50 protein-coding genes and 9 pseudogenes (1 of these 59 running past the window's edge) are annotated in these 57,671 nt (G+C 43.8%); 16 read left to right on the forward strand and 43 right to left on the reverse strand.

Annotated features, from left to right (window positions below; translation table 11 throughout):
- The 7 genes and pseudogenes from AC0IYG_RS09675 to AC0IYG_RS09705 all read left to right on the forward strand — a co-directional run.
- Window positions 1–913, forward strand: a pseudogene (locus AC0IYG_RS09675) (TerC/Alx family metal homeostasis membrane protein); the annotation flags it as partial.
- Window positions 914–1,048: 135 nt separating this feature from the next.
- Complete coding sequence (locus AC0IYG_RS09680; RefSeq protein ID WP_471710895.1) at window positions 1,049–1,261, forward strand: hypothetical protein; 213 nt, start codon at window positions 1,049–1,051, stop codon at window positions 1,259–1,261.
- A complete protein-coding gene (locus AC0IYG_RS09685; protein WP_471710896.1) occupies window positions 1,237–2,577 on the forward strand; it encodes an AAA domain-containing protein in 1,341 nt (446 codons plus the stop codon). Before AC0IYG_RS09680 ends, AC0IYG_RS09685 begins: the two co-directional genes overlap by 25 nt.
- Window positions 2,578–2,733: 156 nt before the next feature.
- The gene (locus AC0IYG_RS09690; RefSeq protein ID WP_471710897.1) at window positions 2,734–2,889 is read left to right on the forward strand and encodes a hypothetical protein; all 156 of its coding nucleotides are present in this window, start codon (window positions 2,734–2,736) and stop codon (window positions 2,887–2,889) included.
- Window positions 2,870–3,043 (forward strand): hypothetical protein, encoded by a 174-nt coding sequence (locus AC0IYG_RS09695; RefSeq protein ID WP_471710898.1) that lies wholly within the window; start codon window positions 2,870–2,872, stop codon window positions 3,041–3,043. Before AC0IYG_RS09690 ends, AC0IYG_RS09695 begins: the two co-directional genes overlap by 20 nt.
- Window positions 3,044–3,114: 71 nt before the next feature.
- Window positions 3,115–3,879 carry a hypothetical protein gene (locus AC0IYG_RS09700; RefSeq protein WP_471710899.1) on the forward strand — a complete coding sequence of 255 codons (765 nt, stop codon included), beginning with the start codon at window positions 3,115–3,117 and terminating at the stop codon, window positions 3,877–3,879.
- 361 nt (window positions 3,880–4,240) lie between these two features.
- Window positions 4,241–4,984 carry an AAA domain-containing protein gene (locus AC0IYG_RS09705; protein WP_471710900.1) on the forward strand — a complete coding sequence of 248 codons (744 nt, stop codon included), beginning with the start codon at window positions 4,241–4,243 and terminating at the stop codon, window positions 4,982–4,984.
- On the opposite strand, the pseudogene AC0IYG_RS09710 reads toward AC0IYG_RS09705, so the two are convergent.
- A pseudogene (locus tag AC0IYG_RS09710) lies at window positions 4,952–5,660 on the reverse strand (3-keto-disaccharide hydrolase). The gene AC0IYG_RS09705 and the pseudogene AC0IYG_RS09710 sit on opposite strands and share 33 nt — an antisense overlap.
- A 130-nt stretch (window positions 5,661–5,790) precedes the next feature.
- On the opposite strand from AC0IYG_RS09710, the gene AC0IYG_RS09715 reads away from it, so the two are divergent.
- Window positions 5,791–6,186 carry an HIT family protein gene (locus tag AC0IYG_RS09715; RefSeq protein ID WP_471710901.1) on the forward strand — a complete coding sequence of 132 codons (396 nt, stop codon included), beginning with the start codon at window positions 5,791–5,793 and terminating at the stop codon, window positions 6,184–6,186.
- A 21-nt stretch (window positions 6,187–6,207) separates the two neighbouring features.
- Here the strand turns inward: AC0IYG_RS09715 and AC0IYG_RS09720 are convergent, their stop codons facing one another.
- From AC0IYG_RS09720 to aspS, 34 genes and pseudogenes are all read right to left on the reverse strand, one after another.
- Complete coding sequence (locus AC0IYG_RS09720) at window positions 6,208–7,671, reverse strand: capsule assembly Wzi family protein (RefSeq protein WP_471710902.1); 1,464 nt, start codon at window positions 7,669–7,671, stop codon at window positions 6,208–6,210.
- A gap of 86 nt (window positions 7,672–7,757) precedes the next feature.
- The gene (locus AC0IYG_RS09725; protein WP_471710903.1) at window positions 7,758–9,050 is read right to left on the reverse strand and encodes a capsule assembly Wzi family protein; all 1,293 of its coding nucleotides are present in this window, start codon (window positions 9,048–9,050) and stop codon (window positions 7,758–7,760) included.
- Between the two features lie 225 nt (window positions 9,051–9,275).
- Window positions 9,276–10,691 (reverse strand): capsule assembly Wzi family protein, encoded by a 1,416-nt coding sequence (locus AC0IYG_RS09730; RefSeq protein ID WP_471710904.1) that lies wholly within the window; start codon window positions 10,689–10,691, stop codon window positions 9,276–9,278.
- A gap of 8 nt (window positions 10,692–10,699) precedes the next feature.
- Window positions 10,700–11,701: a sugar transferase gene (locus AC0IYG_RS09735; protein WP_471710905.1), complete on the reverse strand. Its 1,002-nt coding sequence runs from the start codon at window positions 11,699–11,701 to the stop codon at window positions 10,700–10,702.
- Between the two features lie 237 nt (window positions 11,702–11,938).
- A complete protein-coding gene (locus tag AC0IYG_RS09740; protein WP_471710906.1) occupies window positions 11,939–12,709 on the reverse strand; it encodes a glycosyltransferase in 771 nt (256 codons plus the stop codon).
- Window positions 12,657–12,938 carry a glycosyltransferase gene (locus AC0IYG_RS09745; protein WP_471710977.1) on the reverse strand — a complete coding sequence of 94 codons (282 nt, stop codon included), beginning with the start codon at window positions 12,936–12,938 and terminating at the stop codon, window positions 12,657–12,659. The genes AC0IYG_RS09740 and AC0IYG_RS09745 overlap by 53 nt, the downstream gene beginning before the upstream one ends.
- Entirely contained in the window at window positions 12,907–13,110 is a 204-nt protein-coding gene (locus tag AC0IYG_RS09750; protein ID WP_471710907.1) for a hypothetical protein, read from the reverse strand. The genes AC0IYG_RS09745 and AC0IYG_RS09750 overlap by 32 nt, the downstream gene beginning before the upstream one ends.
- Window positions 13,111–13,174: 64 nt before the next feature.
- The gene (locus AC0IYG_RS09755) at window positions 13,175–14,101 is read right to left on the reverse strand and encodes an SDR family oxidoreductase (RefSeq protein WP_471710908.1); all 927 of its coding nucleotides are present in this window, start codon (window positions 14,099–14,101) and stop codon (window positions 13,175–13,177) included.
- Window positions 14,102–14,168: 67 nt separating this feature from the next.
- Window positions 14,169–15,434, reverse strand: coding sequence for a nucleotide sugar dehydrogenase (locus AC0IYG_RS09760; RefSeq protein ID WP_471710909.1), 1,266 nt, complete (start codon window positions 15,432–15,434; stop codon window positions 14,169–14,171).
- A gap of 125 nt (window positions 15,435–15,559) precedes the next feature.
- The gene (locus tag AC0IYG_RS09765; protein ID WP_471710910.1) at window positions 15,560–17,230 is read right to left on the reverse strand and encodes a right-handed parallel beta-helix repeat-containing protein; all 1,671 of its coding nucleotides are present in this window, start codon (window positions 17,228–17,230) and stop codon (window positions 15,560–15,562) included.
- On the reverse strand, window positions 17,172–17,711 hold the full coding sequence (locus AC0IYG_RS09770) for a hypothetical protein (RefSeq protein WP_471710911.1): 540 nt from the start codon (window positions 17,709–17,711) through the stop codon (window positions 17,172–17,174). Before AC0IYG_RS09770 ends, AC0IYG_RS09765 begins: the two co-directional genes overlap by 59 nt.
- Window positions 17,712–17,895: 184 nt before the next feature.
- A pseudogene (locus AC0IYG_RS09775) lies at window positions 17,896–18,402 on the reverse strand (glycosyltransferase).
- Window positions 18,403–18,412: 10 nt separating this feature from the next.
- Window positions 18,413–18,715, reverse strand: a pseudogene (locus tag AC0IYG_RS09780) (glycosyltransferase family 4 protein); the annotation flags it as partial.
- Window positions 18,716–19,045: 330 nt separating this feature from the next.
- Window positions 19,046–20,263: a hypothetical protein gene (locus AC0IYG_RS09785; RefSeq protein WP_471710912.1), complete on the reverse strand. Its 1,218-nt coding sequence runs from the start codon at window positions 20,261–20,263 to the stop codon at window positions 19,046–19,048.
- Window positions 20,264–20,297: 34 nt separating this feature from the next.
- Window positions 20,298–21,107, reverse strand: coding sequence for a hypothetical protein (locus AC0IYG_RS09790; protein ID WP_471710913.1), 810 nt, complete (start codon window positions 21,105–21,107; stop codon window positions 20,298–20,300).
- A gap of 154 nt (window positions 21,108–21,261) precedes the next feature.
- Window positions 21,262–21,561, reverse strand: a complete 300-nt coding sequence (locus AC0IYG_RS09795; protein ID WP_471710914.1) for a hypothetical protein — start codon at window positions 21,559–21,561, stop codon at window positions 21,262–21,264.
- Complete coding sequence (locus AC0IYG_RS09800; RefSeq protein WP_471710915.1) at window positions 21,494–21,727, reverse strand: glycosyl hydrolase family 28-related protein; 234 nt, start codon at window positions 21,725–21,727, stop codon at window positions 21,494–21,496. Before AC0IYG_RS09800 ends, AC0IYG_RS09795 begins: the two co-directional genes overlap by 68 nt.
- A 69-nt stretch (window positions 21,728–21,796) precedes the next feature.
- Window positions 21,797–22,912 carry an EpsG family protein gene (locus tag AC0IYG_RS09805; protein WP_471710916.1) on the reverse strand — a complete coding sequence of 372 codons (1,116 nt, stop codon included), beginning with the start codon at window positions 22,910–22,912 and terminating at the stop codon, window positions 21,797–21,799.
- Window positions 22,913–22,921: 9 nt separating this feature from the next.
- The gene (locus tag AC0IYG_RS09810; RefSeq protein WP_471710917.1) at window positions 22,922–23,764 is read right to left on the reverse strand and encodes a glycosyltransferase family 2 protein; all 843 of its coding nucleotides are present in this window, start codon (window positions 23,762–23,764) and stop codon (window positions 22,922–22,924) included.
- 22 nt (window positions 23,765–23,786) lie between these two features.
- The gene (locus AC0IYG_RS09815) at window positions 23,787–24,929 is read right to left on the reverse strand and encodes a glycosyltransferase family 4 protein (RefSeq protein WP_471710918.1); all 1,143 of its coding nucleotides are present in this window, start codon (window positions 24,927–24,929) and stop codon (window positions 23,787–23,789) included.
- 41 nt (window positions 24,930–24,970) lie between these two features.
- The gene (locus AC0IYG_RS09820; protein WP_471710919.1) at window positions 24,971–25,678 is read right to left on the reverse strand and encodes a class I SAM-dependent methyltransferase; all 708 of its coding nucleotides are present in this window, start codon (window positions 25,676–25,678) and stop codon (window positions 24,971–24,973) included.
- Window positions 25,679–25,739: 61 nt separating this feature from the next.
- Window positions 25,740–26,339, reverse strand: coding sequence for a TylF/MycF/NovP-related O-methyltransferase (locus AC0IYG_RS09825; protein ID WP_471710920.1), 600 nt, complete (start codon window positions 26,337–26,339; stop codon window positions 25,740–25,742).
- A 4-nt stretch (window positions 26,340–26,343) separates the two neighbouring features.
- Window positions 26,344–26,481: a hypothetical protein gene (locus AC0IYG_RS09830; protein ID WP_471710921.1), complete on the reverse strand. Its 138-nt coding sequence runs from the start codon at window positions 26,479–26,481 to the stop codon at window positions 26,344–26,346.
- Between the two features lie 91 nt (window positions 26,482–26,572).
- Window positions 26,573–28,021 carry a lipopolysaccharide biosynthesis protein gene (locus tag AC0IYG_RS09835; RefSeq protein ID WP_471710922.1) on the reverse strand — a complete coding sequence of 483 codons (1,449 nt, stop codon included), beginning with the start codon at window positions 28,019–28,021 and terminating at the stop codon, window positions 26,573–26,575.
- Window positions 28,021–28,947 carry a glycosyltransferase family 2 protein gene (locus AC0IYG_RS09840; RefSeq protein ID WP_471710923.1) on the reverse strand — a complete coding sequence of 309 codons (927 nt, stop codon included), beginning with the start codon at window positions 28,945–28,947 and terminating at the stop codon, window positions 28,021–28,023. Before AC0IYG_RS09840 ends, AC0IYG_RS09835 begins: the two co-directional genes overlap by 1 nt.
- A gap of 42 nt (window positions 28,948–28,989) precedes the next feature.
- Window positions 28,990–29,649, reverse strand: a complete 660-nt coding sequence (locus AC0IYG_RS09845) for an NAD-dependent epimerase/dehydratase family protein (RefSeq protein WP_471710924.1) — start codon at window positions 29,647–29,649, stop codon at window positions 28,990–28,992.
- Window positions 29,621–29,890 (reverse strand): hypothetical protein, encoded by a 270-nt coding sequence (locus AC0IYG_RS09850; RefSeq protein WP_471710925.1) that lies wholly within the window; start codon window positions 29,888–29,890, stop codon window positions 29,621–29,623. Before AC0IYG_RS09850 ends, AC0IYG_RS09845 begins: the two co-directional genes overlap by 29 nt.
- Complete coding sequence (locus AC0IYG_RS09855) at window positions 29,880–30,218, reverse strand: hypothetical protein (RefSeq protein ID WP_471710926.1); 339 nt, start codon at window positions 30,216–30,218, stop codon at window positions 29,880–29,882. The genes AC0IYG_RS09850 and AC0IYG_RS09855 overlap by 11 nt, the downstream gene beginning before the upstream one ends.
- Window positions 30,169–30,960 (reverse strand): CDP-glucose 4,6-dehydratase, encoded by a 792-nt coding sequence (gene rfbG / locus AC0IYG_RS09860; protein ID WP_471710927.1) that lies wholly within the window; start codon window positions 30,958–30,960, stop codon window positions 30,169–30,171. Before rfbG ends, AC0IYG_RS09855 begins: the two co-directional genes overlap by 50 nt.
- Before the next feature lie 10 nt (window positions 30,961–30,970).
- Window positions 30,971–31,745: pseudogene (rfbF, locus tag AC0IYG_RS09865) on the reverse strand (glucose-1-phosphate cytidylyltransferase).
- Between the two features lie 67 nt (window positions 31,746–31,812).
- On the reverse strand, window positions 31,813–32,847 hold the full coding sequence (locus tag AC0IYG_RS09870) for a Wzz/FepE/Etk N-terminal domain-containing protein (protein WP_471710928.1): 1,035 nt from the start codon (window positions 32,845–32,847) through the stop codon (window positions 31,813–31,815).
- A 28-nt stretch (window positions 32,848–32,875) separates the two neighbouring features.
- Window positions 32,876–34,039, reverse strand: a complete 1,164-nt coding sequence (locus tag AC0IYG_RS09875) for an SLBB domain-containing protein (protein WP_471710929.1) — start codon at window positions 34,037–34,039, stop codon at window positions 32,876–32,878.
- Between the two features lie 61 nt (window positions 34,040–34,100).
- Window positions 34,101–35,072, reverse strand: coding sequence for an SLBB domain-containing protein (locus AC0IYG_RS09880; protein WP_471710930.1), 972 nt, complete (start codon window positions 35,070–35,072; stop codon window positions 34,101–34,103).
- 344 nt (window positions 35,073–35,416) lie between these two features.
- Window positions 35,417–37,183: pseudogene (aspS, locus tag AC0IYG_RS09885) on the reverse strand (aspartate--tRNA ligase).
- A 92-nt stretch (window positions 37,184–37,275) separates the two neighbouring features.
- On the opposite strand from aspS, the gene AC0IYG_RS09890 reads away from it, so the two are divergent.
- From AC0IYG_RS09890 to AC0IYG_RS09905, 4 genes and pseudogenes are all read left to right on the forward strand, one after another.
- A complete protein-coding gene (locus AC0IYG_RS09890) occupies window positions 37,276–37,662 on the forward strand; it encodes a hypothetical protein (RefSeq protein WP_471710931.1) in 387 nt (128 codons plus the stop codon).
- Window positions 37,595–38,194, forward strand: coding sequence for a hypothetical protein (locus AC0IYG_RS09895; protein WP_471710932.1), 600 nt, complete (start codon window positions 37,595–37,597; stop codon window positions 38,192–38,194). The genes AC0IYG_RS09890 and AC0IYG_RS09895 overlap by 68 nt, the downstream gene beginning before the upstream one ends.
- Before the next feature lie 9 nt (window positions 38,195–38,203).
- Window positions 38,204–40,087: pseudogene (locus tag AC0IYG_RS09900) on the forward strand (CocE/NonD family hydrolase).
- Window positions 40,088–40,120: 33 nt separating this feature from the next.
- Entirely contained in the window at window positions 40,121–42,208 is a 2,088-nt protein-coding gene (locus AC0IYG_RS09905; RefSeq protein ID WP_471710933.1) for a prolyl oligopeptidase family serine peptidase, read from the forward strand.
- 121 nt (window positions 42,209–42,329) lie between these two features.
- On the opposite strand, the gene AC0IYG_RS09910 is transcribed toward AC0IYG_RS09905, so the two are convergent.
- Together AC0IYG_RS09910 and AC0IYG_RS09915 are read right to left on the reverse strand one after the other, a co-directional pair.
- Window positions 42,330–42,836 carry a hypothetical protein gene (locus AC0IYG_RS09910; RefSeq protein ID WP_471710934.1) on the reverse strand — a complete coding sequence of 169 codons (507 nt, stop codon included), beginning with the start codon at window positions 42,834–42,836 and terminating at the stop codon, window positions 42,330–42,332.
- Between the two features lie 319 nt (window positions 42,837–43,155).
- Window positions 43,156–44,592 carry an MBOAT family O-acyltransferase gene (locus AC0IYG_RS09915; protein WP_471710935.1) on the reverse strand — a complete coding sequence of 479 codons (1,437 nt, stop codon included), beginning with the start codon at window positions 44,590–44,592 and terminating at the stop codon, window positions 43,156–43,158.
- Window positions 44,593–44,962: 370 nt separating this feature from the next.
- Between AC0IYG_RS09915 and AC0IYG_RS09920 the strand changes: the two are divergent.
- A pseudogene (locus tag AC0IYG_RS09920) lies at window positions 44,963–47,088 on the forward strand (bifunctional aldolase/short-chain dehydrogenase).
- A gap of 122 nt (window positions 47,089–47,210) precedes the next feature.
- Window positions 47,211–48,496 (forward strand): annotated as a pseudogene (locus AC0IYG_RS09925) (sugar isomerase).
- 50 nt (window positions 48,497–48,546) lie between these two features.
- Here the strand turns inward: AC0IYG_RS09925 and AC0IYG_RS09930 are convergent.
- The 3 genes from AC0IYG_RS09930 to AC0IYG_RS09940 all read right to left on the reverse strand — a co-directional run bounded on the left by AC0IYG_RS09930 (window position 48,547) and on the right by AC0IYG_RS09940 (window position 51,000).
- Window positions 48,547–49,566 (reverse strand): GntR family transcriptional regulator, encoded by a 1,020-nt coding sequence (locus tag AC0IYG_RS09930; protein WP_471710936.1) that lies wholly within the window; start codon window positions 49,564–49,566, stop codon window positions 48,547–48,549.
- A gap of 95 nt (window positions 49,567–49,661) precedes the next feature.
- Entirely contained in the window at window positions 49,662–50,543 is an 882-nt protein-coding gene (locus tag AC0IYG_RS09935; RefSeq protein ID WP_471710937.1) for a hypothetical protein, read from the reverse strand.
- Window positions 50,443–51,000: a DUF6600 domain-containing protein gene (locus AC0IYG_RS09940; protein WP_471710938.1), complete on the reverse strand. Its 558-nt coding sequence runs from the start codon at window positions 50,998–51,000 to the stop codon at window positions 50,443–50,445. The genes AC0IYG_RS09935 and AC0IYG_RS09940 overlap by 101 nt, the downstream gene beginning before the upstream one ends.
- 304 nt (window positions 51,001–51,304) lie before the next feature.
- On the opposite strand from AC0IYG_RS09940, the gene arfB reads away from it, so the two are divergent.
- Together arfB and AC0IYG_RS09950 are read left to right on the forward strand one after the other, a co-directional pair.
- Window positions 51,305–51,712 (forward strand): alternative ribosome rescue aminoacyl-tRNA hydrolase ArfB, encoded by a 408-nt coding sequence (gene arfB / locus AC0IYG_RS09945; RefSeq protein ID WP_471710939.1) that lies wholly within the window; start codon window positions 51,305–51,307, stop codon window positions 51,710–51,712.
- A gap of 17 nt (window positions 51,713–51,729) precedes the next feature.
- Window positions 51,730–52,971: an MFS transporter gene (locus AC0IYG_RS09950; protein ID WP_471710940.1), complete on the forward strand. Its 1,242-nt coding sequence runs from the start codon at window positions 51,730–51,732 to the stop codon at window positions 52,969–52,971.
- Between the two features lie 7 nt (window positions 52,972–52,978).
- On the opposite strand, the gene AC0IYG_RS09955 is transcribed toward AC0IYG_RS09950, so the two are convergent.
- The 3 genes from AC0IYG_RS09955 to AC0IYG_RS09965 form a co-directional block, all read right to left on the reverse strand.
- A complete protein-coding gene (locus AC0IYG_RS09955) occupies window positions 52,979–53,314 on the reverse strand; it encodes a DUF6984 family protein (RefSeq protein ID WP_471710941.1) in 336 nt (111 codons plus the stop codon).
- Window positions 53,315–53,319: 5 nt separating this feature from the next.
- Window positions 53,320–54,369, reverse strand: coding sequence for a hypothetical protein (locus tag AC0IYG_RS09960; protein ID WP_471710942.1), 1,050 nt, complete (start codon window positions 54,367–54,369; stop codon window positions 53,320–53,322).
- 95 nt (window positions 54,370–54,464) lie between these two features.
- Window positions 54,465–57,671 carry the 3' portion of a DUF7133 domain-containing protein gene (locus AC0IYG_RS09965; protein ID WP_471710943.1) on the reverse strand. Its footprint extends 237 nt past the window's final position, so the window shows 3,207 of its 3,444 coding nt (coding positions 238–3,444); its start codon lies off the right edge, out of view; the stop codon is at window positions 54,465–54,467.

A 57,671-nucleotide genomic window follows, 5' to 3' on the forward strand; every position in this document is an offset into this window, starting at 1 on the left:
ACGTAATCATTAATACGCACGGAGATCTGGTGCATGGCATGAATAATTTTGCCGATCTGTCTGCTGTTAAAGATAAATATGCCCCGCATTTAAAACTGATTCCCGGAGATTATGAGGCCAGTCTCGAAATTTACCGGAAAAATATGTCCCTCGAATTTATCACAGGTTATTTGCTGGAATATGCACTTTCTGTCGATAATATTTTTGTCATCATCTTGATATTCGCTTCGTTCGGTGTAAGGCCGCAATATTATAAGAAGGTCCTTTTTTGGGGTGTTTTAGGCGCAATTATCATGCGTTTTGTCTTCATTTTCCTTGGATCAGCGTTAATGCAGCGCTTTGAATGGATCATTTACATCTTCGGATTGCTGCTCGTTTATCAAGGTGGAAAGATCTTTTTGCAAGGTGGAGAAGATGAGAAAATCGATCCGGCTAAGCATCCGGTGGTGAAATTTGCTTCCAAATATCTGCCTGTTTTCCCAAGATATGTTCGCGAACATTTCTTTGTTTTGAAAAAAGGCAAATGGCTGGTTACGCCGCTTTTCGTCGTCGTTCTTATCGTTGAATTCACTGACTTAATCTTCGCTGTTGACTCGGTTCCAGCCGTTTTCTCAGTAACAAAAGATCCTTACGTTGTCTTCTTTTCCAATATATTCGCCATCATGGGGCTTCGTTCCATGTTCTTTTTCCTGAGCAACATTATGGGCCTTTTCCGATTCCTGAAATATGGTTTAGGGGTCCTGCTGGTGTTTATTGGCGGAAAAATGTTGTTCCACACGCAGTTGGAGGCAATTGGATTTGAAACGGTTTACTCTTTATATGTAATTCTGGGCATTCTGGCTGTGAGCATACTTGTGCATCCGTCGTGTTTCCAGAGAAAAAAGAGGCCGTATCCGAAGCCGTTACCAAATAGTTAACCGTTCGGGATCGTTTGAGTATCTATGGATCGCATTCTAAAAGCTTACTTAAAAACGGCTTACAAATCTTAGTACACGCAATAAATCGTTGTTATTGCCGAGCCTCCCCTCGGAACAGTTTCTCGATCTTCATGAGACTGATTTTCTTCTTGGGAAAGGCTTCCATTGAGCTGGTTAAGCAATTGGTTCAGAGCAAAACACGCATTGCGCTTTGTGATGTCATTGATCCGAGGTTTGAAAAAGTAAACGAAGTCAGTAAAAAATTAAGAAAATCGCGCGAACCGAACGCTTCATTGAAGAAGAGCGGGGTTCGCGCGACTTGTTTGTCGGCTATCCTTTTGTAAAGGGCAAGCTTTCAGACGGAACACCCATTCATGCGCCGCTCCTGTTTTTCCCGGTTACACTGAAAATGAACCGTGAGCAATGGTGCTTATATGAGGTTCCTGAGAGCGAAGTAGTTCTTAATCAAAGCTTTGCACTCGCGTATGCACATTTCAACGAATCCGTCATTACGGACGAAACGCTTGAAAAATCATTTGAGGATTTTCCCAAAGATCTGCTCGAATTCAGGACGCAGTTATATGAATGGTTGAAATCCACGGCATTCAAAATCAATTTTAATCAGGCGCTTTTTGAAGATATTCTGATTCCATTTAATGCACAGAAAAGCTCAGAGTTAGATTTAAATGAGCGAAATGGAGAATTGAAACTGTTTCCAGAAGCTGTTCTGGGCATTTTTCCGCAGGCAGGCTCATATCTTGTGCCGGACTATAATTTACTGCTTGAAAAGGCCCAGGAGCAATCTTTCAGCATTCCATTGATTGGTAATGATGATTCGGGTGAAGCGGGCTGGGATGACAAAACGGACATTGTTAATGTGCCTTTCAACGCCCGTGCTGTTAAAGAGGAAGAGATTTTAACGCCTTTTTCAGTTGATCAATCACAGGAAGAGATCATTCTGGCTGTAAAATCCGGGAAATCAATCGTGGTGCAAGGGCCTCCGGGAAGTGGAAAATCGCAGCTGATATGCAATCTCATGGCCGATTTTGCAGCGAGAGGCAAGCGGGTGCTGTTGGTTTGCCAGAAAAGAGTTGCGCTGGATGTGGTTTATCAAAGGTTGCAAACCATTGGCATGACCGATTTCGTCGGCCTGATCCACGACTTCAAGAATGATCGCCCCGCCTTATATCGTCAGCTTGCATCTCAGATTGACAAAGTTGAAGCATATAAACAACAAAATTACAGTTTGGACGCTGTTTTTCTGGAACGGCAGTTTGCGCAGCAAAGTCGTGCTATTGATCGCACGGTGCAAGAACTTGACGAATTTCGAAAAGCTTTGTTTGATGAAAGTGAATGCGGCGTAAGCATTAAGGAACTGTATTTATCGAGCGATCAAAAGGCGCCGCAAGTTAATCTGAATGCATTTTACAGGTCTTTCAGAATGGATAATCTGGACGTTTTTCGCAGACAATTAAAGACTTACAGCACTTACATTGTATATTTTCCTGCTAATCATCCCTGGGCCGCAGCGCAAAAGCTTTGCAACTTTTGGCTTGGCGGAGTTGAGAAACATGGAAAATATGCTTGCCGAATGGCCAGGAATCTATGCAAAGCAAGCGCAAAGATTCGAGCGTCTGACCAGACAACCCTTTTCACTTGACTTTCTTGAAAATAAAAATGAGCTTATTGAGCGCCTGAATGACATTGCCGAGCTTGTTTCTGATCCGGTAACATTTCAACAATTTCAAAAATACAACGCTTCATCGGTCAATGCGCATGAGCGGCTTGCGTTCATCAGGCAAACCACTCGACGGACTTGAAGCTGCTATCTGGCGTGAGGCCGGGATTGAGTTTCCGATCGCCGTCTGCAAAGCTTTCTGCCTTTGCCCAATCATTAAGAAAATCTATCGAAGCCACGCAATCGACCGTTTCGGGGCTTTGGTGGAATATGTTTGGGAAAGAAAAAGCGTGAAGTGGAACAAGTGGCTAAGGCAAACGGCCTTTCTCTGTCGCCAGAGGATCTTTCGATTCTGGAAATCAGGGTGCGCAATCGCATTGAATTGGAAGCTTGGCTCAATAATAAGCTGCTGGCGTCTTCAACCCGGATAGCATTGACGAAGATGTAGGCGATCCGGGAAAAGAATACGTTTCGTTTTTCCAAAAGTCTGAGGCGGCAGCAGATGCGGCTGTAAGAACTTTGTTCAATCCTTGGTCCTCCATTTCAAAGACCATATCAGCCGAAAAAAGTGACCCTGTCACATTTATTGAAACCATTACAAGTCTTAAAACCTGGGCAGAAGCCTGGAATCGCATTGAATCTGCAATGTCGCCGTTCTTGCTTGCCCAACAAATCCGAAAATTACTTGAAGAGCCCACGACTTACAGTGACCAGCTTTTGATGTCATTAAGCAAGGATTTTGACTCAATGGTTGATATGGACAAGCTTTTCGGCAACCTGACGCAAGTTGAACAGTCGGTTACCAAGGTCATTGTCGATGCAAGTCAAAAATTGCCGCAAAAGAATGCGGAAGCAATTGTTAACCTGTTTGAAAACAGCATCAGGCTTGCCTGGATCGAGCACATTGAGACAAAATTTCCGGATTTGCGCGCTGTTACTTCTTTAAAAATGAAGCAATGGGAAGATGGTTTACAAGAATCTATTGTCGGAAAGCAGAAATTAAGCAGCGATATCACCGGAATCAAACTGCGTGAAGCAACTTATGAAGATGTCGCAAAAAATCGGCTGGGTAACCGGGTAACTTATCGTGAGTTGGGGCATCAGGTTACGAAAAAGCGCAAAATCTGGCCGATCAGGAAGCTTTTGGAAAGTTATTCGGATGAGGTTTTTGCGCTTTTACCATGCTGGATGGCTTCTCCCGAAGCCGTTTCCGCTATTTTTCCGATGCAGGCTGCATTGTTTGACCTGGTTATTTTTGACGCAGGCGTCACAATGTTATGCTGAGTATGGCTTGCCTGCGGCATTTCGCGGAGCGCAAATCGTGGTTACGGGGGATAGCAAGCAGCTTTCGCCAAGTGATTTATACAAAATCCGTTACGAAGACAAAGTAGAGCCGGAGACTATATTCACCGGCCATAGAGATAGAATCGTTACTCGACCTGGCGGCGCAATCTTTGGATCAATATCAGCTTACGGGACATTACAGAAGTCTTTCTCTGGATCTTATTGATTTCTCAAATCGTCATTTTTACATAAGATACGCTGCGCCTGCTTCCTGATTTTTTCAATGTTAATGAGGCAGTGCCGGGCATTCAATACATTAAAACGGACGGGGTTTGGAGAAGCAATGTCAATTTGATTGAGATTGAAAAAGTCGTGGAGCTGGTTAAAGGAGCTGGGCGCTTCCGGCAAAAGCATTGGCGTGGTGACTTTCAACTTTTTTCAGCAAGCCGCTATTCAGGACAGGCTCGAAAAGGACAGCATTACATTTAAAGATCTTTTTGTCAAAAATATCGAGAATGTCCAGGGCGACGAGCGTGATATCATCATATTTTCAATGGCTTATGCGCCGGATGAGAAGGGGAAAGTGTCGATGCAATTCGGAAGCCTGAACATGCAAGGTGGTGAAAACAGACTGAATGTTGCCATTACGCGCGCAAGAGAACGGATCGATTCCGTAACCAGCTTGTGGCCGTCTCAATTGCAAACGGAACAGACTGCTAATGCAGGGCCCAAAATTCTGAAAGCTTACCTGGAATATGCGCTGGATGTGTCAGAAGGCAGATTCCGGGCTGTTCCCGTCCCAGCCGGCAAGTTTAAATCGGACTGGTTGCTGAAAGATAAGCTGGTGAAGCGCAATGCTGATTTTGAAAAAGAGCTGCCTTTCGGCGACATCACGATAAAAAGAGAAGGGGCTTATAAGGGTTTGGTGCTTACAGACGATGATTTGTATCATTACAGCAAATCGTCAAAAGAACCACACGCTTACTTGCCCCTTCTGCTGCGTCAAAAAAACTGGCCTTTCAGCCGGGTTTACAGCCGCGAATATTGGTCAGGAAGTCTCAATCCCGAAAGATTAAAGCTCCTTGATACGGATGTTTCTGAATGAAACCTTGTTTCCGTGATCTTGCAATGCAATTTTCCCTTTTGGAGAAGCGCCGAAACCTTCCCAGGTTTTGAATTTACTGTCTGCAACAAGCTTGTCCCATTCGCCGCCTTGTGCTGGGAAATCAACTAATTTCTTGCCGTTTAGCCAGCTTTCGCCTTTTCCGCCTTTGATCACCACTTTCGCTTTGTTCCATTGGCCGGCAGGTTTTACCGCAGCAAAATCATTTGGAGGAAGCATGTCATAAAGTGAGCCGGATTTGTGATTGCCTGCTTTTCCAGCTTTTGCGTCCGGGTGTTTCACATCGTCAAGGATCTGATTTCAGGTCCGGTAGAGTAGGGGCAGCAGTATTTTTGTCTTCAATTACGTGGTAAATAATGCCGCTATTGCCGCCTTCTGAAATTTTCCATTCCATTTCCAGCTCGAAATCGCCATATTCTTTATCGGTAACAAGATCTTTTCCTCCTTTTTCGGCGAGAACGATTGCGCCATCTTCAATCTTCCATTGCGGCAATACATTGTCTGATTGCCAGCTATGCCATCCATTGAGGGTTTTTCCATCAAATAAATTCACCCATTTTCCCTTATCCTGCGCATCTGCCGAATTTGAAACCAGGGCCAATGAGAATAATGCGGCAATTGTTCCTTTTGAGAATGCACGCCATTTTGTAAAATTCATATCCTTGTTGTTAAAGTTTTGGAGCACAATATTAAGTACTTTTAAGTTTCGAATTACTTAATCTGTGGAAAGATAAACGAGGGTTTCCCAGCTAAATTTCCCCCACGCAACGATATTTAATTATAAACCAATGGCTTCAATATTCTCAAAGATTGTTAACGGAGAAATTCCAGCTCATAAAATCGCTGAAACGGAAGATTTTTTGGCTTTTCTGGATGCATTTCCCATTACAGCCGGGCATACGCTGGTTATTCCTAAAGAGGAGATTGACTATATTTTCGATTTGGATGATAACCTGTATTCAGGCTTGTTCTTATTTGCCAAAAGCATTGTTCCTGCCATTCAGAAAGTGGTTCCTTGCATTAGAGTGGGCGTTTCAGTGATTGGATTGGAAGTGCCGCATGCGCATGTGCATTTGCTACCGCTTAACAGCATGGGTGATGCCGATTTTTCCAAAAAGATAAAAATGTCACAGGAAGAACTGGCGGATTTGGCTGCGAAGATCCGGGCGGAAATCAGCGCATAGTCACGTAGGAAATCCCGATTTTCAGAATGCGAAATCTTTTCTGATGCCTAACATGAAGCCGTGGGTTTTGCGATACAAATCGCCAATGTCGCTTGCATAAGATCCTTTGATCGTCATGCCTCCCAGCACATTTACATGGGTCTGAGCGCCAAGTAATCCTGAAAATTGTTTCGGTGAGCCTTGAAAACGTTCCTTATAACTTCCCGAATTACTGGAAAACGAGAACTTGCTATGCCACTGAACCTTCCTGAAAAGTGTCCCTTTCAGGCCAACATGCCAGACTAAAACCCGGTTGTTACTTGTAAAGTTATCCGCGTAATTCGGCCATTTCCAGTTGGTCTGCGAAGTCGGCGGAATGAACGGTGTTCCAATAGTGCGATCGTGATAGGACCAGCCATCGCGGATTTGCTGGTTGTTGAAATAATTGTCATTCCCTCGCTTCTTGCCGTTTCCAATGTCGAACTGATCGCCGCCCTGGTCTTTTGTAAACAGCATTTCCACGACGCCTTCGGTTATTTCAAAATTCGCGCCGTATGAGTTTTTTCTCCTGATGCGCAGTCCTGTAAGGCCGTCCTTGATGCCCTCCATGTAAAATAGGGAGCCGTCTTCATAAATAAATTGCCTGTAAAGGTAAATGCTGCTGCCGTATGTCTCGATCTCCATCGCAAGGTCCAGCGACCCCAAATGGTTTCCTACGCGGTTAGTGCTGTCGAAATGTGTGACGTCATCACCCGATCCGCCAATGGTCCCGAAAACCGCGTGAACATAATTGGCAAATCCGTCGGGAAGATTACCGCTTTCTGAAACCAGATGAATCGATTTTCCACCCCACTGTACCTGATGGTTGAAACCTCCGTAAAGTTTTAGTTTCGAATTGATCTTTCCTAAACGCAGGTAAAATGCCTTTTGATGAAATTTTAAGCCGCTGGTTGCGGGGCGGCCTTTTTCAAAAAAACCATCGGAATAAAATCCGTTAAATGAAACCCAGCCTTTGGTTAATGGAACTGCGACAAATCCGGTTGTTCCGATGAAAATCTTTGGAATAGGAAGCGCATTGCCCGACCATGCGTAGGAGCCCATGCCTAATGTGGAGTCTGCCAGGCCAACATTCTGCTTTTTTCTCCCAACAAATAACTCCCAATTTTTGAAGCGCAATGTTGCATGCAGCTGCGGTAAGAGCATTTTTTTATCTTCATTAAAATTACCCACCGCCTCAACACCTATTCCCGCGCGCCAGGTTGAAGACAACGGCCAGTAATTTTCAAGTGAAATGCGGGCAGCTCCTGCCGGAACGTCCAGGGGCACTGTGCCAAACTGATTGGCGTGAATCCAGAATGGCGTATGTGTGTTATTGCTTCCAAAACCGGCTATTTCAATAAAATTGTTGGTAGAATCGGCATAGGTCTGCGTTTGTTCTTGCTCGGATTGCGAAAACCCGGGGAGCGAAATACAAACCAGAAATGTCAGGAAAGGAAAGATTCTCATAAGCAGACCCTCAAAGCTTTTTCGTAATGTGTATAATGTGACATTCTGACAAAAATAAGTATAACTTTTTGCTATTCATATTGTACTTAACGGCAATAGCAAAAAGTAACCATTAGTCGAGAAATCCGCTCTTGCGAAGGCCGGCGATAAGGCCTGTGTGATTTTGGATAAAGTCCCCCAAAATCAGACGTTAAGTTACCAAATACGCTGCATCCATTAAGTAATTTCAGGTTCTTTTCTACCGTTAGAGACAGTGAAACCTGCTCTTTTACAGTGTCAAATGGAGTGAGTAATGATCCCGAATTTCTGGAATAAGTGCCTCTGAAACCAAAGTAAATTTTCTGCCAGGTTGCTGTGAGTCCACTATGGAACGCCCAAAACCTGTTATTATTGGTAAATTCGGAAGCATTCGACGGAAGCGACGGATCGGTTGTTGTTTTTCCCGGTGCCAAAGGCGTCCCGATTCCACGGTCAAAATAGGACCATCCGCGCCGGTAAATGTAGCTGTTATAATAGTTACCCTTTTCGTAAATGGCCAGACCTGAAAGCGGTGAACGGTTCGTTTGGCTGTTGGTCCCGACGACTTCCAGCAATGCACTTTGCAGCGCAAACATTTTCGATTTCGCTGGCAACTGCTTGATCCTTTTGATTCGGAAACCATTCAAACCATCTTCAAAATTGATGACTTTGAACAAAGAGCCGGTGTCGTAAATATTTTGTCTGTATAAGAAATAGGACCATTTCTGCCCTCGCCACTCACCAGCCAGGTCAATTGTTCCGAAGTGATTGCCGACTTTGTTGTAACGCAGCGTTTTTCCACTGATCGCATACCAGTAAGCTTTTAACGGTTCCAGCTCAAAAAGTGGAATGATCTTATCCTCGCCTCCCCACATTACCTGATGGTTAGCGCCAACGTGGATCTTTAAACGGCCCGTTTCCTTTCCAAAGCGGAAATAGAGTGATTTTTGATGGAAATATGTAAAGGAGACCTCACGTTCAACGCCGTAATTTAACTGGCTACTGCCCAGATAACCCTCTGAATATGAAAATTTGAGTGCGACAATGTCTTTGGTAAAATACAATGGAATGTAATCCGGAGATGAAATCTGCACGCGTGGAAAAGGCCTTGAATTGCCTGAAACCGACAAGGAGCCAGAAGTCAGCGTGGTGTCCATGAGGCCCATTACATTGTTCTTCTGTCCGGCAAGAATTTCTATTTTGCCAAATCTTGCAGCAACGTAAGCGTCCGACAAGAATGCATTACCAGATTTACCATAACTGGCGATTCCCTGCCAGCCCGCCACTCCATTGGAATGTGCGCGGATTGTGTGGGTTATAAATTTTATAAATCCCGGCATTAACCAAACCGAAATTTCCATCTAACGGAATGTTGCCATTCTGATTGGCGTGTGCCCAAAATGGTGTTTGATCGGTGGCGCCGGATAATAACACACTAGCGCGATAATGTACAGTAGAATCCTGTGCGTGTGAAGCTAACGCGAGGCAAACGATTACAACAAGAAGGTAAACTCGCTTCAAATAAATTTGGACCGGCATTTAAATGTAAAAATTACTCATAACGGGAATGCGTTCAATTGCCAAAGTTATCTGATAAAACCGGATTTTCTCCATCCTAACATGATAGCAGTGCTTTTTGAATAAAGATGTCCAAAATCCGTGCCTAACGAAACGCCGAGCCGGCTCTCTGATTTGTTGCATACGGGAATTTCGAAACGGGCAAGTAGGGAAGTCTGGTTGACTGGGGGTTGATAGGGTTGCGAGTAAGTGCCGGAATTAACCGAAAAGCTGGCTTTTAAAATGAATGTGAGTTTTCGAATTACACCATCCAGGCCTGTGTGAAATGCCATCAAACGGTTATTGGGCGTAAAACGGTTTGCAGAGCTTCTTAACTTTTCCTCAATAAGATGCTGCGGAGCAATGAGTGGCGTTCCCAGGGACCTGCCTTTGTAAGACCATCCCTGGCTGTAAACGTAATGGTTAAAATAGTTATCTCTACCGAAAGTGCCCGTTGAAAAGTCAAAAACATCGCCACCCTGATTTTTTGTGTAAATGAACTCAAAAAGTGCCGTTGTGACTTGTAATCCGCTTTCTTGCGACTTAGCTCGTTTAATTCGAATTCCGTTTAAGCCGTCTGAAATGTTGGAAAGATTCGCCAGGGAGCCATCTTCGAAAATACTTTGGCGATACAAAAACAAGCTCCATGCTTTTCCTTTCACGTCGAGTCCGACATCAATGGTGCCGAAATGATTCCCGACCCGGCTGGCTTTCCATAGTTTCCCAAAAACAACATATTTATAAGCTTCTGAACGCTTCAATCCACCTGTGAAAATTTTGTCTTCACCGCCCCACATTGCCTGGTGATTAAACCCTGCAAAAAGATTAACGACTTGACTTCGTTTGCCTAGTTTAAGATAAAATGATTTTTGATGCAGATAGGCTTCGTTAATAGCAGGCACATTGCCATAACTAATGCTCGCAGGACCGAGAAGGCCGTCAGAATAAGTGAATTTAAATGAGATAATGTCGTTGCGCGGGATGAGGCTTACGAATTTTGGTGTTGCAATCTGAATTCTTGGGTATGGCCTTGCATTGGAAGACATGGCTATGGAGCCACTTGTTAATACGGAATCCGCTAAGCCAGTGAATTGTTCTCGCTGACCAACACTTACTTCGACAGGGCCAGCCTTACCAGCTAAAAACAAATCAGTAAAAAATACCGAAGCGCCTTTGCCAGCATTTGCAAACAGCCTGAAACCTCCTGACCATTGCAAGAACTGGTGATTATTAGGATTATAAACTTTGTGCAGACTGGCTTGTGCCAATAGAAACGATCCGTTAGTCGGGACCGTGCCATGCGCATTAGCATACATGAAGTAAGGAGTATTTGCCGAACTTAATGAAGCTTGCAGCTCAGTTGAATAACAGTATGTTGAATCCTGTGAAAATGAAGCCTGCTGCAATGCGGAGAAGCATAGCAGCAGTAAGAACCGAGTCCTCATGGGAGAGATTATCGACCTCTCTTACCGAAGATAACGACAGCAGTCAGGAGGATTATTTTCAACTCCAGCATGAGTGTCCAATTCTTAATGTAGTACAGATCGTACATTAGTTTATGACGGGCATCAAAAACGCCTGCACCATACGTGTACATGACCTGCGCATAACCTGTAATCCCAGGTTTGATGGCGTGCCGAGCATTGTAATACGGAATCAACTCATCGAATGTTTCCGTAAAAACCTGCCGCTCCGGCCTTGGACCAATGAGAGAAAGGTCCCTTCTGAAAATATTAATGATCTGAGGAAGCTCGTCGATGCGACTAAGCCTCATAAAAGCGCCGTAAGCGAAAGTTCTGGAATCGTTCTTCTTAGAAAATGAAGCACCGTTGGTTTCTGCATCCAGTCCCATTGACCGGAATTTGATGCATTTAAACAGCTCATTGTTCATACCCACACGTTCCTGGAAATAGAATGCAGGACCGGGGGATTCGAGTTTAATGCGGAAGTAGCTTAAAACCCAAAGAGGAAATGTGATGAGAAAGAGGATAATCGAAACGGTAACGTCGATGATCTTTTTCGGATAACGGACTCTCTTTCCAAAGGATGGCATTGTTGACAAATTCGGGTTCATTTCCGAAATGTCGTCCGGGATGTAAACTTTTTTGAGATTCTTTTCGCAAAAATCGTAAACGGTCGTGATCCTTATGGATTTGTTCTTGCGAATGACCAACTCGTAAATTACTCTGTTGCGCTGGTCGTAATGTGGGTTAGTAACAAGGTGGACTTTTTCAAATTTGTCCAGAAGTGGCTTTACTGTGTGATTGATCAGATAATCATCGTCCGAAGAGTGCGGGACCAGAATGATTTCCTTGTAAATCCTTCTTAGATGCCTGAAATCGTATTTTTGGAGAAAGTAGTCATAGCTTGTGATAATTAGAATTTCATCGGTAGAAGCATTCTTGCTCAACAATCGATGTACATACTTTCGGCTAGAGACAGAAGTTTGATTCATATGTGTGCGACTATGTTAGATAGTAAGCGTGTGTTAAAAGAGAACAATTATAAGCTATAATTTTTTAAAAACGAAACGGAACACAACATTGCAGGTGTCCCAACCATTCAGAATTTTGAACAGGCGTTGAATTAGAGCTGCCAAATAATATGGCTTGTAACGAGGAGGAGAGTAATTGAATATTGGCACGAGGCCTTGTGACGACAAATATAATGCAAAAAAAATCCTATACAAATATTAAGAAGCATTTGCATTTTGCAAGCTTGTCCGATAAAAAGCATTAATGGTCTGCCAGAGATGCTGCTGTTCAAATTGATCGGCAACGTGACGGTGCGCCAGTTTTCCCATTGCAATCCGCCGGTCCTTATTACGAAGCATTTCATCACACGCCGCAACGATCGCTTCCACGGATTTTGCAGGGATCAGCACGCCGGTTTTTCCGTCCTCAATCATTTCGTTGCAACCATTGATATTCGAAGCAATACTCGGAAGCTGCATGCCGCTTGCCTGCAAAAGTGCTTGCGGAAACCCTTCGCGATAACTTGGAAAAACAAAGATATCGGAGGCTGCCAAAAATTTTCTAACATCCTTCTGATGTCCCACGGCAATAATGGACGGATTGCTTTTAATCTCGTTATCAGTGGATGGTTTTAGCGGATTTAAGTCCTCAGGAGCGCCGATTAACAGTAATTTCAGGTTTTGATGAGATTTTTGCAGAACCAGAAATGCTTCCACCAACTCATTAATCCCTTTATAAAAAGCAAGTCTTCCCATAAATCCAAGTACAACATCATCAGGCTTAATCCCTTTTTCCGCCCTGAAATTTTGGCTTTCTTCAAAAACTAAACCTGTGTTGGAAAAATAATTGAGGTCAATGCCGTTGCTGCTTCCGTTGCCTAAAACAATGACTTTCTTTTGATCAGGAAGTAAATTATTTAAGATGAATGTCCGGAGTTCATTGCGAATTTGGAAGCACCCAGTCGGCGCACCAAAAAGTAAATTTCTCAACGTAATCGAGCAAAATCCTTTTCGGTCCTGTGACTTCCATCAATGGCAAACCGGCCACCGTATGCATCTTAACAGGAACGCCACATAAAAATGCCGCAAGCATTCCGACTATTCCGGCCTTCGGTGAATGCGTATGCACAATGTCCGGTTTGAGTTTTTTGATCAACCGGATTGTGTGAAATAATGCGATCAGATCCTTAATCGGAGTCAGTTCGCGGGAAAGGGGCAGAGGGAAGAACTGGCAATTCTTCTTGTTTTACCAAATCAGGAACGTGCGTATCCGGCGTGCTGGCGAGGTAAACTTCCATGCCATGCTGCGACATATAATTCAGCTGCCCTTTCAATAATATACGTAGCGAATAAGTTTCGGTGGTAATCCTAAGTAGTTTTATTTTCCGCATTGCTTAGGAAGCCAGACTTTGAAAATAGGCGATCGTTTCTTTCAAACCGTCTTTAAATAATGTTTCAGGCTGATATTCTAAGTCCTGATTTAGCTTTCGAAATATCGGCCAGACTGTGCTTGACGTCGCCTCTTCTTTCCTGAACATATGTCGCCTGCAAGGGACTATTCAATTCATCTGCAATCGTCGAAACTAGCTCTGTTAATGTTGTTTGCTCATTACAAGCCACATTGAAAACTTCATGTTTTGCCAAATCCTCAACGAGTAAAGCCTTAATATTCGCCTGAACAACATTGGAAACAAACGTAAAATCGCGTGACGTTAGGCCATCTCCGTTGATTACCGGGCTTTGTCCGTTCAAAATTTGCGTGATGAACAAAGGAATTACTGCGGCATACGGGCCATTTACATTTTGTTTCGGGCCAAAGACATTGAAATAACGCAAACCCACGCTGTGGAAGCCATATGTGCGTGAAAAGACGTCCGCATATAACTCATTTACATATTTGGTCACCGCATAAGGGGACAACGGATTTCCGATAACTTCCTCTTTTTTAGGTAAAGAAGGGCTGTCTCCATAAGTGGATGATGATGCCGCGTAAACCATGCGCTTTACACCAGAATCTTTTGCAGCTTGAAGCACATTTAAAAAGCCGGTGATGTTGACATCATTTGTCGTTAGCGGGTCATTAATGCTCCTTGGAACCGAGCCCAGAGCCGCTTCGTGTAAAACGAAATCAATGCCCTGCATGGCTTCCGTGCACGTTTTATAATCCCGGATATCCCCTTCTATAAACTGCACACGACCATTATTAATGTATTCAGCAATGTTTTCCAGATAGCCCGTTGACAAATTGTCCAAAATAACAATCTTAGCGGCTTGATGCTGAGCAAGATAAGCGACAAGATTTGAACCGATAAATCCGGCCCCGCCAGTGACTAAAAAGTTGGAGGATGAGATGTCCTGCTGGTGATATTTATTAAAATCCATGAGATGGGGAACGACAGCTAATTCTGCTAAAAAGCAATGATGACTATTTATGTTGATATGCAATGCGTTATAGCCTTGCGTACATTTTCTCTTTTGGGAATATTCCTTTTACATCGTAAACGATCGGGGCGTTTTCTCCCGCAGGAATTTGAAGATCAAGCAATTGCTCATGTCCCACGGCCGCTATGATGCCCTGGTATTTTTCAATTTCTTCTAAATTATCGATCAATTTGATGCCATATTCATGCTGAACTTCATTCTTATCGGCCCAAGGGTCATAAACGTGGACATTCATTTGGTAAGATTCCAATTCGCGGATAATGTCGATAACCCTGCTATTGCGAATGTCAGGACAATTTTCCTTGAAAGTAATGCCAAGAACCAGCACATCCTGACCCTTAATCTTGCGTTCGCTTTGGATCAGGAGCTTGATAAATTGGGTGGCTACATATGGGCCCATGGAATCATTCAGCCTGCGGCCAGCCAGAATAATTTCGGGATGGTAACCGACTTCCTTGGCTTTCTGCGCGAGATAAAAAGGATCCACGCCGATGCAATGTCCGCCAACAAGTCCCGGTTTGAATGGAAGAAAATTCCATTTGGTGCCCGCAGCTTCCAGCACTTCGCTGGTGTCGATGTTTAACAAATTAAAAATCTTGGCAAGCTCATTTACAAAAGCAATGTTGATATCGCGCTGCGCATTCTCGATCACTTTCGCAGATTCTGCAACCTTAATGCTTGACGCTTTGAATGTTCCGGCCGTGATGATAGCGCCGTATAAATTATTCACTTCTTCGGCAATCTCAGGCGTCGATCCCGAAGTTACTTTCCTGATTTTGGTCAAAGTATGATGCTTATCACCGGGATTGATCCTTTCCGGAGAATAGCCGCAGAAAAAATCCTGATTGAATGTCAGCCCCGATATTTTTTCCAGGATCGGAACACAGTAATCTTCCGTAACGCCAGGATAAACCGTTGATTCATAGATCACAATGTCGCCAGCCTTCAAATTCCGAGCAACAGTTTCCGTTGCTTTCCTAACAGGCGTGAGGTCGGGGTTGTTGAACTGGTCGACAGGGGTGGGGACTGTGACGATGAAGATGGAGGCTTGTTTGATGTCACTCGGGTCATATGTGAACCTAAGTTTGCTGGCAGACTTCAAGCCAACTTCATCCACTTCGAGTGTGCGATCAAAGTGCGTATTTAACTCATTGATTCGCTGCTGATTGATGTCTAATCCGATAGTATCAAACTTCTTTCCAAACTCGACTGCGAGTGGAAGCCCTACGTAACCCAGGCCCACCACGCAGATTGTCTTATTGTTTTGGTGCATATAGTTTTTTAAAGTTCTATTTGCCGCAAAATTAGCGATACTCTTTAATAATATGGAAACATCATTGAAATTTCGGCATGCTGATCTATCCTAAGGACTGATTTAGCATGTATGTGGTGAATCAATTATGGCTGCACTGTCCATACACCAACCATCTCTTTAATGAACCAGTTATTGTCAGTTGTCTTTTTAAGAACAACTTTGCTGCCCACTAAATTGCTGGTGATGTATTTGCCATTTACAGTTGAATTGGGCAAAATGTTGTCCGTGGCAGCCGGAACGATCCGGATAGGCTGGGCCGTCCTTACTTCAACGGTTACTTCCGGAAAGTTGGCGTTCACCTTTTCCATATTCAGGATCCGGGTTGTTGTGGAAGTCTGATTGTGATAAAGAGATGAGTAATGCGCGTAATTTACATAGCGTGTGTACGGACCAAAATCAAGAGCGAGATATCGGTTTTTGTCGGAAACTACCAACTCTGTATTATGCACAATCGCAAACCGGCTAGGCGGTGAATTCTGGGAAAGGATTGGATCTGTCAGGCTGCATTTTACAATTTTCCTTCCAGCAACCAGGTCCCGATAGCAAAAAGATGCAGTGACAAGCTTTTTAGCGCGTGTATCCTGAATGTCGGGATTGTAAATATGCACATTGCCGATAATTTGATCACCGTTGTCGTTGGCTGCTTTGTAAATAAGAAAAGCTGCGCCAAGGTTCGGTGACGTCGTGCCGCCAGTATTAGGATCAATAACCGTAGGATTCAGCAACTCGATAGTTGGGCCAAGCTCACTCCAGTTTCTTGAAACAAAAGCACATCCATAGCTATTCTTCCAGATTGGGTTTCGTACGGTGATCTTGCCTGGAAGACCTCCTTTAACCGTTGAGGCAAGGAATCCATAGAAACTGCCGTCATCCGTGTGATTGGCAACAAGAATGTCTATGGGGCGATTTACATTAGCCAGCGCTCCCGGTGAGATGAGTATTCCAGCGCCTTTGTTATTTCTCGTAATCGGACTGATAATGCGGATATTTTCGAGCAACGCATCGGCTGCATTGGGTTCAATGTCCAGACCTGCAGCCGGATTTTCGCCATTTGAATTGGATAAGATCGGGTTTTCGATTAAAATATTCTTTCCAGATGTAATTGAGATGCCTTGCCTTCTGTTATTATTGGCAGTCACATTCATCAAAGTCACATTTTCACTAAATCGTGTCACACTTGTTGAGCCTATGTAAAAACCGTCGCCTCCGCCATCATTAGCCGCAATACCATCAATCAATACATTTTTAACGCCTTGCATCAAAAACACATGCCGCTGTTGCCCGGTCGGATAATTTTCCCTGTGATCTTTGAAAGTAACATTGCGTCCTTTGATCACAATGTTGCTCACTGCAATAAGATAAATCATTGGATCGTAAGTCCCCAATGTTCCCATTCCTTCAATAACCGTGTTATCTGCAAAAGTTAAAGTCTTGTTGGAAGGGATTTTGATTGCCCTGATCCGGTAAGATGAAGCTGAGGCAGGAAAATTGATCGCAGGATACTTGGTGTTATTAAGTAATGTCTGCAATGCAGTGCTGTAATCCGTCGATCCATCACCAACAATTCCAAACCAGTTTACATTGACCACGCCATCATAAACGCGTTCGTATCTGCGTCCGGAAGAAACCAGAATCATAGCGCCATCATCCGCCAGCTTCGAAAATTCATTGTATTTGAATAAACCGTCTCTTGGTTTATCCGTAATAAAAACGACCGATGAAGTATTCTGCAGCCCCAGCCCGTAACTGCGCAATTGTCAGGTATTTAACATAGGCAGGCGGCACGTCCAGATTAATGCGGGCGTTTTCTTGCTTTTGGGCAATGTCGGCCTGCAAATTCGTGCGGAATCCAATGCTGCTTACTTCTACAAAATTGCTTTGATCTGTTGCATTGGCATGGCTCCGAAGCAATCGGAATGTTCCGTCAGGGCTTTCCGTTGTAAACTTCCCTTTAAGCTTATACTGTACACTTGACTTTGCTGGGGTGAGTTCACCACTGATGTAATCGGTATAGTCTCCGCCGGTTTGCACAAAGCCATCTGGCAAGATCACTTTTAAACGAAACGAATTTGAATTCTGAAAGATGAAAACCGTGTTTGCCGGAACGTTTAACAATTTGGCGGAAATGAGAATTTCAAATTCTTCATTCATCTCTACGCTGCTTGCGTAAGTTTTCAGCTCAAACTTAATCGGGTCAATTTTTGGATAGGGCTTGCCTGTTAATTGCAAAGACAAAATGAACAGACATAGGAACAAACTTAGATGTTTAACCATGGTAAAATAGAAAAGTGTGTACACATGTAGAGTAATAGCTACAAAAGTATCACAACTTTACATTTATATAATACAATTAGTTATTAAAATTTTGTAGTATAAACTATCTATTTTAGTCACTCAGAGGTTACATCGTCATTTCTTTCTATATGGATTTAATAGTTTTATATACTTTTAAATGTTCTTCTGCCATTACATCCATGTCATATTGTTTTACAAAGTCCGATGCAATGGTGCTCATTAATTTATATTGATTCGTATCATTTAAAATGATCTTAATCTTACCTGCCAATGCTTCAACAATTCCTTTTTCAAACAAAAAAGCATCATTTGGCACAATCTCTTTTATTCCAGAAACATCAGAGCCCAAAAACGGCACACCAGATGCAAGTGATTCCAGCGTGACGCCTGACATGCCTTCGTAATCGCTTGATAAAACATTCAGATCCACGGACTTCATAATTCTGGCAATGTAATTTCTGAAACCAAGGAAGTGAACCTGGGCCTACATTTGCAATTCCTGTGCAAGCTCTTTTGCTTGTTCCAAAAGCGGGCCTTCGCCCGCAAAAAGAACATGATAATCTGGACCCAGTAACTTACATGCTTTAATCACCGTCAGCTGATCTTTGGGATATCTGAAACTGGCTGCCATGAAGATGATCTTAGCATCCTGATGCAATGCCCAGTTCTGCACAAAACTCTGGTTTATTGGTTTTTGGTGTTTGTTGGATATGGGCAATGTCTACGCCGTTTAATATGGTCACGATCTTACTGTCGTTGCCTATCCACTGGCTGAGGTTTTTCCGGACGCTATCTGTAATTGCAATGATTTGCTGATATGAAGCGTAAATGTTTTTTTCCAGCAAACGCATGTAAGGTTTGCCTCGTCTTTTGTTATAATTACTATGTTCAGTGTAAAAGAGGGCAGGCTTGTTCTTCATCATGCGGGTTGCAAACGCAGCCCAATATAAGCTGGGAAAAGGTGAACATGCAGGATATCAGGCATTTTGCGCGTAATAGTCTGCGAAACGCGGATTGCCTCCAAACTGTAAACGCTTTTCAATCCCAAGTTATGAATGGGAATGTCTGCTTCATTGATCGTTTTTAGAAACTAGGAACCGAGAGGCTGGCGTTTAATAAAATGAGCTCGACGTCGACCCCTTTGCTTTTTAGCATTGGTAAGTAACTTACCAAAAGCTTTCCGCTCCTCCTTTTTCCAGGGCGTGTATGAGCACAAATAATTTCATTTGTTATAGATTAATCGGTGCCGCGGCATAATGTGTATAAACTTAATTCTAACTTGCCCACCCGAAAGAGTCCAGCTGCGCTTGGAGGAGGCGTGCATTAACAGGTGCACTAAATCGACGAGAATAATGCTCCAAGTTGCGAATCTGCGATTCATACCTGCTGACAACTGCATCATCATGACGGATAATTTTGGAAATCAGCGCATTCATTTCGTCAATGTCTCTGCATACGAAACCAATATCACCGGCTTCACGAAAAATATGTGCAATAAACTTATGCTCTAAGGCAATGATTGGAATCTGATATTGAATGCTGTCGATCAGTGAACCGCTGATACGGAACGTATATTCCTCGCCAGTGATAAAGCTGAGGGAGTAAGTCGCAGCGTTAATCAGGAGTTCGTAGTCTTTTTGATCCAATGGCTTACCTTCCGAAGAACCAAGCACAACTTGCTCATTTACATAGCTTTTTGTGTCTGCGGCAACTTTTCCGATGATTTGGAATTCTACTTTTCCGTTTGCGATGTCTTCTTGAAAATGCTTGGCCAAAGGAAAAATTTGTTGGGCATTTTTTCTCAATGATGCAACGCCCAGCAATGCAAAAATAGGCTTGTTGGGAACCGCTGTTTTTAACGCAGGTTTAACTGCGCTGATAGGATGTTCAATACAAAGGATTTGTTCGGCAGCCAACAGGCCCGACTTAACGATTTTCTCTTTGATCAGTGCGCTTAGCACCAGATATTTTAGGTTCCCTGGACTATTTTGAAATGCTCTTTTGTAAAGAAATGCATTCAGCTTATCCTTGGAAGAAATCTCAGTTTTGAATAAAAACTCAATTTCCCCGTGTAAACCAATGATTACCTTCTGATTGCTATTTTTTCTTATCCTGTCCAGATAAAGGAATAAGTTAATGGCGGTCAATGTACAAAAGAAAAGAAAATCCGGTTTTTCTTTTTGCGCCTGCCGAAATAACTTAGTGATGAACGTATTGTCTTCCTTTATTTTTTTAACCCAGGAAATGCCTTTTTTGACAAGTGACCGTGCAGGATCAATGATATGTATCGGGAAATACTGAATGGATTTTCCCGGAACCGATGAAACTTTATTACGAACACTTTCTATGTGACTTTTATCCGCGAAAAAAATAATCTCGGCATTTTGATCATCCAGACTTTGAATAATATTGATACAGCCACTATTATTAATAACATGGTTATTTCCAATAATCACATTATCGATAACATAGTATTTCCTTGACTCTCTCATTTAATTGAACATGCCAGATTAATCGTGTTTAAGTTTATTTTTGAAATAAAACACGTGCAGACTCAAATTTTGACCGATCGGTAAACACCCTTTTTGTTTTAAGGTCAACTACTTTGCAACCTTTGAAAATCACCGGGTTGGATGCAACACGTGCGGTGCTTCTTGCTAATGTGGAGCTTTGAACGAGTTTGCGAGAGGAATTGATGTGAAATGTACAGTTTTCAAAGACCACATTATCATAAAGATCCAATAGCGGCTGCTTGCTTGGCGATTCGCCTGCAATTGAATTGTCCCGGATGATACAATTTGTAAAACGTGTTGTGCCATCTGCATCCATCACCTTGTCTTTTCGATACATTAAGAAGCTTCCTGTAATGTCACATTTTTCAAATGACACATTTCTGCTAGGGGAAAAATTCATTTGAATAGCATAAAATCTGTTGGTTCCAGGGATCATCTTCCCGGCGTTAATTGTGCTATTTTTAAATACAACATTGTTTACATTCCCGGCAATATTTACAGAGCCACTTCCTCCTTTATTTGCAGAAATGACACAATTTTCGAAAAGGATTTCAGATAATGCTTTATGCGTTTTATCCTGATTTTCAATATCCACATTCGCTCCGGCGCAATCCTGATTACCGCCCATTCCGGTAAACTTAAATGCACAATCCACAGCTTTTAAATGTGAGCCAACCGTAAAGCTAAGCCCTTGTCTGCCATTATATTCCGACCGGCATTTGATTAATGTTGCGTGATACTTTCCCTCGGGAAGCGCTTCTCTTGGAGTTTGAATATATATTCCGTCTAAACCGAAATGATGGGCATAAACATTTTGAAGCAAAAGGTTTTTTGCACAGTAGGAAACAATCCCAATGAATACAAGATCGGGACGTTACGCGATCATGCCTTTTGGCGGAGCATAATATGTTCCTTTTGGAAATGTTCATCCGTGAAGTTTCCAGATTCTTGATGGTCACATTTTTCTGCAACTATGGCTAAAGGTTAATAAGCCGCCCAAGCGAAGCTTGTGTTTCGACGCCTGCCCCTTTGGGTTCCTTGCCGGTTACCGGATCAAAAAAACCGTATTTTGTGTCATCCAGATATTTAAAAATCGACGCGATCTTACCATTCTTGCTAACGGTTCCTGTAATGGTGAAGTTATCAACGCCATTGAAAATATCAGAATACTTAGGCCTTGCGTAGGCAACTCTGTTAGCTGAATCTTTATCAATAATCTGGGTTCCGACTCGGGTAAATTCCTTTCGGAATGAGCAGCTTTCCGCCACCTTTTTCATTGAAGTATTTAATCGCCCGGCTCAATGCTTCAGAATCATCCGTAGCGCCGTCGCCTTTGGCTCCAAAATCAGTTTTAAAATTTTTGCTGGGTAGTGTCTGACCAAATATCGCGTTTGACGCAATGCAGAGTAAGAGGAGTAAAAAGCATGATTTTGTTATTTTCATCTTGTTTGTCCTTTGGTTAATAAATACATTTCCAACGGCATTATGCTGAAAAGAAGGCTTTAAGCAATGTTAATTAACATATCGGTTTGTGTCCGATTGTAAAATCCAGATGTAAGGAACGAGCAAATCTGATCCGTTGACAACCAACGAAACCAGCTTGGAAAGTGAGTATAAGATAATGATGAGGAGCCAAATTGTACGACTTTTAACATGTTCGTAAAGAATGCAGAAAAGCAGTATTTCAAAAATATAGAAATAAGAAACAAGCCGTTGTAGTGTCAAAAAGTCGATTACAATGAAGAATACAATGTTCCCGAATGTGTATAAATTGAGAAAACCTTTATAATGTGCACTAACGTTTGAAAGCTTGTTCTGAAAATAAAAGAAAATCGGCAACAACACTGCACGCTTGGCGACTGCCGCAATCATTCGCTGTGTTTTGCTTAGGTTTGTCCCGTAGGTTTTTTCATTTCCAAGGGCCATATAGATCTCTGCTTTTTCAGAAATCCGGTCGAGGCCAAGTCCTCGCGGGACTAAATTGATCCCAATCTGAAGCAAATTTTCCGAACCTCCTACCATTCCCAAACCAATCGCAACAACCAACCAGATGGTCTTGGACTTAATAGTCCAATCGTAATGGTATAAAAAATATGCCAAAACAAACACATAAGCGGTAATATGGATCTGCGCTGCCAGAAATACAAGGAACAAAAACGGCCAAGGGCGCTTCTCTATAACGAAGATCGTGCTGATTAAACAAATGCTGATCGCCAGCATTTGCCGCACAGCAGTAATGTCACCCATCGCCGTTCCCCAGTAAAGCAGTGTCACAAGCAGGATTGCCTTAGTGTAACGGTAAAAGAAAAGCGCTTTCATGCTGATAACCAGCGTAGAGAGAACGAACAGATAAAACGTGAAATTTTCAGAAAACAACCTCAGAAACCGGACAAAGTAGGCAAATCCGGGTTCCATAGCGATCATGAAAAAGGGGTCGTCGCTGTCGAACGTCGTATAGAAATTCTCATACGGTCGCCAGTCGTTTCCGGTTTCCCAACGCAAACTTCCGAGTGCGATAAAAGTAAGGGTAATTGTAATGTAGATCCATTTTTTCGTTTCCCGCGGAACCTCAACGCGCTCTAGTAAAGCGATGGCGGTAAGCAGTAAGAAAATAATGTAATACAACATAATGTTAAATCAAATGAAGATATATGAGGTTATTGGCTGATTCGTTTGGCTAACCCCAATCTTCTCTTCTATTGCATTCTTACGCTCTTCACCAAAATTTTCAATGATCATGCCTACGACACTGATTTTAAATGCGTAAAAGATCCATTTGAATGATGGCAAAATAGCATACATCTTATTTTTCTGCTGTGCCTTTCGGATTTCCCTCAAAATTCGATTGTTTCCCGAAGTTGAGCTAACACCAATCGCCCTCATTTTAGCAACCGTCAGCGGAATGTGGAAGGCATCGTGGTCTTTCAGGTAACTCAGCAGGATGTCGTAATCCGCTACGATCTTGAATTGCGTATCATACAAACGGTTTTCAAAAAGCTTGGCCGCATGAAATACACCCTGATGTGAAATGTTCATTCTCACATTCAAAAAATAATCTTTTAGATTATGCCACTCATTGCCCCGCACGATCTCTGTGCCCGATGCATATATAATGGCCACATCCCCATACGCAACCAAACTTTCCGTTTGCGAAAGATAGGGCGCAACTTTTGAAAGCGTGTCATTGTCGAGGAGAAAGTCATCCGCATTAATGAATAGCAGCCAGGAGCCGGTCGCTTTCTGGATTCCCTTATTCATTGCATCGTAAATGCCGCCATCTTTTTCACTAACCCAATAGCTGATTTTATCGTCGTACTTTTTAATAATTTCAACGGTTTTGTCGGTTGAGTTTCCGTCGATGATAATGTATTCTAAATGCTTGTAAGTCTGATTGACGATGCTCGTGATGGTCTGCTCGATATGGCTTTCCCCATTTCTGACAACAGTTATCACGGAAATTATTGGCAATTGATCATTCATTATTTACAAGATTTAAGGCAACTCATTTTAGACAAAGCGAAACTTCCTTCATGAATTTCTCCGCATAAGTCTGGATTGTGAAAGTCTGGCTGACGTGCGCCATGCCCTGTGCAGCTATCCGCGCGTAAAGATCGTGGTCTTTGATCAACCGTTCTATTTGGTGCGCCAATGTTTCTTCCAATCCAAAATACAGCAAGCCCGTTTTTTCATTTTCAACAATTTCAAACGTTCCTGATGATCCAAATGCAACGACCGGAACACCATACATCATACTTTCAATTGTTACCCGGCCCAATGCTTCGTTTTGCGCGCACATCAACGATATGTCCAGCTCCTTATAAATGGCTTCAATGTCTTTGGAAAAACCCGCAAAGTGAACATGATCTGTCAATCCTTCATGTTGAACATACTCTTTCAAGACACTGAAATACTCTTCCGAGCTGACATTGCCAATAATTCGAAGCGTGACAGGAATGTTGTTTTTGACCAACAGATTAATGGCCTTAATCGCCATAAACTGATCCTTGGCCGGATCAATAATTCCAACAATGCCAATAACGGGCGCATTGCCAAGCTGTGTTTTCGGCAAAACTCCGGGCTTGTTATCCACAAGCCCATTATAGATTACCTGATAATTATTCTTGATTCCCGCGTCAAAAATTCTTCGTTGCAGAATGCTTTTTGAGATGCAAATGATGGTCTGTGCTTTTTTTGCAAAAAAATTGAATGACTTTTTCCCAAGCAAGTATTTCAGGCCGTAATCTTCATAGACAAATTCACGAATGTGCCACAAATGCTTACGCCCGGAAATCATCGAAACTAGCGCACCTATAAAGATGACAGAAGAGTTGGAATGAATCATATTAACTCTTTTAATGATCACCAGATAAGCAATGTAAAACGCCAGCACAATGTTAAAAGCTAACCGTTTGAGGCTATGGTAAAGCTGGAATTTTTTTGGTGTGCTGTAAACGTCATTCGTAAATGGCACTATACTGAAAGCGATGCCGTGCTTTTTCAGCTCGTCTGTAAATTCACTTTCCTCCTTGCAAATCACCCACCAGTCGATCCTGTCCTTCAATGAAACCAACAGCGTCAAGAGTGACCTGTTAGCACCATAAAGTTGCCCATAATGCGAGAAGGATAGTACTTTGGGTTTCTTCATAAGCTCCACAGGAATGTCACTCCCAGGCATAGAAAGCAGATTTACTTGATTTTACGAGCAACGAGGATAAATGTGCAGGCATCCTTGTCTTTAACACTTTGACGTGCCATTTTATCAAAAAAATAGATCAGCGGTTGCATTACCAGCGCCAGCACGGGACGCATTGCAGGCCGGAGCTTGAATGTGAAAGCATCCTGAAACAATTGCAACCCCATCGCAGCCCGACCAATGATGCCGGTGAAGTAAATGATCTCAAAGCCGCTGTCGGTAACTATTTTTTGCAGGCCGGTTGAAGTCCACCGCCAAAAATCGGTAGGATCGGGGTGATACATCCAGTAACCGTGCGTGCTCAGGATGAGCAAGCCGTCCGTTTTAAGGACTCTTTTGGCTTCGGAAAGATAAAACATCGGGTTCACAACGTGTTCCAGCGCTTGCGTTGAAATCACCACGTCGAGGTTCTCTTCGGGTAAGTCGATGACGCCTTCGGGTGTAATGTGAATGTCCGCAATAGGATTTAGAGGCAAATCAATGCCTATATACTTCTCTACATAAGGAGCAATCAGCGTTTCGTATGGCTTATTTCCACATCCATAGTCAGCCAAAACCAGTTTTACTGGACTATTTGCGACAAACTTTTCAATCACTGTCTCGATTGCTTGGCGCAATTGGCGCAAATAATAATAGCGTGTGGCCATCCTTCCAAAAATAGATGGATATAATCTGTCGCGCCCAGGTTCTCTTACGTACATAATTAATAGGTTTTTACAATCTTATTTATATTCAACAAATCCTCCTAATTCAATCGAATCGTCAGGACTTCACTGCAATTCTACCAGTGTAATCAATTCGGTTTAACAATATGGGCTTATCCGTAAAATACTCATCAACTGCTTTCTTGCAACCCTCCCAATGTCCGTAATCATCGATAATCAGTACACCGGATTTGGAAAGCATGGGGTAAAGATAATCTAGTTCATGCGCTGTCGACTCATAAAAGTCTGTGTCCAATCGCAGTAAAGCAATGTCATTCGTCGGAAGGTTTTGCAGAATTGTATCTTCTACTTTGCCCTTCACATAATGGATGCTGGCTGCATTGTATCCTGTCAAAGCCATATTATTTTTGACATCATTGATATCAGCAAGGCACCAGACCGATGTTTCTTTGTTATCCAAGCTTTGCCGCATGAGCACTTGGGCATTGTCACCGCGGAAAGTCACATCGTCTTTGGTAGGTTCCGACATTCCTTCAAATGTATCGTACAAATGCAACGCTCGGTCGGAACAGCCAAGATTGGCCAAAGTAAGCGCTATCATCATTGAACTTCCACCTCTCCAAACGCCGCATTCCACAAAAAAGCCCTGAATGTCATATTTAATGACATAATTCACGGCCTGATACAACGAATACATTCTTTCAATCGATGTCAGTGGTGTACGGACGGCATTTATCGTACAACGACATGAAAACCTCGTCATGCGTGAACTTCTCCGGCGCAACGATCTTGGAAATTTTCAACCCAAAGGGTTTCGGGAAAATGGAATTGATTGACATCAGTAATGGTTATAAGTGTGATAGTTAAATGATACGCGACAAAAACTTATTTTAGATGTATCAGCAATGTTGTTCAATCTCTTCATGCAGTTTAAACACTACTTTTTCCTAAATTCCCGAGTATGGTTTTAAATTTTCTAAAATGAAACAAACCGAAAATGGCTCCTGCAATGATTCCTTTTAGTGCAAGTGCGTAAATTTTCGAAAGAGGCGTGAGTTCAGGACCGGAAAGCTGCTGATGAATGAAAAGCGCAATAATAAGGACTATGGCAACCGGGAATTGTGCAGCAATGATCTTATAGAAACGAAGAACCGACGCTTTCAATAACCCCGCAATCAAGACATAAAAAACGATCAGGAAATTAGCCACAAAAGCCGCAGACAATGACATGGAAGTTGTTGTAAGTGACTTAAAATATAATACTCCTAAAAGGATAGACCCGACTATCGTGGTCGCACTAAAAAGACCAAGCTTGAAAAGTGTGTCCGTTCTGCCGACGGCCTGAAATATGGCTCCCGCACTGGAAGTCATGATTTGAACCCAGATAGTCACACTAAAAATTCTTAGGATTGGAATAACAGCCAGCCATTGCTCTCCTAATAATATCGGGATAATTTCGTCCGCTGCAAAAAAGATGAAAATGGATACAGGAATCCCTAGCATGGCCAGGATGTTGATCAATTTCAAATATTCTTCCAAAATGACTTTTGGCTGATCTTTAAACCGTGCTAAAACCGGATGAAGCACCGGGCTGATCACATGCGTCAGATTCGCGATCGGATACATCATTAACTGGTAGGATTGATTGTAAATCCCAAGCATTTGATTGCCCATAAACTTGCCAATCAGAATGTTATCCAGATTTCGCGAAAAATAGTTAATGAAGTTAAATGCGAATTGAAAGAAAGAATAGCGTGCGATTTTTCTAAAACCGTCAAATGTAAACCCACTGATCAGTTTTAACTTTGAAAAATAAACATAAAGCGAGAACATGATAAAGCTGGTGAGAATCGACCGCCAGACAATGGCATAATAACTCCAACCCATTTTCGCTAAAAAGATAACGCATCCCCCGGTTATGACTGCCACAATCACTTCGATCGTGCCTAGTAACTTAAATGACCTGGATTTTGCCAATAAATTCTTCGGAACAACAGATAATGAGCTGAAAAATACGCTGATAGAAAGTAGTTGACCGATGGGAATATATTCTTTGCTTCCAAAATACCAGGCAATCCCATAGGAAAGGAAAAAGAACGAAACGGCAAGCAATGCACTGAGGAAAACACTTATTTTGAAGATATCCGAAATGTCTTTTTCTGAAAGATCCTGGTTTTGAACAATGGCTACACCAATTCCGATATCGCTCAAAATATAGAAAAACGAGATAAACACCGTTACAATGCCCAATGTCCCGTATTCAGCGGGTGAAAGCAATCTGGCCAGCACAGAATTAATGCCCAGCCCGATCAATATGTTGCTATATTTTGCAGTAAATACGGCTAATGTCCCACGTTTTATTTCTTCCTGAATCCGCATTATACTTCTAATTTTTGTTTAAGCTTGCTTAGAAATATGGTAACCGGGAAGAACAGTGAGAACATAGAACTCGCATTTTTGGCGAATGCAATCTGATAGTTTGCATTCCAATAAGCCTTTCGCCCCAGCGACTTATACATTGTAACCCGCCAAGGCTGGGCAAGGATTAAGGATCTTTCAAGTTTAAAACGCAGACTTGATGAGATCGGTAATTTTTTGTAATTGTCAAAAAAGTCGTTGATCAAACCGTCTTTTCCATAACCCCAATCTTTCTTTTTTACCGGCTGAACCACGCGAACCGGAAATTCAGTGACCAGGTAAGTATTTCCTTTCATGCAGCAAAGGCCTGCAAAAAAGATATAGGGATAAAGGTTATCGACGCCTCGGGAGCCATATTGCTCAAATAAACCCTCGCGCTTGAAAATCAAGCCGCTCATTTGATGGGCTTTCCAGGCAGTTTGAAATATTGCTTTTTCCCCCGGACCAAACTTCTTGATCGGGCCAATGGTGTCCCGTGAATCAGCCACGACTTTATTGTCAACCGAAACCGGAACGTAATTGGGGACAATGTAAGTGGCTGCCGGATCATTTTTCAGGATTGACAAGCACGCTGCAAGATATTCGTAGGAGATATAATCATCGTCACCCAGATACATAATGTAATCAGAAGTGGCTATTTCCAACACAAAAAGGACATTGGCTTTTAGACCAATATTCTCGGTTTGGCGATAAAAATCAATGTTGAGACTTCCTTCATTTTTGAATTCCGTGACTTTTTCATAAGTATCGTCAGGGGAGCAGTTGTCTGAAATCACAAGTTTGACCTCATTTTGAAACTTGCCCCGGCCAATCATTTCCCTCAAAATTCCCAGGTTGTACAATAGGAAATCAGCTCGGTTATAAGTGGGAATCAGAATGCTAAGCATAACGTGTAAGTGTGGATGCGGGTCACAGGCGGGCCTGTTCTTCTAATTTAACGACTTGGAATATTCCGGAATGCTGTCCAAAATGGACGTTTTAGCCTCCCAGGCTGGAAATTGTGATCTTAGTTTGGTCGAATTCAGCTTCAGGACTTTCATGGTTTCATCATAACGCTGCAAGCCTTCCGGCTTTTCAGTTTGCGGTATGTGCATGGCCTCGTAAATGCTGGCAATGATATCTTTAACCAAGCGTGATTCGCGGCAAGGTACATTGTAAATTCCGGAAGGCACATTTTCAGCCGCTAATAGTTGGCGAAAAAGGCCAGCGGCGTCTTTTGCGTGAATATATTGCCTCGTTTGATGACCGCCCGTTAGTTTGGGCTTTTGATCAGTTTGAAGACATTGGATCAGATAAGGGATCAATCGGTTCGAATTTTCACCTCTTCCGTAAATCGTGGGTAAAATCAGGTGAAAATGGTTAAAGTTTAAATTGGCGCTCTGGAAAAACCTGGAAAGAAGCCGTTTGGAAACGCAGTAATTGTTAGGAGCAGCAAGTAACGACGTCAAAAGTGCTGCTTCCGTAAATGCTTTGTCTTCCTGATTATTGCCAATTTCAGCATAGGAACCGAATGTGACATATTTCCCCCGGTAATTGTGCTGATTCAAATACAACGCCAGATTAATGGGAAGATAAGTATTTAGTTTCAAACACAAAATCATCCCCTTTTCCAGCCTGAATGCCACTGCCGGCACAATAGATAATGGAGTCAAATGCCAGCAGTTTTTCAAAATCAATCTCCTTCGCCGGATAATCGAATGGCACATGCTGAGGCAACTGATAATGATTGCTTCTGCTGTATCCAACAATTGTATGATCCGGTGATAAGTCTTCAATGAGATATCGGGCAAGAAACGAGTCGCTACCAATGATCGCTATGTTATTTTGCATAAGCTATGATTGTGTCCCTAGTTTTATTTGCAGCCTCTTGGGGGGAAATAGTGAAAGCTTTATACCATTCCAATGTCACTGCTATGGCGGTTTTGGCGTCGTACTTCGGCGTCCATTTCAGTTCGTTGATCGCTTTGCTAATGTCCAGTTTAAGCAAACCTGCTTCGTGAGGCTGGTTTGTCAGGTTAGGCGTTGTGTATTGTCCTTTTTCCCAATAGCGGATGGCTTTATTCACCAATTCTTCAACCGTCAGATTATCTTCGGAAAATGGCCCTAAGTTATAGCTTTCGCCAAATCCTTGCGGATTTTCGGCCAGCTTGGCACCCAAATGCAGATAACCGCCGAGTGGGTCTAAAACATGCTGCCAAGGGCGGACAGGAATTTGGATTACGGACGGATACAACTTCTTCATTTTGTAAAGCACGAACGATATCCGGAATGATCCGATCCTTCGCCCAATCACCACCACCAATCACATTACCCGCTCGCGCACTTGTAATGGTCTTTTGGTGAACAGAATAAGTTGCAGGATTAAAAAATGAATTGCGATAGGAACTGATCACCAATTCAGCACAAGCTTTACTGGCACTATAAGGATCGTATCCACCCAGGCGATCCGTTTCACGATAAGGGTAATGCCATTCCTTATTTTCGTACACTTTATCCGTCGTAATGAGGATAACCGTGCATTTTTTCTCCAAACCCCGAACGGCATCAAGCACATTCGCTGTTCCGATGGCATTGACAGCAAAGGTTTCAGAAGGAATTTCGTAGGAAACGCGAACGAGCGGCTGAGCAGCTAAATGAAAGACAAAATCCGGTTCAAAAGCTTGGATTTCTTGAATCAACCGACCGCTATCGCGAATGTCAGCAATGACCGATTCGCAAAGGGAATCTCCATTGATAATGTTGTAATGATCCATTTCCGTTTCCGGGGCGAGCGCGTAACCTTTCACTTCCGCGCCTAGCAAATGCAGCCAATACAAAAGCCAGGATCCTTTGAATCCTGTGTGCCCTGTAAGGAACACTTTCTTTCCTTTATAATAGTGTGCTAGGTGTTGATAAGTCATATGTCGTATTTTACCAGTTTTTCCATGGGGCTTTCCCTGAATCCCACAAATTTTCCAATTCTTGTTTGTCTCGGAGCGTATCCATCGGTTTCCAGAAACCACTGTGTTTATACGCGACCATTTGGTTGTCCGAAGCTATATTTTCAAGCGGTTCTTTTTCAAAAACAGTTTTATCCTCTGTAATGTAATCCAGCACTTCCGGCTGACAGACAAAGAAACCGCCATTGATCCAGGCACCATCGCCTTTTGGTTTTTCCATGAAAGAGATCACGGAATCATTGTCTTCTCCAATGTTCAGCGCACCAAAACGTCCGGAAGGCTGCACTGCGGTGACAGTAAGTAATTTTTTATTTTTTTGATGAAAAATAACAACTTCTCTAATGTTCACGCTGCCTACACCATCACCATAAGTCAATAGGAACGGCTCGTTATTAAGGTATTTTTGGACGCGCTTTACTCGTCCGCCGGTCATTGTGTCCATGCCTGTGTCGACGAGCGTCACTTTCCATGGTTCAGCCTGGGAGTTATGAATTTCCATCTTATTTTCCCGCATATCAAATGTTACATCGGACTGATGCAGGAAATAATTGGCAAAATATTCTTTGATGACATAACCTTTGTAGCCAAGGCAAATGAGCGAATTCGTTGAAGCCGTGTGCTGCATATATTTTCATGATATGCCATAAAATCGGACTTCCGCCAATTTCAACCATTGGCTTCGGTCTTAAAACCGTTTCTTCTGAGAGGCGCGTCCCTAATCCCCCGGCGAGTAATACAACTTTCATTACAATGTAAGATAGTGATGTGAAAATAGAACTGACTCAGTTGAAAAGCCTTTCGTGAAGCTTTTCTCTAAAAATAACAATATAACCAAGTGCCAGAAAAGCACCCAAAGCACCAAACACAGCGGCAAATAAAACACGTTTTCGGGCTGCTTGGAAGCAATGGGACCTTCGTCGGTTCTAATACTTTAAACACTGGCCGCTCTTCTTTTACTTTTATTTTTAGTTGTTCCTGCTTGACGATCAAATCCGAATAGATTGACTGAGCCAATGTAAAATCAGATTGCAGGCGCTGTTCTTCAATTCTGGCCACATTCAAAAATGCATTTCGATTACGATCCCGATAACTTTGAAGCGCATATTCTGCATTTGTCAGGCGTTGTTTCGATTCTTTTACACGAGACGAAAGGAAATCGAGTTGCTGCGTGAGCTTAGCAGTTCTGAAATCTTCTACATAGCCGACCAGATAAAAGCGAGCCGCTTCAACCAATATCGCTGCAACAACCGGGTCAGGTAATTCCGATTCAATGGAAATAAGACCATTTTTTTGTTCAATGGAAGCCTTAACCATACTTTTTGCGCCCGAAATCAGTCCTTGTTCCTCACCGGAATAATTGAGAATGTTGCTGTTTTTAAGTTCCAGTTTTGGGCCGGCAGCACTTTTTGCTTTTCTTAAGATAAAGATCGATTTGATACGCGAAAGGAAACTGACCGTTGTGTCACGCCGCAAATAATCCCGCAGCGTCGCATATTTAATGCCTCCTTGCGTAGTAACTGGCTGTTTGGTCAGGAACTCACCAAAGGCCGACGTTTCAAGAATATTAGGATAAAGGTCAGGAGTAAGGTTACCCGTTCCCTCGCCCGAGTTTCCACCCATCGCCAGGCTGAAAAAGGACGATTTGCCAACGCCGTATTCTGGTAATAAAATGGTTTGAGCTGTATATTTTTTTGTAACCGCGTAACTCAATGCATAACCGACCACAGCCATGAAAACTCCGACTGCTACAAGAATGACGATATATTTCCTAAAAAAAGCGATGATATCCACCAAATGAATTTCAAATGACGGCTCATAGCTTTTTGTAGTTGTAATGGGCTGGGACATATCTATTTGCTAGAAAATTCTGGTGAATTTATAGGAATCGGATGATCGTAATGGCAAGTGTAGACAGCAGTGAAATAATTGCAATCCGCTCACCAGTGGTGCTCTGACGGTCCAGCTTCGGTTCTTTTACCGGAATGGTAACGGTCGATCCCGGCTCTACCCTTGGATATGATCTGAAAAACAAAAAACGGCTCGTGCGGTGCGTCCTTCCATTTGGATACGAAACGTAAATTCTGTTTTTGCGTGCTCTTTCCGCCAGGCCACCGGCTTGCGAAATGTAGTCACGGAAATTGAACTGAGGATCGAAGTTGACCAATGAAGGATTGTAAACACCGCCCTGTATGCGGACCATTTCGGACTTTTTAGGAATAATCAGCGTGTCACCGTCTGCAAGAAGCAAGTTGGAAGGAATAGAGGGCTTCTCAATAATCGCTTTCAGATCCAGCGCGACCAGTTCTTGTTTGCGATAAAATCTTGCACCTTCTATATAAGCCTCTTTCCGCATGCCGCCTGCCTTAGGGAACAAATCGGAAATTTTTTCAAAGTTGTTGAGGATTGTATAGGTTCCCGGATAAGTAACTTCACCAAATATGGTAACGGTTTTCTGCGTCTCGTATCTGGGCGATCTCCGCACAAGGACAATGTCGTATGGATAGAGCGTGAACTTCTGGTCTTGCTCATTTAACGTTAGGTTATCTGCCACATCCAGCGTGAAAATCCGTACATTTTGATTGGACGGGAGACCTGTTGTATCATTTTTTACCCTGCGGGAAACTTCGATGCGGTAAGGAAGACCGCCTTCTGTGTAACCACCTGCCTGGAAAATCAGATCGGCGATAGTAATGTCTTTGTAATAATAGTATTCACCCGGATTAATAACTGAACCTCTGACGGATAGGAACGTAAATTCCTTCAAATCCTCCACCGATTTTATGGTAAGAATGTCGCCGGGTAACAAGGCAACGTCCGGAATTTCATTATTGAGAAGCTTTCTCAAGTCAATGGCCACAAGTCCTGTCTGCGTATCGCCACTGGATCTTTCCAGCAATGCACGATTGAGGAATGCTCTTGGACTGATTCCTTCCGAGATCGTTATCAGTTCTTTAACAGTCTTGGTGCGTTCGTCTAATGGATAAACTCCCGGCCTTGACACAGCGCCACGAATTTCAACCTGGTTAGCAACAACATCCAATATTTTCTTGACGTTGTAGATATCACCATTTTTTGGCGCGAAAGTGTTAACCTGGACAGAATCAATACTTCCTATAACAAAATTGTTGCCTGTGTTTCTTTGATATTGAATCAATTTCAGTAAAAGCCTCGGGGGTGAAGCCACCTGCATATTTCAACAGATCTTTCACTGTCTCGCCGACTTTCACTTCAAAAATTCCGGTCTTCTTTACTTCACCGGTAAGTTCTATACGGGTATCGTAGGGGCGGATCAAGATAATATCCTGGTCTTGCAAAGAAATGTTGTCCCTTAGATCTGCATCTATCAAAAACCGGTAAAGGTCAATTTGACGAATGACCTGATTATTGCGGATCACCTCTATATTACGGTAAGATCCATTGCGACCAGGACCACCTGAGACGTAAAGTGCATTAAAAGCAGTTGATAATGAGGAAACTGTATAAGTCCCGGGCCGAACAACTTCACCGGTGATCATTACACGAATACTGCGGACATTGCCAAGTGTAATTGTGGAATAAGTCCCTGAACCTGGGCGGTTTAGTTTGGAGTATGCTTGCCTTAATCTGTTAACAATCCGCTCGTTGGCTTGTTCAATTGTAAGTCCATTTACATAAACCGGCGCGAGGTTCAGCATTTTTACTGTTCCTTCCGGGCTGATTTTCATTCGGAAATTGTCGACTGAGTTTCCGTAAATATCTACAACGAGCTCGTCGTCTGGGCCAAGAATGTAATTTCTCGGCGTTGGAATCCTAAGATTAGGCTCGAAAGTGGTGGAAGTTCTGCGAAAAAAAGATGAACCGAATGTTCTGTTAAGCCTTCTATATCTGGCTCGTCCAGCTACGGTCGTGTCCCTTTCGTTATTTGTCTCGTCTTCTAATTCATCCAGGTCGTCCTGTTCCCTTGTCTCGTCCAGTTGATCGCGATTCGGATCATTTTTCGTGTTGTCTTTTGTGGTCTGCTCCAGACGCTTCCGCATCGCGGAAATGTCATCCAATGTATAACCCCTTTGCAAAGCAGCTTTTTCGATGTCCATATCAGACATCCCGACTGTTTAGCCTGATTATAAAATTCAACTGCCTGTGAATTCGAAACAGGAGCCTGCGTTGGTTGGGTTGGATTCGGTTGACTCGGTACGTTGGTCGGAGTTTGCTGTGCTGGGTCTTGGGCCTGAGAAGCTATTGTAACAAGTAGGATAAAGAACGCTATCCAAATTGCGCTTAATTTCTTAGATAAATAATGCATGTAGTGTCAATTATATTAAATGGCGTCGGGACGCATTTTAGAATGATCCGGGGTGCTCGACCAAGCAAGCAGCAAAACTACGAAATCTTACAATAAGTAAATTCGCCGCAATAAATATATTAATCCAATAACCTTTTAAACTATTTCCGATTTAATCGATAATTCTTTCATCTGCGCCGCTGAAATCAACGACGGTGAATCAATCATTACATCGCGTCCCGAATTGTTTTTTGGGAATGCAATGAAGTCCCTGATTGAATCTGCGCCACCGAAAATCGAACAAAGGCGATCAAAGCCAAACGCGATCCCTGCATGCGGAGGCGCTCCAAATTCGAATGCATTCATCAAAAATCCGAACTGCTCCTGCGCTTCTTCTTCGCTGAACCCGAGTATAGCAAACATCTTTTGTTGCAGCTCTTTCTCGAAAATCCGGACAGAACCACCGCCCACTTCAACGCCGTTAATTACCATATCGTATGCGTTGGCGCGAACCGCTCCCAAATTTTCATCTAATAACGCAATGTCTTCTGGTTTTGGACTTGTAAACGGATGGTGCATCGCAAACCAGCGGTTTTCAGCTTCTCCATATTCAAGCAGCGGGAAATCAAGCACCCATAGTGCACGATAAATGTTCGGATCTCTCAGCCCTAATCTTGAACCCATTTCCAAACGAAGCTCATTCAATTGCTTCCGTGCTTTGTCAGCTGCGCCTGAGACAATGAGGATCAAATCGCCTGGTTTAGCATTAAACGCCTCAGCCCATTTCTTAATATCTTCTTCGGCGTAGAATTTGTCAACGGACGATTTCAATGAACCATCGGTATTATAACGCACATAAATCAGTCCTTTTGCACCAATTTGCGGACGTTTCAACCAATCGGTTAATTCATCCATTTGCTTCCGCGTATACACCGCGCAGTCGGGTGCACATATGCCCACAACAAGCTCTGCGTCATCAAACACACCAAAGCCTTTTCCGGAAGTCAGGTCCTGCGCTTCACCTTTTAGCTCAACAAATTGCATATCAAAGCGAATATCGGGCTTGTCTGAGCCATATAAGCGCATTGCATCCGCATAAGTCATCCGTGGAACTTCGGGAAGATCAAAGTTCTTAACCTTGCTGAAAAGATTCCGGATCAGTCCTTCAAATGTGTTTAACACGTCTTCCCTGGGTTACAAATGACATTTCACAGTCGATTTGTGTAAATTGAGGCTGTCTGTCGGCGCGAAGATCTTCGTCGCGGAAACATTTGACAATCTGATAGTAACGGTCAAAACCAGCAACCATCAGCAATTGCTTGAATGTTTGCGGAGATTGTGGCAATGCATAAAAATTCGCCCGGATTCATGCGGCTTGGAACCACAAAGTCACGTGCGCCTTCCGGTGTGGATTTAAATCAAAACCGGCGTTTCAACTTCTATAAAGTCCAGATCATCCAAATAAGCACGCGTATGACGTGCAACCTGATGCCTTAATTGTAAATTTTTACGAACAACATTTCTTCTCAAATCCAGATATCTGTATTTCATCCGGATATCATCGCCGCCATCCGTTTCATCTTCGATCAGGAAGGGAGGCAATTTGGCAGGGTTCAATACATTCAGTTCAGTAACGCGGATTTCGATTGAGCCCGTCGCAATTTTATCATTTTTGGAAAGGCGCTCTATCACAACCCCTTTGGTTGAAATTACAAACTCGCGGCCCAGCGAGCGCGCCGTTTCAAGCACATTAGCCTGTGTTTTTCCTTCTTCAAACAGAAGCTGAGTTATGCCATAACGGTCACGCAAATCAAGCCAGATCATGCCGCCCTTATCGCGAACGCGCTGCACCCAGCCGCATAATACAACCTCTTGATTTACATGTTCTAAGCTTAACTCTCCACAGGTATGGGTACGTAACATATAACTATTTTAATACTGAGATAATGAAACTGCCTGATAATAAATGCCGCAAAAGTACGTATTTTTAGCAAATCTAACATGAAGTGTTTTTTATGAAATTATATAAAAGCCTGAGCTGGCAAGCCGGAGTGGTTCTGTACGCAATGATTTTTTGCTTCACCTGCTCCTGTGATTCCGACCCGGATCCAGTTACAAGCACTTCTGTTGACTTCGAAACAACACCTGAAAAAGTGCAGATCGCGCCAGGAATAATTGATGAGGCATCGGGCATCGTTCCGAGTTACAGCATGGCTGGAAATTTTTGGATTAACCAGGATTCAGGGCAGCCCGCAGCGCTTTATTTGTTAAATAAAGACGGTAAGCAGATCAAGCAAATCAATGTTCCCGGTGCTGCTAACCGCAATTGGGAAGATGTTGCGATCGGTCCAGGGACCTGCAAATGGCGTCAACTATTTATACATTGGAGACATTGGCAATAACAATGCACCCGCCAGTCCGGTCAGTGTTATTTATCGCGTTCCTGAGATCACCGATGCAAATCAGGCCTTTGATCAAAATGCATTGGCTAAAATCACTTTCAGCTATCCGGACGGGCCAAAAGACGCAGAATCCCTGCTTTTGGATCCCGCTACAAAAGACATTTTTATTGTGTCAAAAGAAAACCTGACTGCCGGACTTTACCGCCTGCCATTTCCACAATCAACGAGTGAAGCTATTGTTGCCGAAAAAGTTGGGACTATTCCCGGCGTCGTTTTTGCGACAGGTGGAAATATTTCAAAAGATGGAAGTGAAATTCTTATCCGCACGTATCTTGCCGTATATTACTGGAAAGTAAACTCAGGTGAGAGCATTGGGCAAACACTTACGAAAGCCGCCACAAAACAATTGTTAGTCGCGCTTGAACCGCAAGGTGAGGCCGTTTGCATGGATGCCGAGGGCAAAGGATTTTATACAATCAGTGAAAAATCAAATGCCGCCAGTGTTACACTGAATTATTACAAGAAAAAATAAACCTGACTTATGTTGAAAACGCTACTAAGCATCGCATTGATGTTCGCTTTTGCTGTTGTCCAAGCGCAAAGCTCGGATGAGCCATTTATCCGCGACAATTACACCAAAACCGAATACGACATTCCTGTTCGCGACGGAATAAAGCTGCACACCATTGTATATGTGCCCAAAGATGCTTCCGGTGACGAAAAATATCCTTTCTTAATGCAGCGCACGTGTTACAGCGTGGCGCCATATGGCAAAGACACTTATCCGCCCCGAATTGGACCAAGCCCCGCGTTAATGCGTGACAAATTCATATTTGTATATCAGGACGTTAGAGGCCGTTATATGAGTGAAGGCGAATGGACAAACATGACGCCGCACATTGCAAATAAGAAAGGCAAGAACGAAGTCGACGAAGCATCGGACACTTATGACACAATTGAATGGTTGCTCAAAAGCATTCCGAACAACAATGGCCGGGTAGGGCAGTGGGGGATCTCATATCCTGGTTTTTACACCACGGCAAGTGCGCTTTCCGAGCATCCGGCATTGAAAGCTTCTTCACCGCAAGCGCCCATTGCCGATTTTTTCTTTGATGATTTTCACCATAATGGCGCATTTACACAAGGTTATTATTTGACGTTTCCCGTTTTTGGAATAAAGCCGCCGAAGCCAACAACTTCTTCGTGGTTCACACAGGATATGATTGAAGCCAAACCCGATGGTTATACATTCAATCTAAACATAGGTTCACTGAAAAACTTTGACCGTTATTATTCCAAAAATTTCTTTTGGGAGGAAACGGTTAAGCACCCCAATAAAGATGAATTCTGGCAAAAAAGAGACATTCTGCCGCATTTGAAAAATATCAAACATGCCTTTATGACTGTGGGCAGCTAGTTTGACGCAGAGGATCTTTACGGCCCTTTGAACACTTATAAAACCATTGAAAAGAATAACCCATCTGCTTATAACACGCTCGTTGTCGGTCCGTTCGGTCACGGGCGGTGGAGCCGGGAAACAGGGCATACATTGCACAATGACATTTATTTCGGTGACAGCATTGCCACTTTTTACCAAAACAACATTGAGGCAAAATTCTTCAAGCACTTCTTGAAAGAAGCAGGCGATGGAAAAACAGGTTTGCCGGAAGCATATTTATTTGATACGGGTAAAAAAGCCTGGCAGACTTACGATAAATGGCCTGTGGCGAAAGTTGAAAAGCGCAAACTCTATTTCCACCCAAGTGGTAAGCTCGATTTTAAAGAGCCATCTGACCAGAAATCAGTGAGCGAATATGTTAGTGATCCTCTGAAACCGGTTCCTTATACTGCGAATTTTAAGCAAATGACGGGTTTTACACCATTTGAATATATGTCCGAAGATCAGCGTTTTGCTTCTTCGCGGCCTGATGTGCTCGTTTTTCAAACGGATGTTTTGGAAAATGATATAACCCTCGGCGGAGAAATTACAGCATTGCTGAAAATCAGTACAACAGGAACGGATGCAGACTTTTTTGTAAAAGTAATCGACGTTTATCCTGTCGATGAGAAAAACCATCCATATTTAGCCGATCCCAAAACGGTTCTTGCGGGTTATCAGCAAATGGTGAGAAGTGAGATCATGCGTGCGCGGTTCCGCAACAGTTTTGAAAAGCCGGAAGCCTTGATTGCAGGCCAAATGACAGACATTAAGTTTCGTTTGCAGGATGTTTTGCACACATTCAAAAAGGGCCATCGCATTATGGTTCAGGTGCAAAGCACCGCTTTCCCGCTGTTTGACCGCAATCCGCAAAAGTATGTGGATAACATTTATAAGGCCGCAGATTCGGATTTTATAACGGCTAAGCAGACGATCTTTCACCAGGCAGGAGCCGCCAGCTCACTTGAAGTTGACGTTATTAAATAGGCCCGCAGCATTATGAATTTAAAATTGATTGGAATGAATATCATTGCCGCATCCATTGTTACAAATGGCGTTGCTCAAAACCTGGATTATCCCAAAACCAAGCAAATTGAGCATACGGACGATTATCACGGAGTTAAAGTTGCTGATCCATATCGCTGGTTGGAAGACGACCGCTCGGCGGAAACCGGGGAATGGGTGAAAGCTCAGAATGCAGTCACCTTTGCTTATCTGGACAAAATCCCTTTCAAAGAAAAGATTTTCCAAGACCTGGAAAAGGCATATAATTATCCAAAATATTCGGCACCGAGGAAAAAAGGAGATTACTATTATTTCTATAAAAACGACGGGTTGCAAAATCAGGCAGTGCTTTACCGCCAAAAAGGAGAAAACGGTTCACCGGAAGTGGTTCTGGATCCGAATAAGTTATCTGCCGACGGAACTACGCGTTTGACGGTTTTCAGTTTGTCCAAAGACGGAAATTATGCCGTTTTAGGGTTTTCCAAAGGCGGATCGGATTGGCAGGAATATCAGGTGATGGATATGAAAAACCTGTCCATGTTGGCTGATAAAGTTGAATGGGTGAAAATCTCAGGCGCGGCCTGGCAAGGCGACGGGTTTTATTACAGCCGTTATCCAAAGCCCGAAGGCAGTGCATTAGCAGCCAAAAATGAAAACCATCAGGTTTATTTTCATAAGATAGGAACGGCTCAGGATGCAGATAAGCTGATTTTTGAAGACGCAGCCAACCCACAGCGTTTCCATACGGTGGGAACAACGGAAGATGAGGCATACGCGATTTTGAGCGTTAGCGACAGAGGAAAAGGCAAGGACGGCAACGGGTTATGGGTTTTGAAAAGAGGAGAAGCGAATTTTAAGCCCATCAAAGAAGAGATTACCAACTTCCAATATGGCGTTATTGAAACCATAGGAGCAGATTTTCTTATTGAAACCAATGAAAATGCGCCAAATAGCAAAGTGCTGCTTTATGTGACAAAGGATAAGGCATGGAAAACGGTTTTGCCAGAAAAGCCTGAGCCCTTGCTGGGCGCTGGCGTTGCAGGCGGAAAACTATTTGCTTCCTATTCCAAAGATGTCAGCAGCCGTGCCTATGTGTACAGCATCGATGGAAAACTGGAAAATGAAGTGAAGTTGCCGGGGTTAGGAACCGCCAGCGGCTTTGGTGGCGAGCGTGAAGACAGTTTCGTTTTTTACACTTACACCTCATTCAATTATCCGCCGACGATTTTTAAATATGACATTGCCAGTAAGAAAAGCAGTGTTTTTAGAGAACCGGAAGTTTCCTTCAATCCCGAAGACTACGAAACGGAGCAGGTTTTTTATCCAAGCAAAGACGGCACCAAGATCCCCGCATTCATAACATATAAAAAGGGGCTGAAACGCGATGGCTCCAATCCGACAATTTTATACGGATACGGCGGCTTCAACATTAGTCTGACACCCGCATTCAGTCCGACACGCATTCCGTTTCTGGATCAGGGCGGCATTTATGTGCAGGCCAATTTGCGTGGCGGGAGTGAATATGGTGAGAAATGGCACGAGCAAGGCATGAAGCTTAAAAAGCAAAATGTGTTTGACGACTTCATTGCAGCCGCCGAATTTTTGATCAAAGAAAAATATACATCGCCGGAAAGACTGGCCATCCAGGGCGGCTCGAATGGCGGCTTACTCGTAGGCTCGGTCATGAATCAGCGTCCAGAACTCTTTAAAGTCGCATTCCCCGCCGTTGGCGTGATGGATATGCTGCGTTTCCACAAATTCACCATTGGCTGGAACTGGATCGCGGATTACGGAAGCAGCGATAATGCAGATGAATTTAAGGTCCTTTACGGATATTCGCCATTGCACAACATTAAAGACGGCGGCCAATATCCTGCAACAATGATCACAACAGCCGACCACGACGATCGCGTGGTGCCGGCACATTCATTTAAATACGCTGCCGAACTGCAAACAAAAGCAGGCGCATCATCCAAAAATCCATTGCTGATCCGAATCGACACCAACTCCGGCCACGGCGCCAGCAACACCAAAAAAGCACTGGAAACGCAGGCCGATATTTATGCGTTTCTGTTTTCGAATGTTGGGTTGGTTTGGAAGTAAAGGTAATTATTTACCTTCTTCTAGGGCTTTCTGCAGATTTTCTATAACCATGCTGGTTCGCAGATCGACGCCCTGTTTTGTAAGATGATAATTAGTGTCAAAAAATAGCGAATCAGCGAACTTATAAGTGCCAGGATCTGCGAGGATTGGCAACTGCTGATTGGAAAGTTCTGTGTAAATCTTTCCAATCAGGAGTTTCTGGTTCTGCATAAGAGCTGTATTGATATGCGGGTGGAATGATAAATAATCGTGCAGACTTGGCATTGACCTTTGCATGAAAATCGTTTAAGAATGCAATGCTTTCAGGATTCATAATGTCTGCATCAGTTTCGGGTTTCGTTACGGAAACTTTTTTCCGAGGTAAGTCCCAATGCATGTAAGCGTCCCCAAACTCATTGAATGAATAATGATCATACACGCCCACTGGGTAATTTAACGGTCTGGCGCGCCTGTATTTTAGCTTTGATGCAGCATATTGTGGAATGTAGGAAGATAACCGATACCATTGATAAGCACCAATTATTTCCCGGCCTTCCGGAAATACATCGAACAGAATTGAAATCAGCTCTGTCCTTCCGTAAAAAGACGGTGAATAAAACTGACTGTACTCTGGTGAAACTATGAGCAATGTCCCCACTTTTTACGAATCGAATGATATCATTAAGCTGAAATTGTAATCCAATGCTTGCATGTATTCCGGCATTTACAACAGGCATTCCTATCTTGTCCTGGATAGTTTTACTATCCAAGCCATAAGCCAGATTTGACCCCCCTACAAAAATTATTTTAGGTGTAATATGCTTGCGGAGTAAAGCATGTTTATCTGGTAAGGCGCCTAATGAACTTTCACTGGCTCTTCGACCGGGAAGACAGCATAGCGAATATGCCAGAATGCTGACAATCAATGTTACAAAAAGCATTGCTTTGGTTATGAAGTATCTCATAGATCAGAATTGGAAGTAGATAAATTCCTGATTTTGTTTGAACTGAGATACACATACGATGGATAAGACAATATAGGCAGCCCATCTTAAAGGTGTGATCATCACTTTTTTAATTTCCAGGCCGTGTTGCTTTTCCCGCTGCATCCATTCGACAGCGACCATAAAACCAACTGTTAGAAGTAAAAATGAATAGTTTTCCCGATAAGGGTCTGTAAACAAGCTTCTATGGAAAATCCCGCTTAGGTAACGAATTGCAATTCCCATAGTTGGTGCTCTGAAAATGACCCAGCCGACTGATACAAGTGAAAAGGTCAGGAGAATTTGGAGCAGTTCAGAGAATGAGAGCAGGAGTTTCCCTTTTGCAGCAGTTTCCGTATGTTTACGGTTAGCGTTGAAGATGAGAAGTGGGAGAAACAGCAAGCCATGATAAACACCCCACATTAAATAAGTCCAGTTGGCTCCGTGCCAGAGCCCGCTTACAGAAAATATTATCATTGTATTCCGAATGCTTTTCCATTTTCCTTCTCGGCTTCCGCCCAAAGGAAAATACAGGTAATCTTTGAACCATGACGACAGAGAGATATGCCATTTCCGCCAGAATTCCGCGATATCTCGTGAAAAATATGGAAAAGAAAAGTTTCTTAACAGTTCAAATCCAAAAAGCCTGGCAGTGCCAAGAGCTATGTCAGAATAGCCAGAAAAATCACCATAAATTTGAAATGAAAAGAATACAGCTCCCAACAAAAGTGTGCTTCCGGAATGATTCTGCGGGTCTGAAAAGGTCATATTAGCATATTCAGCACATCCGTCGGCAATTACAATCTTTTTGAAAAATCCCCACAACATTTGCCTGAGCCCATCTACGGCTCGTTCGTAATTAAAGATCCTCGGTTTCTCAATTTGAGGAAGCAAATGTGTCGCTCTTTCGATAGGCCCTGCAACAAGAAGCGGGAAAAAGCTTACAAAAAGTGAGTAAGCTACAATGTTGGTGGAAGGCTCTATTTTCCGGTTATAAATGTCGAACACATAAGAGAGCCCGTGAAAAGTGTAAAATGAAATGCCGATAGGGAGGATGATATTAAGGGTCTGGAAATGCGCATTAACATTTGATATGTTTAACAGGTCAGCGAATGACTGAATGAAAAAATTGCAATACTTAAAATACGCGAGAAATCCTAGGTTAATGAATACGCTTATAATAAGCCACTTTTTGCGATCTGTATTAGAGCCTGCATTGAATATTTTCAGGCCGCTGTAGAAATCTAGTGCAGTAGAAAATAAGAGTAAAAACAGAAATCTCCAGTCCCAGCAGCCGTAGAAAAAGTAGCTGCTTAGCAATAATAGGACGTTTTGAAGCCTGAACGATTGTTTTACTACAAACCAGTATAGAAAAAACACAACAGGCAAAAAAATGGCATAACTAAAAGAGTTAAATAGCATGTAGAGGGTAATCTTAATGGATAGGGCTAAATGTAACTTGCTAGCACTTAATCTGAAATTCTATCTATTTACCGGTAGGTCTGAGAAATTTTACGTTTTTGCTCCTGCGTCTACAATCCAGATTTAGCATGCTTTTGCACGAAGCTCGGGTTAAAAATGGAAGTGAATTTTATAAAGGGTGTAAGTTATGACAACTTCTTAATTTCCCATTATTTCTTAATTTATTTCTACATGCAGGATACAGCAGGACGGTGGGATTGGGTAAGTTTTCTAATCTTGTGCCCGTTACAGAGTAGTAATTATAAATCAGATTCCTTTGTGGAAATGAGACCTTTTACCTCAAAAATGATAATTAATTAACTAAAAAAATATGAGCAGTTCTAATGTAAGCCAGTACAGGTATGTAAGCTATTTGTGGGATGAAGGTAAAGCAGCTTCGCTTGGCGACGATCAGGTGGCGCTTCTTTTGTATCGCTCCAATCTGTTGGGCGCAGACCTACGTCTGACCAATTATGCGGGTGGAAACACAAGTTGCAAAACCATCGAAAAAGATCCGCTGACCGGCAATCCTGTCGAAGTAATGTGGATCAAAGGTTCTGGCGGTGATATTGGCACTTTGACAAGAAGCGGCCTGGCTGGACTTTACCAGGATCGCCTGCATAATCTGAAAAACATTTACCGCGGACTGGAATTTGAAGATGAAATGGTGGAGCTTTTCAACCATTGCATTTATGATCTGAAATCCAAAGCACCTTCCATCGATACGCCATTGCACGGTCTGTTGCCATTTAAGCACATTGACCACTTACATCCGGACGCATTGATCGCGATTGTCTGCATCCAAAGAAGGCGAAGCCATTACAAAAGAACTGTTTAACGGTGAACTGGCGTGGGTACCCTGGCAACGTCCCGGTTTTGATCTTGGATTAAAACTGGAACAGGCATTGGCGGAGAACCCGGGAATCCGCGGCATCGTTTTGGGCGGACACGGTTTGTTCACCTGGGGCGACACAGCTTACGAATCCTACATTAATACGCTGGACACGATCGAAAGAGCGTCGGAATATCTGGCTGATAATTATGGCAAGACGCGTCCTGTTTTTGGTGGACAACGTTTGGAAAGCGAGCCGGAAGCACGCCGCTCCGAAATCGCCGGAAAACTTGCTCCTTACCTGCGCGGACTTGCGTCTGATCAGCAGGCAATGATCGGTCACTTTACCGACGATGCGCGCGTTTTGGAATTCATCGCGAGCAATGACCTGGATAAGCTGGCGCCATTAGGAACAAGCTGCCCGGATCACTTCCTGCGCACGAAAATCCGTCCGCTGGTTTTGGATTTCCAATTTGAAAAGCTAGGCGCAACAGATCAGGAGATCCTGGATCAGATCCGTCCGCAATTCGAAGCTTACCGGGTTGATTACCAAGCATATTACGATCGTTGCAAACACGACAACAGCCCGGCCGTTCGCGACCCGAACCCGGTGATTATCTTATTGCCAGGCGTGGGAATGTTCTCTTTTGCCAAAGACAAACAAACTGCGCGTGTTGCTGCGGAATTTTATACCAATGCAATCAATGTCATGAAAGGCGCGGAAGCGATTTCATCTTACGTTTCATTGCCTGAGCAAGAAGCATTTGACATTGAATACTGGCTGCTGGAAGAAGCAAAATTGCAGCGTATGCCGAAAGAAAAGTCGGTTTCACGCAAAATTGCGATCGTTACGGGCGGTTCAGGCGGCATAGGAAAAGCGATTGCATTAAAGCTTTTGCAAGAAGGCGCTTGCGTGGTCATTTCTGACATTGACGAGCAAGCACTTTGCTGAAACTAAGGCAGAATTCGACGCAAAATTTGGCAAAGATTTTTCTTCAACCACAATAGCTAATGTGCTTGAAGTCGATCAGATCAAAGCTGCATTGCACGCAACAAAACTGAAATACGGCGGCGTTGACATTGTTGTTAACTGTGCAGGATTGTCCATCTCAAAACCTTTGGCCGAAACAACGATCAAGGATTGGGATATTTTGCAGGATGTTTTGGTAAAAGGTCAGTTCCTGGTTTCTCAGGAAGCCGTTGCCATCATGCGTCAGCAAGGATTGGGCGGAGACATTATCAACATTGCCAGTAAAAACGGAATTGTTTCAGGGCCAAATAACGTGGCTTACGGAACTGCAAAAGCTGCTCAACAGCACATGTCACGCCTTTTGGCTGCTGAACTTGGTCCGGATAAAATCCGTGTCAATGTTGTCAACCCTGACGCGGTAATTGCCGGAAGCAAAATCTGGGAAAGCGGATGGGCAGCTGGTCGCGCAAAAGCTTATGGCATCAGCGTTGCTGAACTTCCTGCTTACTACGCAAAAAGAACAGTTTTGAATGCAGAAATCCACACGGAAGACATTGCTAACGGAGTTTACATCTTTGTAAGCGGCCTGCTCAACAAGAGCACCGGAAATGTCATCAATGTAGACGGAGGCGTCCCCGCAGCATTCCTAAGATAAAAAAAACAGTTTCTCCCGGCTTTCAAGCCGGGGATCAGCACTAAAATAGATCAACTGATCTAAATGATCACACATGATCAAATTGATCAAAATAAAATCAATGATCTTCTAAATCAGAAGCGATGAAAATCGACCAATATAAAATTGACCAGCATAATGACAGCCTGCTGTCGCGCCACAACAATCAGTTCTCGTTTTTGAATGAACAGTTGGGCGAGCAGGGGATTGATGCGAATGAAGTGATCAGTGCATTGGGAGCTTTCCAGGTGGCCATTCCGAGCTGGGCACTGGGCACAGGCGGGACACGGTTTGGAAGATTTTCCGGTGGCGGCGAGCCTCGTTCTTTGGAAGAAAAAGTGGAAGATGTCGGCCTGCTGCATGCCCTTAACCGGTCAAGCGGTTCGATTTCGCTGCACATTCCCTGGGATATTCCGCAACAGGCTGAGTCCATTATCAGCCTTGCATCTTCGCTTGACCTGACTTTCGACGCGGTCAATTCCAACACATTTCAGGATCAAAAGGATCAGCAGCATTCATTCAGAGTTCGGTTCGCTGTCGCACGTGGATCCTGCCGTGAGAAAGCAGGCGGTTGAGCACAACATTGAAGTTATTAAATATGGCAAGGATCTGGGTTCAAAAGCATTGTCGATCTGGCTTTCAGATGGTTCGTGCTTTCCGGGTCAGTCAAACTTTGTAAAGGCATTTCAAAATACATTGGAATCTTTACAGGAAATTTACGCTGCGCTTCCCGACGATTGGAAAGTGTATGTGGAATACAAAGCATACAGAGCCGAATTTCTATTCTACCGTTATTCAGGATTGGGGCAGTTCGCTGCTTTTTGTCAGAAATTAGGCCCTAAGGCCGATGTGCTTGTTGATTTGGGACACCTATTTGCCTAATGCAAACATTGAGCAAATCGTCGCTACATTAATGATGGAAGGCCGTTTGGCAGGTTTCCATTTCAATGATTCGAAATATGGCGATGACGATCTTACAGTCGGCAGCATTCGTCCTTATATGCTGTTCCTGATTTTTGTTGAATTGGTTGAAGGCATGAAACGCGCAAACCGCCCGGCTGACACGTATGCTTGGATGATCGATGCGAGCCATAATGTAAAAGATCCGTTGGAAGATTTGCTTCAATCCGTAGAAGCGATCCTTATTTCTTATGCACAAGCGCTGCTGGTGGATCGTAAAAAACTGGAACAAGCCAGAATGCAGAATGACGTGGTCCTTGCGCAACAAATCTTACAAAATGCTTTCCGGACGGATGTTCGGCCATTAGTAAGAGAATCCATGCGCCTAAGCGGTGGCTCACTTGATCCGATTGCCTTATTCAGAAGTCTGAATGTCCGCAATGAACTCATGAATGAGCGAGGCAAAATTACAGTAGCAACAGGACTTTAAAATCAACTAAATTTGCCCCGGGCTTCAGCCGGGGACATTTTTAAAGAGATTTATAGAGATTTTCTCCTAATCAATGTAAATGGATTTTTGATCACAGCTCTTCTGTTTTCAGTGATCAGTTCAGCAGCAGTTTTTCCCATTTGCTCATGATCAGTAGAAATGGTCGTGATCCCGTCCAGCAGGATTTCTTTCAGCGGCGTTTCATTATAGGAAATGATGCCAATGTCTTTTCCAATGGTCAGTTGCTGTTCCCGGCATCTTTTGATCAGATTCACCAGGTCATTTTCTTCAATCACAACATACGCGGTGTCCTTCACAGCCGTGCTGTTTTCATGAAAATCATACATGATCTCATGCTCAAATTCGTGCTGAATGCAGAAAATACGAAAGCCTTTAATGATTTCTTTGGGATAGCGAATAATGGTGGGGAAGATCAGGATCAGCTTTTTGTAGACTTTCAGCAAATCCACGGCTTCGTTCAATGCTGAAACAATGTCTTTTTCAAAATTTTGAAAAACAGAAGAATGCTTTTTGCTGCTCAGCTCAATGTCTTTATCCAGTAAAATGAGCTTCTCCGGCGGAATCATTTTCAAAGCCTCCATCGCCTCTTCCGCTTTTTCATAAAAATGGGGCATGATCACATAGTAATCATATTCACCGAGACTGTTCTTAATGAGGTTTTTGAAAATGTTGGCATTGGAATGATGAATGTGCAGATCAACATTCACATTACGCCCGACATTCTCTACAAAAGCATTGTAAATCTGCTTTTTATAATTGCTTATCTTATTGAAAACAAGCAAAATACGAACCGACGTCTCAATGTCCACGCGATTGATAAAGTAACCCTTGCCGCGCACGGAAATGAGCACTCCGTCTTTGATCAAATGTTTATAAGCCTTTTCAACCGTGTCCCGGGAAAGCAAATACTCTTCACTTAACTGATTGATAGAAGGAATTTTATCGCCGCGCTTTAATTTACCCTTGCTGATCGCCTGCAAAAGCGACTTGATGATCTGCATGTATTTCGGCGCACTTTCCTTAAACTCAATGTCAAATTGTATTTCCATCAATCCTGTGGTTAATTCGGGGTTCCCTACCAAATAAAAACAGCCGGCGCGGAAAACTACTTTCCGCGCCGGCTGTTTTATAGCTTAATTAACTTTTATCTCGGTCCTCTGCTGCTTCTTTCGGAAGCGCCGCTTCGTGATCCGCCTCTGTCCGCATTGCCTTGCGACGATCTCGCATTAGGTTCGCTGCGTCTCGATTCGACCGCGCCTCTGTCCGACGACTGTCTTTCTGAGCGGCTTTCGCGTTGAGCAGGCGCCTCATACGATCCTCTGCTTCGGCTTTGGTTCATGGATTCAGAGCTGCGTTCCGATCTGTTGCTGCGCTCATTGCCATAAGCTGGCACGCTTCGTTCAGCATTGCGTTCGGGCTGGCGCGGCATTTCATACTCACGGCTCGATCTGCTGTCATTTCTAGGCTCAGGAGCATTTCCAGGCGCTTCACTTACACGGCCATTGCGCGGATCATTGTTTCTGAAATCAGCATTGTCACCTCTTTCTGAGCGGCTGTTGCTTTCCCGGCGGTTGTTCACATCACCAGGATTGTTTCTGAAATCAGCATTATCGCCTCTTTCCGAACGGCTGTTGCTTTCGCGTCGGTTACCATCGTAAACAGGGCTGTTGTCTCTGTTGCTGCGGCTCGATCCCGCGTCAATCGTTGATCCCCGGCGGTTTGACTCATTCACCCGGCCATTGCGGTCGTTATTGTCGCGGCTGTTTTCGTACCGGTCGTTGCCACGGCTGTTTCCAGCCACGATCACCCTGCCGCGACGGTTTGCATCAATTTCACGAACGGGCACGCTTCTCCTTGTAACACGTTCGATCTCATCGCGTCTCGGGCCGTAAGCATAAGTCCGGTTGTTGTTATAGTAGTAATTGTTAATGATCGTCGTTCTGCCATAATAATGCGAAACGCGGTTTCTTGGCGCACAATAGTATGACCATCTTGGACTGGTAATGTAACGCTGCGGAACAAACACCCACCAAAACGAAGGCAGATTCACCGAAATGTTTACTTGCATGCCCGGACCAAGCGGAGCCCAGCCATAATATCCGCCACCCGAGCGCCAGTTTACCCAAGCCAGCCCATTCATAACCGGGAATCCAGAACCAGCCATTGTAATCATCAAATGACCAGCGGCCATAATGGAAAGGCGCCCAGCCCCAGTCGTAGTCCGAAACCCACGTGTTACCGTATTCCGTAACCTCCCAATATCCGGCAGTGGAGTAGGGTTGAAAGCCTTGCGGCGCATCAGGAACCCAGACAGAGCCGTACTGCGGCGTCCGCACCCACCTTCCGTAAGGAGACAATTCCTCGTAAAATGTCTGAAAGGAAATGTTAACTCCGGGCTGCGCCTGCGTCTTGTTAAAGACCGACACACCGCCAAGCATTAGCAAGATCAGGCCCAGTATCCGAAGTTTTCGCATGATTTTCATGGCTATATGGATTAATTTTTATTTTTATTTTAATCGTTAGTTGGACACAGAAATTTGTTTTTGGTTTAAACGCCTGAAAGCGCTCCGACCGGTATAAACGTCCCGGAATTCCAGTTGAGTCGCAGGGTGTTATTCTCTTGAAAAATAGCGCTTTGTTTTAAAATGCTTATTATCAGCATATTGTTTTGATTTTATAAAAGAAAATAAACCCGTTTTACCAATGCTAAGACAATTGTAAACTACTTCAGCCCTTATCCGTTATCATCAACATTAACAACACATTAACAATATTTTAAAGCATACTATGATCAACCCTGAAATCCTCCATAATGAACTGGTCTTTCAAACGGCGCGCAGCGGTGGGAAAGGAGGCCAGAATGTGAATAAAGTCGAGACAAAAGTGGAGCTGAGGTTTGATGTCAAAAATTCGCCGTCACTTACCGACGAGCAGAAACAAACACTCATTGAAAAGCTGGCAAATAAGCTTACTAATGAACAAATCCTCATCCTGTATCACCAAACGGAACGCTCGCAGTTAGCGAATAAGGATAAAGTCGTTGCCAAGTTTGATGATTTGATTAAAAAGGCATTTTTTGTACAAAAAAACAGGAGGTCAACGCGTCCGACACTTGCTTCAAAATTGGAGCGCTTGCAAACCAAGCAACGCAATTCAACCATTAAATCGCTTAGGAAAAAAACTTTCGAGGATTAACACCGCTTTGAAATCATATGCATTCGCTCACTCCTGCTCAACCTAAAATCAGTGCTGTTTTCACGCTTCCTGTCATCGTTGCATCGCTTGGTTACTTCGTGGACGTGTATGATTTATTACTTTTCAACATTGTGCGCGTTCCGAGTTTAAAAGATCTCGGACTTTCCGAGGAGGAAATCTCACGCATTGGTGCAAACATTTATAACTGGCAGCAGGCCGGTCTGCTCATCGGCGGGTTTATGTGGGGAATATTGGGAGACAAGCTAGGCAGGAGATCCGTCTTGTTCGGCTCAATTCTGACTTATTCTCTTGCCAACATTGCATGCGGATTTGCTAATAATGTTGAAGTTTACTCATTCCTAAGATTTATCGCAGGCTTGGGGCTGGCAGGCGAACTGGGCGCCGGGATCACGCTTATTGCCGAGATTTTGCCAAAAGAATTACGCGGTTACGGCGCTTCCGTCGTAGCGAGTGTTGGTCTGGCGGGTGCCATTGCTGCCTTTTTTGCAGTGAAGCTTACAGATTGGCGAACGGCTTACTTTATTGGCGGCGGCATGGGGCTTGTGCTGCTGGCTTTGCGGATCAATGTGCTCGAATCCATTATTTTTAACAAAAGCATTGAAAAACGAGGTGCTAAGCCAGTGCCCTGGTGGACGATTTTTACAAAATGGTCGCGGTTCATACGTTATATCCGCTGCATGGGCATTGGACTGCCGACTTACATGGTTATCGGCATTTACTCAACATTTGGCAATGAATTTGCAAAAGCATTGGGCATCACCGCCGACGTACAGGCTGCTACGTGCGTGCTTTATACATACATAGGCATCGTTACGGGCGACTTTTTCAGTGGGATTCTGAGCCAATGGCTGCGATCCAGGCGACAAGCGATCTTACTGATGATGGCCATGACATTAGCCGGCGTTATATTCCTGCTTTATGGCGGAATCGAGTCGCCCGGTGTCCTTTATGGTTGCTATGTATGGCTCGGTTTCTCGATTGGATACATTGCCATGTTCCTGACAACCACAGCCGAGCAATTTGGAACTAACCTGCGTGCAACCGTGACAACGTCTGTCGCGAACAATGTAAGAGCCACAGTGCTGATTACGCTGCCGTTGTTTCAGTTTTTGAAACCGGGTTGGGGTGTTTTGAGTTCTGGCGCCATTGTAGGAGCCATTTGTTTTTCGCTGGCCCTAATATCGCTTTGGAAAATGGAGGAGACTTACGGCAAGGACCTGGATTATGAAGAAGCGTAACGCCTTGTTATTGTTCCGCTATCTGGCCAAAAATGAGCTGTTCGGGCCTTGGATAATCAATCAATTTTGAAAAATCCACTTTCCAGAAGTCGAGATCCAGCAAGTGATTTTGATTGTCTTTGGTTAATGTGATGACAACGGGCGTGCCGTCGCTATCCACATATTCAGCCTGGATGAGGTCTCCTTCGTAACCATTCACATCGCCTCCAAGACTAATGCTGCCCATTTTCCCACCTTCATATTCGTCGACCAGCTCACTAATCGGGAAATGATCGGGGTTCAAATCCAGGCGCCGGAGCAGGAAATGGATCAGCGCTTTTTCGTTTTCTCTTATCGGCCTCATATGCGTCAGGAATTAACTTTTGAGAGGTTATTATTTTTGTTCCGCAATTGCTCCGCCTTTTTTCCAACAAACCAGAAGGAAAGCGCCAGGACGGCAAAAAAGATTCCTTTATTAGTCCGGTCCCAAAAATATTCGAAGTAACGTGTGTAAATGTTGAGAAGGAAAAAGACGAGTCCCAAGTCGCGCAATGTATCGAGCTTGGTTTTGAATGCATAAATGAGCAGCAATGTTAACAAGACAGTAAAACCAAGTGCCCAATACCAGAAATAGCTTTGCTTAATGGCCGTCCAGCCACTCAAATCATCATAATTTCCAAAAATAGAAAGCGTCCAGGCTGCAAGTAAGAATAGGAAAAGGCCGATGGAATAAGTCGTTTCCTGAAAGAATGGCAAGAGCTTCATTCTTTGCAATGCGATTGAAAAAAGCCAGATTGCAAGTCCGAAAACAGTCATCCGCAACGGATAATTCATCCCCAGAAAACGGTAATTTCCACCCGACCAAAAGTGTGTTTGTGCGCCCCACCATCCCGCAAGGGAAATGATCATAACCGTCCACAAGAGTGTAGAACGCAGGAATACGGCAACGCCTCCATAAACAACGGTCGCGATTAAAAGCGGGATCGCGTAATTGCCCTCGAAATTGGTAAAGCTGCGCGTCCAGTAAGTGATAGCGACGCCAATCGTGAGAATGATTGTAATGTTGTAAGTCTCGTTACTGGCCTTTGAAGCCGGATATTTGACTTGTCTTCTTTTCGCAAGGAAGATGAATAATGCAGCCAATAATGTAAAGCCGATGCCAAAAATGGTTTCTGAGAAGCCCCATTTTTTCCGGAGCAATTCCAGCCACTTTTCATCCAGCACAAGCGCCCCGAATGCCAGTAAACCGCAGGAAATAGCCGAAATCAAGGCATAAATCGCAATTGCATCGACATTGGCATTGCGCAATTGATAACTGTTTTTCAATTCGTCAGCCAATTCCCCGGAAACCTTCCCGCTATCCTTCCAAAACTGAATCGCTTTCTCCACAGCCGCCGCCTCTTTCTTATCTAATTCCATTCACAGTTGATGTTGATGAAGAATTTATTGATCGAGCTTAAAAAGCGCAATAAACCCAAAGTCCGGATCAGCTTGGATCCGGACTTTGGGTTTTGTTATTTTCCACTTTTCAGATTTGACAAAAACTCTACAACGTCCCGGATTTCTCTTTTTGACATGATCGTTCCCATGGGGGGCATGCTGGATGGGACGTTTTCGCGTTTTGCGATACGGGCCGTGGCGATTTTGAGTGGCTCGGCTTCGGATGTTTTGAGGACCAGCTCGTGATCATTTTCCTGAGCAAGAATCCCTGCGGCTGAGGTTCCATCTTTCAATGTAAGCACCACCATACCAAATCCGGGCGAGAGGCGCGCGCTCGGCTCGACCAGTGCCTGCAATATCTGCTCTCTTGAAAGCACATTGCCGATGTTCGAAAGATTCGGACCAACTTCACCGCCTTGTCCGCCGACCGAATGACAACGCACACATTCCGCTGCCGAGTTGGTCATGAAATATCTCCGGCCGAGTTGTGCATTTCCGCCAACCAGCGCGTCCTGATAATCAGCAACCGTCGTTCCTTTTGAACGTAAAGGAGCAAGTTTAGCAATCAATGTGCTGGATTTGGTTGAATCAATGGCTTCTGAAAGATCCAGCGCGAGACTTGCAGGAAGCTTTTTGTCAGACATTTTACCAATCAAATCTTCAAAAATCCCTTCCGTCTTAGCAACCGGAATTGTGCCCAGAACCCGCAGCATCTGCTGTTGCTCTCTCACGCTTCCTTTTTCAAAAATGCTTTTGGAAATGTCTGATAATGCTTCCTTTGACATATTAACACTTCCTGCCATTCCAAGCGCAGCAGTGCGGACATCCGCGTCAGAATCCGTCATTCCAAGCTTCATGGCCGTTTCCATATCAGCATATTTCAGCTCATTAAGCGCAACCAGCATGGCGGTTCTCACTTTGGCGTCTTTATGCGTGGCCAGAATTTTGGCCAATACAGCATTGTTTTCGGATAAACCTAGATTCGTCAGCATTTGCGCCGCTGCAATAAGCGTTTCGGAATCATCATCATTCAGCAAGCCAGCAATTACAGGCTGCACTTTTGATTTTACAAGTGCAGGATCGCGGGTGATCGGACCTCTGTAACGGCCGTCAACACGGTCCATAACCGATGGGCTCGCCCAGGTTCCCAATGCTGCCAATGCTTCCGTACGAACACTTTTTTCAACATCTTTTCTTTGTGCAAAAGCAATCAGATTATCCAGCTGATCATTGGTACCAACGCGCAAAGCGGCATTGATCGAGCGTCTTAACAATGGCTCGGACTTTAATCTTTTGTCTTTAAGCAGATCCGCTAACTCAGGCAATGCAGCCGGAATCGACAAGTCATCATTTATCCCACGTGCTGCTTCTGTTACAATATATTCGTCTTTATCCTGCAAAAACAAAGCTATCTTGTCACTACGCATTCTCCTCAAAACAAGCACTGCGGCTGTTCTAAGCGACTTTTCCGGGCTGGAAGACAATGCTACAATCGGCTCAACTTCGCCAATGCGCGACAAAGCAAGCACGGCCGCATGTCTCAAATAAACGTCTTCATCATTATTGGACTTGATCATTGCGAAAAGCGGTGCAACAGCCTGCTTGTCAGCAATTCGTCCCAAAGCTTGCGCACCAAAGAATTGCATGCGTGGATTTTTAGAAGACAGCATCGGGATCAGCATAGGAGCAGCTTCTGCAATTTTCGCATCGCCCAGCACTTTCGCCGCCTGCACTGAAATTTCTTCGTCGGAATCTTTCAACAATGTCATGAGCACATTAGCATAAGACTTATCCTGGCGCGCCAACTGGCCCATTCCCCAGATTCCGTGAATTCTTTGCAGCTGATTGCCTGTTTGTGCAATGGCCTTGCTAAGCACGGTTGCGCCTTTTGCGCCGCGTGCTGCCAGTTCAAACTGTGCTTTTTGGCGGATGCGCATATCCTGATTGTCGAGCAGCGAGAACAGCATGTCGTCCGTTTGCTTTTCATAATCAAGCTGCATAAGGCGCTTTGTGATCGCTCTCAGCTCTTTCAGATCGTTTTTGTCATCGGTAACATCCAATCTCCAAACCCGGCCGTAATTTTTCGTATCCCAGCCATTGATCCAGTCAGCCACATATAATGCGCCATCCGGACCGAAACGAATGCCTGTTGGCAAAATTCCGTTCAAAATATTTTTTTCGCCATCCAGGACAAATGAAGCGCCTTTTGGTTTCAGGCCAAACGCCCAGATTGGTGAGCGGGCAGGGTTTCCTACAAATTCAACCAGGAAAAACTTATTCTTCCAAGCCGATCCCAATGCCGTTCCCGGGTTGTACTGCATGCCCGTCGGACCATTGTGAAAATTCTGGATAGGAGGGATAATGTACGCCGCCTGACCTTCCCAACGTGGTTTGAAAAGCTTTTCGTCCATCCAGACCTTGTAACTGTTGTTCTTTGGATCCGTGTATTTTCCATACTGCCAGTTCGAACGCCAGCCCGCATCAGAGCCTTCAACCACGTGAACCAATCTTTCGCTTTCGCCAGGGTGGTCACCGTCATTATCCGAGCTGATAAGATTTCCATATTCGTCAAAAACAAACTCGTGCGTATTTCTCAATCCGTGTGCAAAAACCTCAAAATCGCTTCCATCCGGGTTAGAACGCGCTATAATGCCCGAATTAGGATGCTCGTGCTTCACACCTTCGGCAGTTGTAATGTTCGCGCCGATGTCACCAATGTTCCAGTAGATTTTTCCGTCCGGACCTTCGATCGGGTTCGACATGCCGTGTCCACCAAAACCAATGTGAACGCCATACCCATGACTGATGGATGTTTTTTGATCCAACACACCGTCACCATTTGTGTCTTTCAATCTCCAAAGGTCCGGCGCGATGGCTACGAACGCGTCGTGTGCACGGATGAGCAAGCCGCCCGCAACGTCTGAAACTTCTTCGAAAAAGTCGTCCAAAATCCGCATCGAAACGTCTGCGATGCCGTCATTATCAGTGTCTTCGATGCGCCATACTTCGTCCTTTTCAACGGTTAAGTCTTTCCAGTCGTGGCTTCCGTCCTTGTTAAGATCTTTCAAGAAGCTGTTTTCTTTGCTTTTGCTTGGAGCAAATGTGCTGCGCAGGAATGCGCGACGATCTTCAACGGTCTGTAAACCAATGGAAGCCGTCATCCAATGGCGGTAACCGCGAATGTCAAATTCCGAGTTTTTCTGACGATTGGTGCGGTTCAGGTAAACCCTTCCCATATCATCGACAGCAATGGCAACCGGGTCTGGGGCCAGCGAATCTGA

The organism is Dyadobacter sp. AC419 (assembly GCF_979253085.1).

Coding starts and splice junctions, on each gene's coding strand:
- AC0IYG_RS09680 (WP_471710895.1), top strand. CDS start 1,049: ATGAGACTGATTTTCTTCTTGGGAAAGGCTTCCATTGAGCTGGTTAAG.
- AC0IYG_RS09715 (WP_471710901.1), top strand. CDS start 5,791: ATGGCTTCAATATTCTCAAAGATTGTTAACGGAGAAATTCCAGCTCAT.
- AC0IYG_RS09720 (WP_471710902.1), bottom strand. CDS start 7,671: ATGAGAATCTTTCCTTTCCTGACATTTCTGGTTTGTATTTCGCTCCCC.
- AC0IYG_RS09725 (WP_471710903.1), bottom strand. CDS start 9,050: ATGGAAATTTCGGTTTGGTTAATGCCGGGATTTATAAAATTTATAACC.
- AC0IYG_RS09730 (WP_471710904.1), bottom strand. CDS start 10,691: ATGAGGACTCGGTTCTTACTGCTGCTATGCTTCTCCGCATTGCAGCAG.
- AC0IYG_RS09735 (WP_471710905.1), bottom strand. CDS start 11,701: ATGAATCAAACTTCTGTCTCTAGCCGAAAGTATGTACATCGATTGTTG.
- AC0IYG_RS09750 (WP_471710907.1), bottom strand. CDS start 13,110: ATGCGGAAAATAAAACTACTTAGGATTACCACCGAAACTTATTCGCTA.
- AC0IYG_RS09755 (WP_471710908.1), bottom strand. CDS start 14,101: ATGGATTTTAATAAATATCACCAGCAGGACATCTCATCCTCCAACTTT.
- AC0IYG_RS09760 (WP_471710909.1), bottom strand. CDS start 15,434: ATGCACCAAAACAATAAGACAATCTGCGTGGTGGGCCTGGGTTACGTA.
- AC0IYG_RS09785 (WP_471710912.1), bottom strand. CDS start 20,263: ATGAGAGAGTCAAGGAAATACTATGTTATCGATAATGTGATTATTGGA.
- AC0IYG_RS09795 (WP_471710914.1), bottom strand. CDS start 21,561: ATGAAAAAGGTGGCGGAAAGCTGCTCATTCCGAAAGGAATTTACCCGA.
- AC0IYG_RS09800 (WP_471710915.1), bottom strand. CDS start 21,727: ATGAAAATAACAAAATCATGCTTTTTACTCCTCTTACTCTGCATTGCG.
- AC0IYG_RS09805 (WP_471710916.1), bottom strand. CDS start 22,912: ATGTTGTATTACATTATTTTCTTACTGCTTACCGCCATCGCTTTACTA.
- AC0IYG_RS09810 (WP_471710917.1), bottom strand. CDS start 23,764: ATGAATGATCAATTGCCAATAATTTCCGTGATAACTGTTGTCAGAAAT.
- AC0IYG_RS09815 (WP_471710918.1), bottom strand. CDS start 24,929: ATGAAGAAACCCAAAGTACTATCCTTCTCGCATTATGGGCAACTTTAT.
- AC0IYG_RS09820 (WP_471710919.1), bottom strand. CDS start 25,678: ATGTACGTAAGAGAACCTGGGCGCGACAGATTATATCCATCTATTTTT.
- AC0IYG_RS09825 (WP_471710920.1), bottom strand. CDS start 26,339: ATGTATTCGTTGTATCAGGCCGTGAATTATGTCATTAAATATGACATT.
- AC0IYG_RS09830 (WP_471710921.1), bottom strand. CDS start 26,481: ATGTCAATCAATTCCATTTTCCCGAAACCCTTTGGGTTGAAAATTTCC.
- AC0IYG_RS09835 (WP_471710922.1), bottom strand. CDS start 28,021: ATGCGGATTCAGGAAGAAATAAAACGTGGGACATTAGCCGTATTTACT.
- AC0IYG_RS09840 (WP_471710923.1), bottom strand. CDS start 28,947: ATGCTTAGCATTCTGATTCCCACTTATAACCGAGCTGATTTCCTATTG.
- AC0IYG_RS09850 (WP_471710925.1), bottom strand. CDS start 29,890: ATGCAAAATAACATAGCGATCATTGGTAGCGACTCGTTTCTTGCCCGA.
- rfbG (WP_471710927.1), bottom strand. CDS start 30,960: ATGACTTATCAACACCTAGCACACTATTATAAAGGAAAGAAAGTGTTC.
- AC0IYG_RS09870 (WP_471710928.1), bottom strand. CDS start 32,847: ATGTCCCAGCCCATTACAACTACAAAAAGCTATGAGCCGTCATTTGAA.
- AC0IYG_RS09880 (WP_471710930.1), bottom strand. CDS start 35,072: ATGGACATCGAAAAAGCTGCTTTGCAAAGGGGTTATACATTGGATGAC.
- AC0IYG_RS09890 (WP_471710931.1), top strand. CDS start 37,276: ATGAAATTATATAAAAGCCTGAGCTGGCAAGCCGGAGTGGTTCTGTAC.
- AC0IYG_RS09895 (WP_471710932.1), top strand. CDS start 37,595: ATGTTGCGATCGGTCCAGGGACCTGCAAATGGCGTCAACTATTTATAC.
- AC0IYG_RS09905 (WP_471710933.1), top strand. CDS start 40,121: ATGAATATCATTGCCGCATCCATTGTTACAAATGGCGTTGCTCAAAAC.
- AC0IYG_RS09915 (WP_471710935.1), bottom strand. CDS start 44,592: ATGCTATTTAACTCTTTTAGTTATGCCATTTTTTTGCCTGTTGTGTTT.
- AC0IYG_RS09930 (WP_471710936.1), bottom strand. CDS start 49,566: ATGGAAATACAATTTGACATTGAGTTTAAGGAAAGTGCGCCGAAATAC.
- AC0IYG_RS09940 (WP_471710938.1), bottom strand. CDS start 51,000: ATGAAAATCATGCGAAAACTTCGGATACTGGGCCTGATCTTGCTAATG.
- arfB (WP_471710939.1), top strand. CDS start 51,305: ATGATCAACCCTGAAATCCTCCATAATGAACTGGTCTTTCAAACGGCG.
- AC0IYG_RS09950 (WP_471710940.1), top strand. CDS start 51,730: ATGCATTCGCTCACTCCTGCTCAACCTAAAATCAGTGCTGTTTTCACG.
- AC0IYG_RS09955 (WP_471710941.1), bottom strand. CDS start 53,314: ATGAGGCCGATAAGAGAAAACGAAAAAGCGCTGATCCATTTCCTGCTC.
- AC0IYG_RS09960 (WP_471710942.1), bottom strand. CDS start 54,369: ATGGAATTAGATAAGAAAGAGGCGGCGGCTGTGGAGAAAGCGATTCAG.